Source organism: Bifidobacterium catulorum (genome assembly GCF_003129925.1).
GTDB classification, from domain to species: domain Bacteria; phylum Actinomycetota; class Actinomycetes; order Actinomycetales; family Bifidobacteriaceae; genus Galliscardovia; species Galliscardovia catulorum.
Window position 1 is genome coordinate 1 of record NZ_QFFN01000009.1, and the last position, 57671, is coordinate 57671.

The window sequence follows — 57671 nt, forward strand, 5'->3', positions numbered from 1 at the left end:
CACCACCGTACGAAGCCACGCGACACTCCCCTCAGACCGCCTCCGGCGGCCTGCTCCCCCCACCCTGGTGGGGAGCCGACTAGACAGACCGTCACACCAACCGGCTCCCCTCGCCGAGAGGAGCTGTCGGCGAAGCCGACTGAGGGGAGCCGACTAGACGGACCACCACGCCAAAGGCTCAGTGGTCCACCGCCTCGTTCGCCTTCGGCCGGTTCAGCTGCGGCGTCGGATGGCGGCCAACGTGAGGCATCCGACGGCGAGCGCGCTCAGGGAGCCGCCGGCGATCAGGCCGATTGCGGCGCCGGTAGCGGGCAGGGGCGCGGGCTCCTCCGGTTCCTCGGGATCGGTCGGCTCCTCCGGCTTCACGGGTTCCTCCGGCTCCTCAGGCTCCTCAGGCTCCTCCACGGTGGTCACTTCGCCGTCGATGCCGAGCGGATGCGAGTCGATGACCTCGCCGTCTGGACTCCATAGCGTGGCCTTCCAATACACCTTGCCGGGCTTGTCCGCCTTCGCCGCGGGACTGAACACGGTCTGGTTGCGTGCGGTGGCATCGAGTTCCACACGCTTCTCGTCGAGGATGCGTTCGCCCGTCCCAGGCGTCACTCCGTCGGCGACCGGCTCGTAGGCGGTGAAGGTCACGTATGATCCGTCTTCGAGTTCACCGGAGACCTTGGCGCTGTCCCGGAACTCCTCCCCCACCTTCACATGCGGCGGGATGACCGCGGTGGTGAGGCTGGGGGCGTGGGGGTGTGAGGTCTCCTCCACGAACACGCGCTCCCATGCGTCGCCGTACGAGCTGGTGACGGGCCGCACCCGGTCGTCGCCTTCGAACGAGTAGACGAACACGTAGTATCCGTGGGTTTCAGCGGTGATGTGCACTGGCTTGCCGTCCGCGTCGGGGGCGCCCGCCCCGACCTTGATCTCGCCGTTGCGTGCCGCATACTCCCATGTGCCGATGCGCTTGTGGTGCGCATCCTCGGCGGGTACGGCGTCGCCCTCCGGCTTGTATCGCCTGTCGTTGGCCGCGTCGTCGGGGTCGCCGGCCCACCAGACGCTCACCTGCGCGCGTTCGCGGTCGCCTCCCATGCCGTATGCCTCGTCGCCGTGGAATTCGCCATGGTCTTCGGGGAATCCGGCGACGGTGATCTTGTCGCTGATCTCCGCTCCCACGATCGCCGAATGTTCGGTGGCGGTGGAGTCGACGGATACGGGTGCACGGACGGACATGGTTTCGGCATGTTCGAGCAGCCCGCTGCTGAAGTCGCCGCGTATCCACTCCTTCGCGGAATCGTTCTGCCGGGATTTGTCCATCGTCCATACCCAGGTGCCGATACCCGGTCCGCCGGCGGACGAGTAGGGTTCCGTCCCTCCAGGTTCGGTGACGGCGTGGACGGTCTTCTTCTGCCCCGGCCCCGTGAATTCCACGGTGCCGTAGGCGTCGGGCTCATACCCGGCCGCCTTGACCCGTGCGAGGAAGTCCTTGGAGCTTTCGCCCGTCTTCGGCGTCATGCCCTTGCCCAGTGACGAGGGGGCGATGCCGGCGTAATAGTATCCTTCGGCCTTCACGGCGAGCGAGGTCTTCCATGTGTCCCCTTTGGCGATGGTGGAGGTCACGTCGTCGTCGACCGCTTCGCCGGCGTCCACGATTTTTCGGTTCACCACGGTGGTCACACCGGGCTGGAAGTCCTTGACCACGTCGAAGGTGACCACGTCGTTCTTCACGCTCGTCGAGGTCCCGTACCGCAGATAGTCCTGTCCGCTGACGAGCCGTTCGATGGTGCCGTGGTCGTAGGAGACGTTCGCGACGACGTCGCCCTTGCCGGTCGCCTTCCAGTTGAGCCGTATGGTCTTGCCCGCGGTCTTGCCCGACGCCGTGGTCTTGCCGTCGTTGAAGGCGCCCGGCCCCTTCAGCGTGACGACGTAGGGCACGCCGGACACTTTCGCGCCTCCGGAACCGGTGATCTCCACATCCACGTATCCGCTGCGCTTGCCCTCCAGATACGTGACGGAGGCTTTCGTCGTGGTGGCCACGTGCGCTGCGGACTCCTTCCACAGGGCATCGGCCTTGGCCTGCACGGTGGGATGCTCCTTGAGGAACGCCGCCCTCCGTTTCTGCCACAACGGTTTGTCGAGCGCTTCGAAATGGTCGTGGATCAGCATGCCGATGGCCGCCTGGGTGGCCGGATCCGTGTTCGACTGGTAGGCATTGGCCAGATAGGCGATTCTTCGGGCGTTCTCCGAATCCTTGATGCTCATGGTCTCGCCGTAGTCGTACGACGCCGGAACGCCGGTTTCGATGCAGTAAGCGTTTCTGCCGTTCGGTGCCACCGCGATGACGCCGATGTTGTATCGTTCGCCCTCGAACGTGTACCACAGCTGACTGTCCTTGGGCGCCTGCATGGTGGCGGCCGACGCCGGCATGGCCGCGGCGAGGCCCATCATCGCGGCAAGTGCGATGATGAACGCCAACAGCCGCCGCGCCGTGTGGCGACCGGGGAATCGTGACGGGCGGCGGGGCGGGGCGCCCCGTCGTCGTGAACCCGCGAATATGATGTTCGGCATTGCTTCATCCTTCCTATGAACTCTTCCGCGCGGCAAAGGCGGATAGCACGACGATGTCATAGGAGGGGACGGCGGCCGCGGCCGGCCGGGGAATGTTGGCGAACGTGCGGAAACGACGTGGACCTCGTTGTCGATGCAGTCGTCGATGTGGATAATTCATGGCGACGTTCGCGAATGTGGACTGTTTTCGTCGTCATCCACAACGCGCAAGACGACGTCGCACGCATAAAAAAGACCGCCGTGGCGCGTGATGCGCTCCGGCGGCGATGCGACGGCCCTTGTTTACAGTGCCGGACCCGGAGATTAGCGAACCGACAGAACGGTTATTTGACGAAATCCTCGGGATGCTTGGCGAAGGCGGCGGCGCAGCCAGAGCCGCAGAAATAGTAGGTCCTGCCGTTGTAGTCGTGGCTCGCGGCAGCCTTGGCCGGGTCCACGCTCATGCCGCACACGGGGTCGGTCTCGGATCCGCCGTGGTGCATCCTCATGCCGTCCATACCGTGTCCCTCCATACCGTGACCTTCCTCGCTCTTCCTGTTGAACAATGCCATGATGGCTCCTTTCCTGTGATGGTGTTTTGGAATCGAAATCCTATACGGCCGTATGCGCTCGGGGTCGAATCCGTTCAACCGCCCCGCGTTGGCCACGACCGACAGCGACGAGCACGCCATGGCCGCGCCGGCGATCATCGGATTGAGCAGCATGCCGACGAACGGATACAACGCGCCGGCCGCGACCGGTATGCCGATGCCGTTGTATCCGAAGGCGAACCCAAGGTTCTGGCGGATGTTGCGCATCGTGGCGTGGGCCAGGTCGATGGCGGTGACGACGCCGCCGATCGAACCGTTCATCAGCGTGATCTGCGCGGATTCTATGGCCACGTCGGTGCCGGTGCCGATGGCGAATCCCACGTCGGCGCGAGCCAGGGCCGGGGCGTCGTTGACGCCGTCGCCCACCATGGCGACCACATGGCCGTCGGCCTTGAGCCGCGCCACTTCGTCGGCCTTGTTCCCAGGCCGCACCTCGGCGACCACATGATCCACCCCGACCTGTGCGGCGACGGCCTTGGCGGTGCGTTCGTTGTCGCCGGTGAGCATGACCACGTCGATGCCACGCGAGCGCAACGCCGCGATGGCGTCCTTCGACGTCGGTCTGACGACGTCGGCCACGGCTACCACGGCCGCGAGCAGCCCGTCGACGGCCACCAGCATCGGCGTCCTGCCATTCGCGGAGAACCGGTCCATGGCGGCGAACACGTCGTCGACGCCCTCGCCGTCGGGCATGCCGACGTCATGGTCGTCCATGTATTCGGCGTTGCCCACCAGCACGCGCCGCCCCTCGGCGAGCGCCTGCACGCCGCCGCCGGAGACCGACCGGAACTCCCGGGATTCCGGCACGTCGAGGCCGCGTATGCGTGCACCGTCGACGATGGCCGTGGCCAGCGGATGTTCGGAATCGTGTTCCGCGGCGGCGGCGAGCCGCAGCACGTCGTCGTCATGCCCATGCCATGAGCCGAATGCGACGATGTCGGTCAGCGTCGGACGCCCTTCGGTGATGGTGCCGGTCTTGTCGAGTACGACGGTGTCGATGCGGGCCGCGGTCTCCAACGCCTCGGCCGACCGGATGAGCACGCCGTACCGGGCGGCCTTGCCGGTGGCGATGGTGACCGACAACGGCGTGGCGAGTCCCAGCGCGCACGGGCATGCGATGACGAGCACGGACACGGCGGCCACCAGCGCGTGCGTGACGCGCGGTTCGGGACCGAAAGCGTACCAGAGGGCGCACGCCCAGATGGCGATCAGCACGACGACGGGCACGAAGACCGAGGAGACCTTGTCGGCCAGACGCTGCACGGGCGCCTTCGAGCTCTGCGCCTCCCTGACCAGCGCCACGATCTGTGCGAACACGGTGTCGGCGCCGGTGGTGGTCACCCGGTAGCGCAATGATCCGGAGCCGTTGACGGTGGCGCCGGTCACGTCGTCGCCGGCCGTCTTACGTACGGGCATGGATTCGCCGGTGATCATCGATTCGTCGACCGACGATTCGCCGGATATCACGACGCCGTCGGCCGGCAGTTGTTCGCCGGGGCGCACGACGGCGACGTCGCCGACGACGACCCGCTCGGCGGGGATGTCGACCTCCACGCCGTCACGTTCGACCCGCGCGGTCCGGGGACGCAACGCGACGAGGCTTTTCACCGCCGCATCGGTGCCGGCGCGGGCACGGGCCTCCAACACCTGACCCACCAGCATGAGGGTGATGATGGTGCCGACCGCCTCGTAATACGGCTCGCGCGACCCTTCGGGCAGCAATCCGGGCGCGAAGGTGACGGCGAGGCTGTAGACGAACGCGGCCATGGTGCCCACGGTGATGAGCGCGTTCATCTCGGCGTTGCGGTGACGTATCGCCGCCCATCCGCTGACGTATATGGGGCGTCCGGAATAGGCGACGACCGGCAGCATGAACAGCAGCTGCACCCATGGTTCGAGATGGTAGAGGTGGAACATCGCCGCGACGAAGACCGGCAACGTGCAGACGGCGGCGACGACGAGACGGCGCACGAGGCCGAGGAATTCGGCGCGGGCCGCGACATCGGAAGCTTCGGAGGCTTCGGAGGCTTCAGGGGCATCAGGAACGCCGTTCTCGGCGTCCACGTCGGAGCCGGCCTCACCGGCGTCGCGCACGCCCGCGGCGTCCCTGCCGAAGTCTTCTGCACCCGGCTCCCCGATGCCACGGCCGCCCGAACGATCCACGACCGTCCTATGTTTGCCGGGCAGCACACGCAGGGTGCCGTGCAGCATGTTCATGCCGCATGCGAACGCGTATTCACCGGGCTCGCCCGGCATGATGCGGACGGTTGTGGAGCGGAACGGCGGCAGCGCCTTGTCGACCCCGAAGTCGGGGAACACCACATGCGACGAGCACTCGCCGGCCTCCTTGCGGTCGAAGACCAGATCGACCGGCATCCCGGCCTCCACCTCGATGACCGACGGGCTGTATCCGCCGCGCACCTCGATGACGGCCTCTTGCACGCCGCCGTCGACCGTGGCGCGATACGCCTTGCGCGGCGCAAGAAAGAACCAGATGACGCCCGCGCTCACCATCAGCGCCACCGTCAATGCCACGATGATCTCCATGCCCGTCTCCTTGTCGTACCAGAACCACCATATACCCCATAGGGGTATAATGCAATCATCGGAATTCACCTTGGGCAAAAACAGGGGGCGTCATGGACCGAACGTCGTCATCATCCGCCATCGACGGCAAGACCGACAGGAACACCGATCGCAACGACACCGGCCGCTGTCCGAATTGCGCCGGAACCCGTCCGACGGGGAGGACCGCGCCGTCGGCGCACGACAAGACAGCGCACGACAAGACGTCATCATCCGCCCCGACTCCGCGGAACACGGCATCGGGAAACGGATACGGCGGCGACCAGAAGCGGATCATCGCCCGTCTCAACCGCATCGAGGGCCAGATCAGGGGCATCCGGCAGATGGCGTCGAACGGCAAGTACTGCATCGACATCCTCACGCAGATCGCCGCCGCGAACAGCGCCCTCAAATCGGTGGCGCTTCTGCTGCTGGACGACCATCTCAACCACTGCGTCCGGCAGGCCGCCGCCGAGGGAGGCGACGTCGCCGACGAGAAACTCGACGAGGCCAGCGCCGCGATACGTCGTCTCGTACGGTCATGACAGCCGAATTTGGTCAGACCGGTCACAACGGCCGAATTTGGTCAAACCGTTCATAACGGAACGTTTTTCGACCCCTTTACGACCGTTTTGACCAAGTAACGGCCTCAGTCCAATAAAAAAACGGATGTCCCTCAAAGGGACATCCGTCGAACAACAGTCGAACAACAGTCGTTCGGGGTTTCGAGGGCGAGAACCCCCGTCCGATCACCAGTGGTTGGCGCCGGGGCCCTCGAACTTCACGTTGAAGCCACGCTCGTAGTGCAGGTACATGTTGGCGCCGTAACGGTCGACGTCACGGTGGGTGAAGAGCATACGGATGGCGAACGCGGTCTGCACGTCAAGCGGCAGAGCGCGGAACGCCTTGTAGGCATCCCAGCCGTCCTTGGCGATGGCCTGGTCGGAGACGAAGGCGTAGCCGTAGCCGTCCTCGTTCACGTAGCCGAGGAAGGGAAGGTCCCAGGCGTCGTGCTCGGTCAGGGCGGCCTTGTAGTCCTCGACCTTGGCGAGCGCCTCCTCCGAAATGCCGAACGAACGGGCCACGCGGTTCGCCTCGGCCGTCTTGCGGTCGGCGTAGGAGCCGTACAGCGATGTGTCGACGGTAATCTGCTTGTTCTCCGTCATTGTCATCCTTTCCCCCTGCACGCTCACCACTGAGCGCACGGTTTTCGTTTTCGCGTGTGAGATGTAACATAAAACGCAACATCCGACGCTGGTTTGTCCTTATGACATCAACCGGTTTCGTTGATGTGCACATGTAAAACCATACCGCACATTTTTCGCATAACACGACGCGTTCACACGTTTTTAACGTGCGTTTCCGTATTTTGTCATATTGCACGTTCAAATGATGAAACGAACATTTCATATGTTCGTTTCATGTGCGCATAGGTGGACAAAAACGTTCGCAATCGTTAATTAATAGTTATTTAACTTGGGCGCGCCCCGCGTGTCGCGCCGCGCCACTTACAATGGCGGTATGACTGAATCAAGTAGTACCAAGGTCACCACATCCGCCGTCACCACGCCCGACGAGAAATCGCCGCGGACGCGGAGCGCCACCTCGGGCAATCCGCCCACCGCGGCGAAGGCCTCGTCAACGAAGACGAAGCGCAAGGCCGCCACCACCCGCAAACGCCGATCGGCGACGAAGCCAAAGACCTCTCCCGAAACCCCCGACGCACTGATCGCCGCCCCCACCCTGCCCGTGAAGGAACCGGGCCAGTTCGGGCGCATCAACGTGCTGGACGTCACCCCGAACGAGGAGGGCGGCCTGTACCCGGCCCGCGTGGAGCTCGGCGAGCAGTTCACCGTCACCGCGCAGGTGTTCATCGAAGGCCGCACCAAGGTGGGCGCCACCGCCGTGCTCCGCACCCCGCGCGGCAAGGTCATGGCCAACCGCACCATGACGTGCGTGAACCCCGGTCTCGACCGCTGGACCGTGGAGCTCCAGGCCGGCGAGCACTCCGACGCCAAGCCGTGGGAGGAGGGCTTCGCCGCCGTCAAGCGCCAGCTCGGCCACTGGACCGTCACCGTCGAGGGATGGGAGGACACGTTCGCCACGTGGCTGCACGACGCCCGCATCAAGGTGCAGGTGCACGACTCCGACGTGGAGAACTCCCTGGACGAGGGCGCCGAACTGCTGACCCGCTGGTCGAAAACCCGCGCCAGCAAGCTGCATGCCGAGGCCAAGAAGACGCTGCAGGCCGCCGCCGCCACGCTCGCGAACAAGGAACTGCAGCCGGCCGAGCGTCTGGCCGCCGCCGACAACGACGAGATCGCCGCGCTGCACGAATCGAACCCGCTGCGCGACGGCGTGAGCGAATCGCGCCCCGTGAGGCTGCGGGTGGAGCGCCCGAAGTCGAGCTTCGCCGCATGGTACCAGTTCTTCCCCCGCTCCGAGGGCGCCTACGTGGACGAGAACGGCAAGATCGTGCAGGGCACGCTGAAGACGTCGGTCTCCGGACTCGAACGCGCCAAGGCCGAGGGCTTCGACATCGTGTACCTCCCGCCGATCTTCCCCATCGGCGTGACCAACCGCAAGGGCCGCAACAACACGCTGGTCGCCGGCCCGGACGACCCGGGCTCGCCGTTCGGCATCGGCAGCGCGGAGGGCGGCCACGACACCGTCGACCCGCTGCTCGGCACCATGGAAGACTTCAAGGCCCTGTGCGCCAAGGCGCATGAACTCGGCCTTGAGATCGCGCTCGACTTCGCGCTGCAGTGCTCCCCCGACCACCCGTGGGTCAAGGAGCATCCGAACTGGTTCCGCCACAAGCCCGACGGCACCATCGCCTTCGCCGAGAACCCGCCGAAGAAGTATCAGGACATCTACCCGATCGACTTCAACGCCGACATGGAGGGCATCGAGAAGGAAGTCGTGCGTCTGATGAACCTGTGGATCGACGCCGGCGTGACCATCTTCCGCGTGGACAACCCGCACACCAAGCCGGTGCGCTTCTGGCAGGACGTCATCGCGGCCGTCACCAGGCGGCACCCGGAGACGCTGTTCCTGGCCGAGGCGTTCACCCGACCGGGCATGATGCGCGCCCTGAGCTACGCCGGGTTCACGCAGTCGCACTGCTACTTCCCCTGGCGCAACACCAAGGAGCAGCTGGAGGAATACCTCAACACCACCAACTGCGACGACGCCTTCTACCAGCACAACACGTTCTGGCCCACCACGCCCGACATCCTCACCGCCTATGTGCGCGACAACGGCATCGCCGGCCACGCCGTGCGCGCGGTGCTCGCCGCGCTCGGCTCCCCCAGCTGGGGCATCTACAACGGCTACGAGCTCATCGAGAACCGCCAGCGCCCCGGATTCGAGGAGCAGATCGACAACGAGAAGTACGAGATCAAGGTGCGCGACTGGGCGAAGGCCGAGAAGTACGGCATCGCCGAGATGCTCACCAGCCTCAACCGCATCCGCCGCGCCCACCCCGCCACGCACAGCTACCACAACCTGGCCGTGCTGCGCAGCTCCGACGACAACGTGCTCGCCTTCGTGCGCCACACGCCCGCGGAGTTCACCGGCACCGGCAAGCCCGACACGCTGATCGTGGTGGTGAACCTCGACGGCCACGACGCCCACCAGTCGCTCATCCATCTTGAGCTCGGGGACCTCGGCCTGCCCACCGACCGCGGCGTGCGGCTGAAGGACGAGCTCACCGGCCGCGAGTTCACGTGGGGATGGGACAACTTCGTCTCCCTCGCCCCGTGGGCCGACGTCGCCCACGTCCTGAGCGTGGAGTACTGACCGAGCGCACCGGCCGGCAGGCGAAGCCCGTCCCGGGAAACGGCCCGCATGCACGCCGCACGCGTCAACATACGGGCCCCGCTCCAGCGAGTCGCCGCGGTATTGGGTATCCTTGGTTGCGGTAATACATAATGTCACCTCGTAAAGGAGAAAGACATGGCAGAGACGTTCAACGTCGTCGTCGAGATCCCGCGCGGATCGAAGAACAAGTACGAAGTGGACCACGAGACCGGCCGCGTGTTCCTGGACCGCGAGCTGTTCACCGCGATGGGCTACCCGGATGACTACGGCTACATCGACGGCACCCTCGGCGAGGACGGCGACCCGCTCGACGCCCTGGTCATGATTCCGAACTCGGTGTTCCCGGGCTGCGTGGTCAAGTGCCGCGCCGTCGGCCTGTACCACATGGTCGACGAGGCCGGTGGCGACGACAAGGTGCTGTGCGTGCCTGCCGACGTCCGCTACGACAACATCAAGGACATCGACGACGTCTCCGAGTTCCACAAGGCCGAGATCAAGCACTTCTTCGAGCAGTACAAGGCCCTGGAGCCGGGCAAGGAAGTGCTGCCCGGCGACTACTGGACCAGCGTCGACAAGGCCGAGGCCGAGATCAAGGCCGCTCGCGAGCGCCTCGCCGCCTCCGAGAAGTGACGCATGGCCGCGGCGCGTGCGATTGACGCCGCGTCCGGCATGTCGGACCGATATCAGGAACCCCGTCGGCGTATGCCGCGGGGTTTCTCATTGTTTTTCATGACCGTCGCGTCAATCGACCTCGTAATCTGCTATCATCACGTGTTGTCCATTGCGAGCGATCGATGAACAGCATTCATCAGAATTCAAAGCCCGATTCACGGCAGTTTGTTGTTGCATCGCCACCGAGGCGTAGGCCCGCCACAGGCGGAGTCGAGGTTCATCCCGCCGACCGCGGGATGAACCAAAGGAACATCCACAAGTGATTGTCGAGATTCTTCTCATCGCGGTTTCCGTTTCCATGGACGCGTTCGCCGTCTCCATCGGCAAGGGTCTGACGGTGCGGCACGTGACCGCCTCCCAGAGGGCGAGCATCGGCCTGTGGTTCGGAGGTTTCCAGGCGTTGTTCCCATTGCTTGGGTATTTCGCCGCGTCCACGTTCAGCCGGTATGTGACGGCCGTGGACCATTGGATCATCTTCGTGCTGCTGGCGTTCATCGGCGGCAACATGATCCGCGAGGCGGTGTTCGAGGACGACGAGGAGAACGCGCGCGAGACGTCGAAGTTCGACTGGCGTCATATGCTGCCGTTGGCCGTGGCCACGAGCATCGATGCCTTCGCCGTGGGGGTGAGCTTCGCGTTCCTGCCCATCAACATCTTCCTGGCCGTGGTCGTCATCGGCGTGACGACGGGCCTGTTCTCGGCGGTCGGTCTGAGCATCGGCAACGTTTTCGGCTCGCGTTGGCAGAAGCCGGCGCAGATCGCCGGCGGCGTCGTGCTGATTCTCATCGGTCTGAAGGTGCTGCTGGAGCATCTTGGCCTGCTGCCCTGGTGACCCGGCCGGTTCCCGACGTGTGCCGCATTCTCGTGCCGCCTGCCGCACGCGTATGTGCCGCTACCATGCCCAGTGGGTGAGGAACGCGGCCACGTAGACGAGGTATCCGAGCAGCATGACGGGCAGCATGCCCATGCCCATCCATGCGTAGGGGGCGGGATCGTCCAGCTCCTTCCACCATGAGGTGGAGGCCACGAGCAGCAGCACCGCGGTGGCGACGATCACGACGAATATGCCCCATCCGAGCGCGGAATCGGCTTTGTCGCTCATCATGGCGGTCATGAACGCGGGGGCGAACGCCCAGCAGGAGGCGCCAAGCGCGGCGCACGCGGCCATGATGCCGGCGGACATGGAGGTGATGAGGTGGCTGCGGTCCTTACGCAGCATCTGCCGCAGGAACGAGACCACGACGATGGCGAGCAACGCCAGGATGAGGAACCTGGCCCAGCGGATGAACGTCTCGTCGGTGTAGAAGTCGCCCTGCGTGGCGAAGATCACGGCGGCGACGAACACCGCCGCCGAGAGGAACCGCGCGAACAGCGACTGCCTGCCGCTTTCGGCGAAGGGCCAGCCGACGATCATGAGCATGCACATGCTGGCGGCGAGCAGACCGGATCCGACGATGCCTCCGGGGGTGAGCACGCCGAGGCTGGTCACGATGCCGAACACGAGCGCGTAGGAGACCAGCTGGGTGACCACCACGGCGAACTCCCCATGCTCGATCATGCCGAATCGTCGTCCGGACGGCTGCGGCGCACGTCGGCCGGCGTCCCCTTCCGTGTTCCCCTGGGGCCTCTCCCAGCTTCTCGGCTTGCCCATTGTCCCGCCTTTCCTTGCGACCGTGCCGTCATCATCGCCACGACACGTCATTCCCAACAATTCTAAACTATTCCGAACAATTCCAAACGCCATGGCATCGCGAATGTCTCATGACATGTTCTCACATGGAGGCCCGTAGCCCGCAATCGGCGCCAATGATGGCCATCCACATGCCGGGCAGCGTTCCATGATGTCGAAACATAGACGAACAATGGCATTGTCGGGAATGTTAAGCAAATGTAATGACCCGTCATCGAATCGATTAACAATCGCTCGTAGAATAAGGGATATTGTCGAGTCGAAATAATGAGTTAACAACATTGGGGAGTTGAAGTCGTGACCGATCTTACCTTGATGACCAGCGCGGACGACCCGGCGTCCGTACTGCCATCGCTGGCACTGCTTTCCCACCGGGTGAGGGTGCTGCCGATGGACGCGGCCTCGCTCGTGAAGATGCCGGAGAACACCATTCTTTTCCTTGACGCACGCGACGACCTCGCCACGGCGAAAACGCTGTGCCGCCTCATCCACGCCTCGGGGCTGTCCACGCCCATCGTGCTGATCCTCACCGAAGGCGGATTCACCGTGGTCACCTCGCAGTGGGGCATCGCCGACGTGGTGGTCGCCAGCGCGTCGCCGGCCGAGGTGGAGGCCCGGCTGCGGCTCGTCTCCGAACGCGGCAACTCGTTCGCGTCCACGGGCGCGGCCAAACAGTCCGACGAGCAGACGCAGGAGGGGCAGATCCGCTCCGGCGACCTCATCGTGGACACGAACGGCTATACGGCGTCGCTGCACGGGCACCCCATCGACCTGGCATACAAGGAGTTCGAACTGCTCAAATACCTGGTGCAGCATCCGGGGCGGGTGTTCACGCGCGCGCAGCTGCTGCAGGAGGTGTGGGGATACGACTACTACGGCGGCACGAGAACCGTCGACGTGCACATCCGTCGTCTGCGCGCCAAGCTCGGCGGCGAATACGAGCATCTCATCGGCACCGTGCGCAACGTGGGCTACCGTTTCGACCCGCCCGAGGACGACCAGCAGGACGAGGACGCCAAATCCGCGGCGAAGACCGGGGCTTAGGCGGCGCATGGCCAGGGAGACGAAGGCGGCCCGGCTCGCGCGCATGCATGAGGAGTATCGCATCCTATGCAAGGAGATTCCCGCGCCGAAATGCGCGCTCGATTTCTCCAATCCGCTCGAACTGCTCGTCGCCACGGTGCTGAGCGCCCAGACCACCGACAAGCGCGTGAACTCCGTCACCGGGGCGCTGTTCCGCGCCTACCCCGAGCCGGAGGACTACGCCAACGCGAACATCGAGGACGTGGAGTCCATCATCCGCACGCTCGGCTTCTACCACGCCAAGGCCGGCCATCTCATCGGACTCGGCCAGGCGTTGTGCGAACGGTTCGGCTCCCAGGTGCCGCGGACCATGGAGGAGCTCGTCACGCTTCCCGGCGTGGGCCGCAAAACCGCGAACGTGGTGCTCGGCAACGCGTTCGGCATCCCCGGATTCCCCGTCGACACGCATGTGATGCGCGTGACCGGACGCCTGCGCTGGCGCACCGACTGGCGCGTGAAACGCTCCGACCCCGTGAAGGTGGAGAAGGAGATCTGCGCATGCTTCCCGCCCGAGGAATGGACCGACCTGAGCCATCGTCTGATCCTGTTCGGCCGCGCCATCTGCCATGCGCGCAAGCCCGACTGCGCGGATTGCCCGCTGGCCGCCACCTGTCCGTCGTTCGCCGCGGCTTAGCGGGAGCATCCGGGACCGGACCGGCCCGCGAATCCGGGCGCGTCCAGCTGGCCCGCGAAGCGGGTCTGAGGGACAGGCAGTCCGGCAACGAATTTCCGACGCGGAACACCATGCATCAGCCGGCATGAAAACACCGGAACAAATATGTGCCCCTGCGTATGCTCGTAACCATGCGTAAGGAACACTCCAGCCACTCCCGCACACCAGCCCCCCAGATGCCGCCGTCATACCAGCCGGCGGACGCCATCACCCCCGCCGCCCCCCCCTCCCGCCGAGAGGCGCGCGCGGCGAGGCGTGCACGGACCGGCGGAATCAAATCCGTGGCGGTCTTCCTTGTGCTCCTGCTCGTGTTCGGCGGCGCCGGCTGGGCCGCCTACGCCATACTCGTCGAACACCGCAGTCCATTCCCCGCCCTGAACGGCGGACTCGACAAGACCGGCCCCAACACCTCGCTGACCATCGGACTGTCGCCGGCGCCGCAGTCGCTGGACATCCGCACGCAAAGCGGCGACGCCGTCTCGCAGGCGCTGCTGGGCAACGTATACGAGACGCTGCTGAACCGCAGCCAGCGAAACAAGCCCGAGGCCGGCATCGCGCAATCATGGAAGACGTCGGACGACGGACTGACCTACACGTTCCATCTGAACAGCGGCCTGACGTTCTCGAACGGCCATACGCTCGACGCCGACGACGTGGTCTGGTCGCTCCAGCAGACCGTGCAGCACAAATACGTGGGCGCCGACGATCTGGACGGCCTCGCGTCGGTCAAGGCCGAAGGTCCGTCGACCGTCGTCATCACGCTGAGCAAAACCATCCCCGATCTGGCATGGCTGCTCTCCGGCCGCGCCGGCATCGTCTACGATTCCGAAGCGACGATCGACTACGCCACGCAGGCGGCGGGATCAGGCCCGTTCAGCGTGGAACGGTGGGACGCCGGCTCGTCTCTGACCCTCAGGCACAATCCCCGATACCATGGCCGCAACGAGGCGAAGACCGGGACCATCACGCTGCGGTACTACGACAACACCCAGCTGGCGGCCACGGCCATGGCCAAGGGCGAGGTGGACGCCGTGCCGAACGTGGCCGCCGCCGACCTCGACACGCTGCGCTCGCACGACGACATCACCCTCACCCAAGGCGAAGGCTACGAGAAGGTGCTGCTCGGATTCAACTCGTCCGACAACTCGCTGTTCTCCGACGCCCGTGTGCGCCAAGGCGCCCGCTATGCGCTCGACAACGCGGCGCTGGCGAAGCAGAACGGCGCCGCCGGCGAACTCGGCGGCCCGATACCGTCCCTCGATCCCGGATACGAGGACCTCACCGGACTGTATCCGCACGACGTCGCCAAGGCGCTGTCGTTGCTGAACTACTTCGTCTTCCGGTCCCCCTCCGAATACCGGAAGATGCCGAACGGCCCGCAGATCGGCGACCGCCCGATGAAGCTCGTGTATCCGCAAAAATACGGACGCCAGCTCGGCGAGACCATCAAGGAGCAGCTGGCGCAGGGAGACATCCCTGTGGACATCACGATGGTCGACGACGCCACATGGCAGAAGCAGGTCGTCGAACAACGCGACTTCGACATGACCATCTTCACCATGGATTCCAGCCACGACGTCGGCGACCTCGTGGACCCGGACCTGTTCCTCAGCTATACGAGCTCGCAAAGCGAACAGCTGTACAAGCAGGTCGAGGCCTCGCGGAACGACCGGGAATACGAGCAGCGGCTCAAGGCGCTGGCCCGGCAGGTGGCGAGCGACTCCCCCGTCGACTGGCTATATGTCAGCCGTCCATGGGTGGCGGCGAAGTCCGACGTGACGGGAATGCCGACGAACATGGTCGACTGCTATCTTCCGCTCGCCGGCGTGGCCAGGGGGTGAACGGTCACAAGACCCCGCCCGAGGTCATGAAAAACCAAGAAAACCAATGGAAATGTCATAGAACGCCCATACACTGACGTGTATGACTGACAATGCTGAAGGCGCCATCAGCGCCCATCTGACCGCCCTGCCCGACCGCGTGGGCGTGGACGGCCTCGAAGAGAAATGGACCAAGGCCTGGAACGACGCCCAGACCTACAAGTTCGGCAACACCCGCGACCGCAAGGCCGTGTACTCCATCGACACCCCGCCGCCCACCGTCTCCGGCCACCTGCACGTGGGGCACGTGTTCTCCTACACCCACACCGACGTCATCGCCCGATACAAGCGCATGCGCGGATACGACGTGTTCTACCCGATGGGATGGGACGACAACGGCCTGCCGACCGAACGCCGCGTGCAGAACTACTACGGCGTGCGCGTCGACACGTCGCTCAAGTACGACCCCGACTTCAAGCCGCCGTTCGAAGGCACCGAAGGCAAGAAGATCCAGGCTAAGGACCAGGTGCCCTGCTCCCGCCAGAACTTCATCGAACTGTGCGAGAAGCTCACCGCCCAGGACGAGAAGCAGTTCGAGGCGCTGTGGCGCGAACTCGGCCTGTCGATCGACTGGTCGCAGACCTACCACACCATCGGCGAGCATCCGCGCCGCGTGGCCCAGAAGGCGTTCCTGCGCAACCTCGCCCGTGGCGAGGCCTACCAGAAGGACGCCCCCGGCCTGTGGGACGTGACCTTCCAGACCGCCGTGGCCCAGGCCGAGCTCGAAAGCCGCGAATACGACGGCTTCTACCACAAGATCGCGTTCCGCTTCGAGGACGGCACGCCCATCTACATCGAAACCACCCGTCCGGAGCTGCTGGCCGCCTGCGGCGCCCTGATCGCCCACCCCGACGACGAGCGCTACAAGCCGTATTTCGGCCAGTACGTGTACTCCCCGCTGTTCAAGGTCAAGGTGCCGATCCTGGCGCATAAGGCCGCCGAAATGGACAAGGGCGCCGGCATCGCCATGTGCTGCACCTTCGGCGACGTGACCGACGTCGAATGGTGGCGTGACCTGAACCTGCCCACCCGTTCGATCATCCAGCGCAACGGCCGTATCGTGATGAGCGTGCCCGACTGGATCGAGGACGAGGGCGGCCGCGCGATCTTCGAGGAGACCGAAGGCAAGACCACGTTCACGGCCCGCAAGATCATCGTGGACCATCTGCGCGAATCCGGCGACATGGACGGCGAGCCGAAGCCGACCAAGCGTATGACGAACTTCTACGAGAAGGGCGACAAGCCGCTGGAGATCGTGACCTCCCGCCAGTGGTACCTCAAGAACGGCGGCACCGACGCCAAGCTGAACGCCGAGCTCATCGAACGCGGCAAGGAGCTCAACTTCCACCCCGACTTCATGCGCGTGCGCTACGACAACTGGGTGCATGGCCTCAACGGCGACTGGCTGATCTCCCGCCAGCGCTTCTTCGGCGTGCCGTTCCCGCTGTGGTACCCGGTGCTTGAGGACGGTTCGACCGACTACGACCACCCGATCACGCCGAGCGAGGACATCCTGCCGATCGATCCGACCACCGACGTGCCGGCCGGCTACACCGAGGACCAGCGCGACGTGCCCGGCGGCTTCACCGCCGAGAACGACATCATGGACACGTGGGCGACCTCTTCGCTCACCCCGCAGATCGTGACCCGCTGGGAGGAGCCCGGCGAGGAGAACGAGGCGCTGCACAAGGCCACATTCCCGATGGACCTGCGTCCGCAGGGACAGGACATCATCCGCACCTGGCTGTTCAGCACCGTGGACCGCGCGCACCTTGAGAACCATTGCCTGCCGTGGGCGCATGCCACGCTCTCCGGCTGGATCCTCGACCCCGACCACAAGAAGATGTCGAAGTCCAAGGGCAACGTGGTCGTGCCGAACGAGCCGCTGAAGAAGTTCGGCGCCGACGCGGTGCGCTACTGGGCCGCCGCCGCACGCCTCGGACTCGACGCCACCTACGACGAGGGCCAGATGAAGATCGGCCGCCGTCTGGCGATCAAGCTGCTCAACGCCACCAAGTTCGCGCTGGCCATCGGCCGCGAGGACGAGAACCATCACGTGGGCGAATCCGCCGAAGCCGTGTGGAACCCGACCGACGTGACCGAACCGCTCGACCGCGCCGCCATGGCCAAGATGGCCTTCGTGGTGCGCACCGCCACCGACGCCATGGAGGCCTACGAGCACTCCAAGGCGCTGGAGATCATCGAAAGCTACTTCTGGCAGTTCTGCGACGACTACATCGAGCTGGTGAAGAACCGCGCCTACGGCACGCCGGACGAGCATGGCAACGTTCCGAGCGAGAAGGCCGTGCTCTCCGCCCGCACCGCGCTGGGACTGGGTCTCGATGCGTTCGCCCGACTTCTTGCGCCGTACCAGCCGTACGCCACCGAAGAGGTGTGGCACTGGATGCACGACGGCGAAGGCTCCGTGCACCGCGCCGCATGGCCGACCCCGGAACCGTACGTCGTGGCCGCGTCCGGAGCCTCCCCGGAGATGCTCGCATGGGCGGGACGCGCCGTGGAGCAGCTGCGCAAGATCAAGTCCGAGGCCAAGGTCTCCATGAAGACTCCAATCCTCTCCGTGGCGCTTTCCGCCGCGAAGGACGGCCTCGACGCGATCCGCGCCTCCCTCGGGGACATCGCGCAGGCCGGCCGCGTGGTCGGCAGGTTCGATCTGGTCGAGAAGCACGCCGAAGAGGCCGCTGCCGCCGATGAGTCCGACGACACCGTCGCCATCGAAACCAGCGAACTCGGAGAGCCCCCGGCCAAGAGGCCCAGGAAGAAGTAAGTAGGCCAACAGGCCCGGCAACGGACTATTACGTAATTTCTGCTCCCCTCCATACAGGAGGGGAGCTTTTTTGAAGGTCGTCGTCGGGGACCAAGAACGCAGCCCCTCAAACGGTTTCCGCCCCCCCCTGTAAGGAGGGGGGCTGCGTCCTTGGTCCTGAACTCCTCAAACTGTTTCCAGCTCCCCTCCTTACAGGAGGGGAGCTGTCCGCCGCAAGGCGGACTGAGGGGAGGTCCATCATCCCCACCCGCATTCACCCATACGAACCAGACGAAATCAGAACGCGGAATTCCACATCACGCAAATACGTCGAGCACGCCCGGGTCTCCCCCGGCGTCGGCGATGCGCTTATGACGCTTCTTCGACTCGGTGACGACGAACTCGCGATACATCTCGGCGATGTTCGTGTCGAGTCCGGCATCGATGGCGATGCGCTGCAACCGGGCGATCTGGTAATCCTCCCGCTTGTAGTCGGCCGGTGCGAATCCGGCCCCCGCCTTGAGCACGCCCACGGCCGCCGTTGCCTTGAACCGTTCGGCCAGCAGATGGATCACGGCACCGTCGATGTTGTCGATGGTCTGACGCAGCGCTTCGATGCGCTTCACGGCCTCGGCCACTTCGGGATTGTTCGCGGCCGCCTCCTCGTCGATGGTGGACGATTTCTCGGCCTCGATCTCATCGCTTACGGACGACGCCTGCGCAATCGCCGCGGCATCCAGCCGCCGGTCGGCCGCATCGGCGCCGGCCGCATTCGCATCGGTGGGGTTCTCCGCAGGCCGAAGCCAGTCACTGCTGTCGATATCGCTCATGGTTCCTAGAATATCCCGAACCTTGGGCGACGAACAGGAACCGAAACCGGTTTTTGGTTCCCATCCGTTACGAAAGACACAACAAACGGGAACAGAAGCCGGTTCCCGGTTCCCATCCGCCCACAACGAACAAACGGATGGGAACCGAAACAGCCAGTTCGGTTCCCATCCGTTGCATATCAGGACATAATCGCGCTACAGACGCCTACTTCTGCGGCATGGTGGAGGTGATGGCGGCCAGGAACTCGCGGTTCGTGGCGGTCTTCTTCAGACGAGGCACCAGGGTCTGGTAGGCCTGCTCCGGCTCCATGCCTCCGAAGAGGCGACGCAGACGGTAGATGACGGCCAGCTCGTTCGGCGGCGTGATGAGCTCCTCGCGACGGGTGCCGGAGGCGTTGATGTCGATGGCCGGGAAGAGCCGCTTCTCGGAAAGCTCGCGGCTAAGACGCAGCTCCATGTTGCCGGTGCCCTTGAACTCCTCGAAGATCACCTCGTCCATCTTGGAACCGGTCTCGACCAGCGCGGAGGAGATGATCGTCAACGAGCCGCCGTTCTCGATGTTGCGGGCGGCGCCGAAGAACTTCTTCGGCGGGTACAGCGCCTGGGCGTCCACACCACCGGAGAGGATGCGACCGGATGCGGGCTGCGCGATGTTGTATGCGCGGGCGAGGCGGGTCATGGAGTCGAGCAGAACGACCACGTCCTGACCGAGTTCGACCAGACGCTTCGCACGTTCGATGGCCAGTTCGGCGACGATGGTGTGGTCGGAGGCCGGACGGTCGAAGGTCGAGGAGATGACCTCGCCCTGCACCGTGCGCTCCATGTCGGTGACCTCCTCGGGACGTTCGTCCACGAGCACGACCATGAGATGCACCTCGGGGTTGTTGGCCGTGATGGAGTTGGCGATCTGCTGCAGCGTGATCGTCTTGCCTGCCTTCGGCGGCGAGACGATCAGGCCGCGCTGGCCCTTGCCGATCGGTGCCACGATGTCGATGAGACGCCCGGTGAGCTTGTTCGGCTGCGTCTCCATGCGCAGACGCTCCTGCGGATACAGCGGCGTAAGCTTGTTGAAGTGTGGACGCTGCTGCGCCTCCTCCACGCTCATGCCGTTGATCTTCTCGATGGACTGCAGCGGCACGAACTTCTGACGCTGGTTGCGACCGCCCTCGCGCGGCGGACGCGTGGTTCCCTGCACGGCGTCGCCCTTGCGCAGACCGTACTTCTTCACCTGTCCCATGGAGACGTATACGTCGTTCGGCCCCGGCAGGTAGCCGGAGGTGCGCACGAACGCATAGGACTCCAGCACGTCGATGATGCCGGCCACGGGGACCAGATCCTCGTTCTGCTGGAAGTCGTCGTGCGCGGCGCGATCACCGCGGTCCGTCCGCATGGCGTCGTCGCGACGGTTGCGGCCCCGACGGTCGTCGTTGCGGTCGTTGCGGTTGCGACGATCGTTGCGATCGTTGCGACCACGACGGAAATCTCGGTCGTCGTCCTCGTAGCGGTTCTCACGCGTGTCACGATCGCGGCCGTTGCGTTCGGCGCGGCGGTCGTCGTTGCGACCACGCTTGCCGCCCTTGCGGTCGGACGGACGGTCGGAACGGTCCGGCAGCGCGGCGAGGATGTCGCCGAGATCGCGCACACGGCCCTGTCCGCCGTGCGAGGCCGCGGTCTCGTCATCGGCGTTGTCCTTGCGGCGACGGATGCGCGGCAGGTCGAGGTCCAGGTCGAGTTTGCCGACGGAACCATGGTCGTCGCGCTCGGCGCGATCGGCGTCCTTGTTCACGGCCTTGGCGGCGCGTGCACGACGCACGTCCTTCGGTTCGGGAAGATCGATATGCAGGTCGGGCAGGTCGGCATCCGACTTCGATTCATGCGACGCGGCGGCCTTGCCGTTCTTCACGGCCGGCAGTTCGATGCCCACCGTCGTCTTGACGGTTTCGTCGGCCGCCGTCTCGGCCATCGCCTCCGTATTCTTCGGGGAGGTCTTCTTCGCCGCGGCCTTGGGCGCGGCCTTGGGCGCGCGCACGGTCACTCCGGCCGGCGGTTCGCCGCCGTTGCGCGCGGCTTCGATGGTGCTCAGCAATTCACCTTTGCGCATGGCGGAGGTTCCACGCAAACCCATCTGCTTGGCGAGCTCCTTGAGCTCCGGCAGCTTCATATCTGCAAGATTCTGGCTATCTGCCACGTGTAATGCCTTTCGTCTGACCGTATGAACGATTGCCATATCAAAAATGACCCGGCAAACCGTATTCACAGGGTGTTCTGACGCGATGCACATGCTTCCTCGATGAGCACTACCTCACCTTGAGCATTATCTCGTCATCGAAATCCCGAACTACAGAATCCGTTCGGAACTGCCCTCACTATACGACGACTCACCGACCAGCGCAAAATCGGCGTTCGTCGCCCTGACCAACGTCAATCGGACGATTTCCTGGGACGACGACGGAAAAACCACGTTTCTCACGCGTCGTCCTTCGCATATCGGATACTTCGTTTTTCACATCGTTGCAATTCCGCGGTTCTTGGTTTTCCGACGAGGAACATTCCAAGGACAACGACGAAAAAACCACGTTTTCCAAGCGTCGTCCTTCGTGGATATGCGGAGATATACGGAATATCCAGACATGAGAAATATAAGAGATATGCAGGCAGACGGGGACATGAGAAATATACGCATATACGCATATACGGCATACGTGAAAGTTCGCAGCTATGTGCAGCCATGCGACACGCCCACATCTCCGGACACCATCTCACTATGCAGACGCCTCTGACATCCTTGTCATGCAAGGCATGCGTCAACGACGAAACGGCCCCGCCGTCAATTCGGCAGGACCGTTTCGCCAAAACATGGCACACGGCGGACACAAGTCGCCGTCCGTCACATCAATTGGCGTTTCTGATGCGTGTGGCGATGAGTGCGCCGATGCTGCAGAACACGCCCATGGCGATGAATATGAATCCGTAGTTGTGGGTGATCATCACGATGGTGGCGGCGATGGTCGGGGCCACGGTCTGCGGGCCCGCATCGGCGAAGTTGATGACGCCAAGGTCGCGGGCCGCGGTCTCGTGCGAGGGCAGAACGCGGGCGACCAGCGCCTTGTCGACGGAGTTGTAGGTGCCCAAGCCGATGCCGATGATGGCGCAGGAGAACAGCAGCGCCGGCCAGGAGGGGATGAAGAACATCACGAGAGCCGGGATGACCCATAGCAACGCCGCGCCGATGACGAAGATCTTGATCCTGCCGAGCCTATCGGATATGAAGCCGCCTATCAGCGAGCAGGTGAGGTTGCCCACGGTGATCACCATGGTGACGACGGCCATGCCCGCGGTCGCCGCCTTCATCGACCCGTCGCCGTAGTGGATGTATTCCTGCAGGGTGTAGATCATGTATCCGGTGATCATGTAGTAGGAGCCGAGCACGCAGAACCGGCTGGCGAAGGTGAGCCAGAAATCGTGAGCGCGGGCGGTGAAGAGCACGTCACGCTGCCCCTTGGCCCTTGTCGGGCGCTTCTTCCCGGAGTCGACTTTGGCGCTGGTGTTCCGGATGTCCTTGGTGGTGAAGAAATAGAGGATTCCGGCCACGGCGCAGATAACGCCCGGAATCATGTACTTCACCGTCAACGAGTCGATGTATCCCATGATGACCACGCCGAACGCGGAGCCACCGAACTGCGAGACCGCATACACACCGGACAGGAATCCACGATGATTCTCCGGGGTGCGTTCGGGGATGAACGCCGCCAGATTCACCTGCATCATGTTCAACGGCCACATGCAGACGGCCCAGGTGATGACCAGCATGGTCACGGAACCGCTCATCGCCATCGGGAACAGGCATATCAGCGAGAAGACCGCGCCGATCATGATCCATATGTTGCGCTTGCCGAACGGCAGATGCACGCGATCGGCAATCCATCCCGTGACGGGCTGCGCAATCATCGACGAGAACGCGCCGACGCCCGTGACGACCGCCAGCTGGGCGACACGGTTCTGGGGGCCGGCGAGCACATCGACATGGGTGGCGAGAAGTACCTGCAGTACGGCGCCGTATACCGAGCATAGGCCGAAATTGGCTATGACGAACGCGATGTACGTCCACAACGTCGTGGGGACGCTCCTGTCCGGCTCGAAGGTGCCGGACATCCTGTCGTCGGCATGTTCCACGGCTGACGGAGGAATGTCCGTCTTCTCGTCATGTGTTGTGTCTTCCATCTTTGACTCTCCTTTGAGGACGATAACATCCACCACTATGTGAAAATGTTTACATAACGAATGTAAGTGTTTTCAAAAGCAATGTCAAATCATGTTGGAATACGTTACGACATGCATAAAAATATTGGAATTACAGTGTTTTAATATCGCTATCTTGATTTTTTCAAAAAAAGTGCTGTAATGGTTGCATCACCAAAATGTAAACGGTGACATTTGCATAACGGCATTATGCAAACATTTTTCCGCAAAGGAGCGAATCATCATGACCGAACAATTCACATGGGGCAACGACCATGTGCAGGCGACATTCACCTACGCCGACGACCAGCCGCTGTCACTGACCGCAATCCGTGCGGCGGACGGCGACTACACCGACGTCGCACCGTTCCCCTATCCCCAATCGTTCGTCGAGATCACGGCCGACGGATTCATGCAGGGCAACATGGGATCCCGATATTCGGAGACCATGATCGGCAACGACCTGCGATATGCGGACCGGCACGAGGAACGGCTCGACGACGCCTCACGACTACGCATCACCATGCACTCGGCCACATACGGGCTTGAAGCCGAGGCCGTGCTCACCACACCGGACGACGCCGCGGCCATCAACGTCGCAGTGCGTGTGACCAACATCGGGACCGCCCCGATCACCCTTACATCGGTGAGCTCGCTCTCCGCCTATGTTCGGCTCGGCGACAACGACCCCGACCATTGGGACCTGTACACGACGAAATCGGATTGGGCCGCGGAAAACCGATGGAGCCACGAACCCATTCGCACCAACCAGCTCGTGAAATCACTGGGATTGAAGTCCGCCTCGATTCTCTCCGTCGGCAATCCGACCTCGTCCTGCATCGAGATCGGCGGGACGGTCACCCACCAATCGTCGACCAGCCGGTCCACTGGCTCCGAAGAACCTACCGGCGCAATCGTGGACCGCGTCACGGGAACCGCGATCGTCTGGCAGGCGGAAAACAACGGACCATGGCTTTGGCAACTGGGAGAACGTCCCGACGGCGTATATCTCGACGTATACGGGCCGACCGACATCGAACATCATTGGAGCCTGTCGCTCGCCCCCGGGGAGTCCTTTACCACGACGCCGGCCACGGTCGCCGTATCCGGCAAGGGTTTCGACGGCGCAATCGCCGAAATGACGCGATACCGGCGATTCGACGTCCTCGACCATCCCGATCACACGAACCTGCCGGTCATCTTCAACGACTACATGAACACACTGTCCGGCGACCCGACGACGGAACGCGAGCTGCCACTCATCGACGCCGCGGCGAAGGCCGGCGCCGAATACTATTGCGTCGATTGCGGCTGGTACGACGACGGCGGCGACTGGTGGCCCTCCGTGGGCGAATGGCAGGAATCGAAGCATCGGTTCCCCAACGGCTTCAAGGAAGTGCTCGACCACATCCGCGAACGCGGAATGAAACCGGGCGTATGGCTGGAGCCCGAGGTCATCGGCGTCAACAGCCCAATGGCCGAGAAACTCCCGGACTCGGCGTTCTTCCAGCGCGACGGCAAACGCATCGTGACCCACATGCGATACCTGCTCGACATCCGCGATGCGGCGGCGAAGGCCCACCTCGACGCCACCGTCGACCATCTGGTCGACGACCTCGGCGTACGGTTCTTCAAATTCGACTACAACGTGAACACGGGGGCCGGCACGGACCACGATGCGCCGAGCCGTGGAGAAGGGCAGCTGGAGGCCGGACGCGCCTACCTCGAATGGATCGACGACCTGCATGCACGTCACCCCGACCTGACCATAGAGACCTGCTCGTCAGGCGCCATGCGATCGGACTGGGCGACGGTGTCACACAGCCAGATCCAATCGACCAGCGATCAGACGGATTACATCCAATACGCCAACATCGCGGCGAGCGCGCCTGCGATCATGCTGCCCGAGCAGGCCGGCAACTGGGCATATCCGAACCGGTTCATGACGCCGGCGCAGACACGTTACGCGATGCTGGCCGGCATCGTCGGACGCCTGTATCTTTCCGGGTATCTCACCCAGATGGACGACGAACAATTGCACCTCGTCACGACGGCGTTGGACATCCATAAGACGATCCGGCATGAAGTGGCGCATTCGACGCCGTTCTGGCCCATCGGTCTGCCCCAGTGGAACGACGACGTGCTGATGCTGGGGTTGCGTTCCGGGAATCACGGATATCTGGCCCTGTGGAAGAAAACCCCTATCTCCGAAGGACGGCTGACCCTGCAGCTCGACGGATACGACGCGGGATTCAGCGGCATCACGCAACTGTTCGGCTCGGATTCCGCGGTCGCATGGACGCAGACCGATGCCGCGCTGACAATCGACGATCGCAGCGACGACGACCCGTTCTGCGCCCTGTACAAGGTCACCTACTGACCGGCAGGCCGACCCTCCGCCGCGTGGCCCCGATCATTCCCGTGGCGGCGCGGCGGATCGGCGTACTTTCAATTCGCCGGAAAACTCCCGGATTCGGCGCCCCTCGTCGCCGACGCCCTCGCTCCCGCCCAAGGCCACGTCGATAAGCATCGAGTACAATGCCCTGCCCACCTGATCGAACGGCACCGAATACGTCGTCAGCGCGGGCGTATACACCTCGGCGATGGGCGTGTCGTCAAAGCCGACGACGCTGATGTCGTCCGGCACCCGCTTGCCTTCGGCCGCCAGTCCGCCTATCAACGACATGGCGATGACATCGTTGCCGGCGAACACCGCCGTCACGGCGTCATCATGGGCGAGCCGGCATCCGATCTCATATGCCTGTCGTGGGGTGTCGGCTCCCGTCAGAGGCGTGGGCGGCACGATTCCGGCATCGCGCAATGCGCTGGACCATCCCAATTCCCGTCCGGAAATCGGCCGACCGTCAACGATGCCAGTCAGGGTTCCCGACACATAATGCACGGTCCGGTGGCCCAGAGACAACAGGTACTCCGTCAACGTGCGGCCGCCGAGTTCGTCGCAGACGGACACCTGATTATAAGTTCCGTCGGTGATGTCGCCCACGACCGACACCGCGGGAATGGAGAACGGCATCTCATCCAGCGTCTTGCGACCATAGCTCTCGAAATCCGTGAAGATCAACCCCATGGGCCGTTCCTCGCGAACGTGGTCAAGGGCGGTGTTCACCGAAGCGTGAGACGACGGGTCCACGGAAAAGATGGAGATGAGGTTGCCGGACCCCTTGCCCTCCTCGATGATGCCGTTGATGACCGACGACGGTCCGAACAACGGCAGGTTCCATGTGAATACAAGAATGGTGTCGGTGGTGCCGGTCACGAATGCGCGCGCCAAAGGATTCGGCTGATACCCGAGCCTGGAGACGACCTCCTCGATTTTTTCGGCGGTCTTGGGCCGTACGACGCTGCGATTATTGAAATATCGAGACACCGTCGCCGTGGACACACCCGCAAGCTTCGCCACATCGGTGATGGACGGCTGACTGCTGCGTTTGCTTCTCATTGCTGACATTTTGTGACCGTTGACCGCCTGACGACGACTGTGCTGGATTCTTTTATTGCTGTACGTCACTGTACGGCATCCCGACGTCAATCGGACGATTTCCAGGGACGACGACGGAAAAACCACGTTTCTCACGCGTCGTCCTTCGCATATCGGATACTTCGTTTTTCACATCGTTGCAATTCCGCGGTTCTTGGTTTTCCGACGAGGAACATTCCAAGGACGACGACGAAAAACCACGTTTTCCAAGCGTCGTCCTTCGTGGATATGCGACGACCGCGGGAACCGACGCCCATCGGCGGTCGGCTCCCGCGGTCGCAATGCCCGGCCTCTGACGGACCGACCGGAACGTCGGCGGTCCGTCAAGCCGCGTCACGAATCAGCGACGCTGATCGTCGGGAGAATCAGAACTCCCTGTGCTCGCGGTAGAAGCGGATGAGGCTCTGGGTGGAGGCGTCCTGGGCGGCGAGGGCGTCGTCGTCCTTGGAGATGGCCGGGGTGATCTGCTTGGCGAGCTGCTTGCCGAGCTCGACGCCCCACTGGTCGTAGGAGTCCACGCCCCACACGGTGCCCTCGACGAGGGTGATGTGCTCGTACAGCGCGATGAGCTCGCCGAGCGAGAACGGGGTCAGCGACACGCCGAGGATGGACGTGGTCGGACGGTTGCCCTTGAACACGCGGGCGGGGACGATCTCCTCCGGGGTGCCTTCGGCACGCACCTCGTCAGCGGTCTTGCCGAATGCGAGCGCCTTGGTCTGGGCGAGGTAGTTGCCGAGGAACAGCTCGTGCACGTCCTGGTCGCCGTCCTTGACCGGGTTCGGGGTGTTGGCGAAGGCGATGAAGTCGGCGGGGATGAGCTGAGTGCCCTGGTGAATCAGCTGGTAGAAGGCGTGCTGGCCGTTGGTGCCGGGCTCGCCCCAGAAGATCTCGCCGGTGTCGGTGGTCACCGGGGTGCCGTCCCAGCGCACCGACTTGCCGTTGGATTCCATGGTGAGCTGCTGCAGGTAGGCCGGGAAGCGGTGCAGGTACTGGTCGTAGGGCAGCACGGCGTGCGAGGCGGCCTTGAAGAAGTTGCGGTACCACACATTGATGAGGCCCATGAGCGCGACGACGTTCTTCTCGAACGGCGTGTTGGCGAAGTATTCGTCGATCTCGTGGAAGCCGTGCAGGAACTCCTCGAACTGCGCGGGGCCGTAGACCACGGCGAGCGAGGTACCGACGGCGGAGTCCACGGAGTAGCGGCCGCCGACCCAGTTCCAGAAGCCGAAGGCGTTCTCCGGGTCGATGCCGAACTCCTCGACCTTCTCCAGGTTGGTGGAGACGGCCACGAAGTGCTTCTTGATGGCTTCGGCCCTCTGGGCCTCGTCTCCGTCGGAGATGGCGCCGGAGGCGGTGAGCTCCTCAAGCAGCCAGGTGCGGGCCTCGCGGGCGTTGGTGAGGGTCTCCAGCGTGGTGAAGGTCTTGGAGACGATGATGAACAGCGTGGTCTCCGGGTCGAGGCCCTTGGTCTTCTCGGCCAGGTCGTTCGGGTCGATGTTGGAGATGTAGCGGGCGGAGATGCCGGCGTCGGCGTAGGGCTTCAGCGCCTCGTAGGCCATGACGGGGCCGAGGTCGGAGCCGCCGATGCCGATGTTGACGACGGTCTCGATCTTGCGGCCGGTGACGCCGGTCCACTTGCCGGAGCGCACGTCCTCGGCGAAGGCGTAGATCTTCTTCAGGGTGTCGCGCACGTCCTTGACGACGTCCTGGCCGTCGACGATGTACTTGCCCTCGTCCTCGACCGGGCGGCGCAGCGCGGTGTGCAGCACGGCGCGGTCCTCGGTGTTGTTGATGTGGACGCCGGTGTACTGCTGCTTGATGCGTTCGTCGAGCTTGACTTCCTTGGCGAGGTTGACCAGCAGTCGCAGCGTCTCGTCGGTGACGAGGTTCTTGGAGAGGTCGAAGTGCAGGTCGCCGGCCTCGAAGCTGAGCTTCTTCACGCGATCGGCATCTTCGGCGAACCACTTCTTGAGGTCGATTCCCTCGGCCTGAAGTTCATCGTAGTGCTTCTGCAGCGCGGCCCAGGCCGGGGTCGAGGTCGCGTCGATGGGAGGATTAATGGCCATGTGAGGTCCTTTCATCACTATGGAATGATTCGTGGAAATCATCCTGTTCCGGTTCCAACATACTGTGATTGACGGACAGATGAAATCGAACACGAATGTTGTTATTTGTGCGTTAGAACGTGCAATAAGTACGATTTATCAACGTAGTATTTGCGAAACTCGCCGTTCATGTTCTGTTCAGTGCGATGTAGGAAACCAGACGGACAGGCTACAGAATCGCGTCATACCCGCGGGCGGCGAGCGCGGCGACCATGCGCTTGACCTCCTGGCTGCGGGCCCTCGGCGCGACGAGCAGCGCGTCCGGCGTGTCCACGACCACGAGGTCGTCCGCGCCCAGCAGGGCGATGGTCCGCCCCGCCCCGCCGGCCGGGGCGACGACGTTGCCCGCGGAGTCGAGGCAGACCACGCGGCCGGGGTCGCCGATGATCTTGTTGTTGTACCGGTCCGCGCTGGGCACGAGCGCGGCCACGGAATTGAAGTCACCGATGTCGTCCCATCCGAACCCGCCCGGCACCACGGCCACGCCGCCCTCGGCGGCCAGCGGCTCGGCCACCGCATAGTCGAACGCTATCTTCTCGACGCCCGGCCAGAGGCGTTCCATCATCGCCGCCCGATGGTCGGCGTCATCGTCCCATATGGCGGCGATGGCCGTCACCGTCTCGTGGATCCGCGGCCTGAGACGCGCCAGCGTGTCGAGCAGCACGTCGGCGCGCATCACGAACATGCCGGCGTTCCACCGGTATTCGCCGGTCATCAGGTACGCCTGGGCGGTGGCGGAGTCCGGCTTCTCCACGAAAGCGCGCACCATCCGGGCGTCCGGGGCGTCCGGCACCTCGCCGCCCAGGGCCCGGCCCTGGCGAATGTAGCCGAACGCCGTGGACGGCCGCGTGGCCGCGATGCCGATGGTGGCGACGTATCCGGCGCGCGCCGCAGCCACGGCCTGCGCCACGCATTCGCGGAACGTCTCCTCGTCGCGGATCACGTGGTCGGCGGCGAACGAGCCGACCACCACATCGCACCCATGACGCCGCGCCAGTATGGCCGTCGCCAGCGCGATGGCGGCCGTGGAGTCGCGCCCGACCGGTTCGACGAACAGGTTGCGCCCGTCCAGTTCCGGCAGCTGCGCCGCGACCGCCGCCGCATGGGCCGCGCCGGTCATCACCGCCACGTGGCCGTTTCCGGCGAAGGCCGCCAGACGGTCGAAGGTGGCCTGGATCATCGTGCGCCCCGAGCCGAGGAAGTCATAAAGGAACTTCGGCCGCGCGCCACGGCTCAGCGGCCAAAGCCGCGACCCGACGCCACCGGCAGGAATCAACGCATGGAAATCGGAGAATCGTCCATCGGTCTGCTGCATGCCACCATTCTCACACACGTCCGACGCCAGGTCGACAAGCATTCGGCAACCTTCCAGCAGCCAATCCGCGTTTTGGGAGTGGATTTGAAGCCCGCAAAACGGCAATCTGCGTTTTGGGAGTCCTTCCGGAGCGATACAGGAAGTACAACCGTTGCAATCCCGCCGACCTTACTCCCGTTTTTCCCCTTCCAACCACTCCCAAAACGTAGATTGATGTCTGCAACCACCCGCAACATGTCACGCCACGCCGATGACTTCCCTCAATTTGCATAACCGAAAACCATGCAGTATGATAATCTACTTGTGTGCGCATTGCTATTGCATTGCTCCACGAATTGCCACTTTAGCTCAGTCGGTAGAGCGGCTCACTCGTAATGAGCAGGTCGACAGTTCGATTCTGTCAAGTGGCTCCATGAAACCCTAGGTTCCGGCCTAGGGTTTTTGCTTCCCGGCCCCATCCGTTCAGGACGCCCGGGATTCGCGCGAGTGGCGGAATTGGTAGACGCGCAGGATTTAGGTTCCTGTGTCTTTGACGTGTGGGTTCAAGTCCCATCTCGCGCACGTTGGAATCCTCTTGAACCATTGTCGTTTCGACGTTCAGGAGGATTTTTCGCGTCCGCACCCGACTCGGAGCCCCGGCACAGGGGCACCACCCACGGGAATCCGGCGCGGACGCAGAGAGTGAAGAACCACAGGATTCAGGGGAGACGACATGTCCGGACTGATTCATCCGATCACCCTGCTCGCGATCGTTTTCGTCGGCTACGGGTTCAAACGCGCGCACATCTTCGGAGAGAAGGACTACCGCATCCTGCAGCGCATCGTGTTCAACCTCACGCTGCCGGCGGCGATCATCGTGTCGTTCCTCACGAACCCGCACGACCCCGGGCTGCTGTGGATCTCGCTGTTCGGTCTGGCATGCGGGCTCATCCCCACCCCGATCCTGTATTTCCTCAGCCGGCGCAAGCCGGTGAACGAGCGCGCGTTCCTCATGCTCAACGGCGCGGGATTCAACATCGGCAACTTCTGCTTCCCCGTCATGCAGTCCATGCTCGGTTCGGCGTCGTTGGTCACCGGAGCCATGTTCGACATGGGCAATTGCGTGGTGGTGGCCGCCGGCAACAACCTGCTCACGCAACGGCTGCTGCATATCGACCCCGACAGGCCGCTGAGCGAACAGAACCATGGGGACATGACCGTCACGCGACTGCCCCGCATCAAGCCGAAGGACAGGGACGCCCGACGCCTCGCCCGACGCGCCACGATCCTATCCATCGCGAGGAGCTTCCTCACGTCGGTGCCGTTCGACACCTATCTGCTCATGATCGTGCTGATGTTCACCGGAGTGAAGCTGCCCGGCGTCGTGGTGGACGTCCTCGGGCCGGTGGGCGACGCCAATGGTTTCTGCTCGATGCTCATGGTCGGTATGCTCATGGACTTCCCGAACAGCCGCAGGGAGGTCTCGCAGGCGTTGCGCGTGGTGGCCTGCCGCATCCCCTTCGCGGTCCTGTTCGCATTGACCGCATGGTTCCTGCTGCCGTATGACGCCCCGACGCGCAAGGCCATCGTGATGCTGTGCATGGCGCCGACCGCCGTGTTCGCCACGTTGTTCTCCGACCGTGTGCTCGGCAACGCGAAGATGGCCGGCTTCTGCCTTTCCGTGACGGCGGTGATGGGCATGGTGGCCATGACCGCCGCGAACTACCTGATCCCCGCCTGAGAGCCAAACACGAAACAACAACCCGTAGGACCACGGCACCGGGGACCCGGGTCGACGGCGACGGCGACCGATTCGATCCGTATGCCGTCAGTCGATGAGGGCGCGCCGGATGCTGCGCGTCAACGCGCGGATAGCCTTGGAACGATGCGAGATGGCGTTCTTCTCCTCGGGCGTCATCTCGGCGCTGGTCAGCGGGCCGCCGTTCTCGCCGGAGCGCGCCGGCTGGTCGTAAGGCACGAAGATCGGGTCGTAGCCGAATCCATGCTCGCCCCGGGGCTCGCGGATGATCGTGCCACGCATGTCGCCCAGTTCCACGTTCTCGTTGTGGATGCTGTACGGCGCCTCGTCCCGCCCCGCCTCGGGCACCACGAAGGCGGCGGCGCAGCGGAAGCGGGCCGTGCGGTTCGCGTCGGGGATGTCTGCGATCTGGTCGAGCAGCAGCCGGTAGTTGGCCACGTCGTCGCCGTGATGCCCGCACCAGCGCGCCGACAGGATGCCGGGGGCCGAGCCCAGCACGTCGACGATCAGTCCGGAGTCGTCGGCGATGGCGGGCAGACCGGTGCGCCGCACCACGTCACGCGCCTTGATCAGCGCGTTCTGCTCGAAGCTCACGCCGTCCTCCACCGGATCGGGCAGGCCGAGCTGCCCGGCGGTCACGAGTTCGATGCGGTCCGCGTCCGATCCCAGATCCTCGGTGAGGATACGCCGAATCTCCGTGAGTTTTCCGGCGTTATGGGTGGCGACCACCAGTCTGACCGTGTTGCTCATGTACATCAAACCTCTCTGAAACCATGGGAATCCGGGCATGCCGCGTGTGCGTGCGTGGCTCTATGCCTCCATGCCGCCCGTTCGTTTCCACAATATGGGAAACCCCGTACGTCCGCCAGCCGTTTGCCGTTGTTGCCACGCCGGCCCACGTCACCGCAGCCGCCAGCCGTGCGCGGTCGCACCGGCCGCGGAGGCACGACCGGAATCAGTCCTCGTTCAAGGCCTTGCGCTGCATGGCCTGCAGCTCCCTGTTGCCCTTCTCGGCCAGGTCGAGCAGCTCGCCGAGTTCGGCACGCGTGAACGGCCTGTGTTCTGCCGTGCCCTGAATCTCGATGAACGCTCCGGCTCCGGTCATGGCCACATTCATGTCGGTCATGGCCTGGCTGTCCTCCACATACGGCAGGTCGAGCATCGGCTTGCCGTCGATCACGCCCACGGACACGGCCGACACCTGATCGCGGATCACCTGCCGGTTGGCGCGCAGCATCTTGTGCGACTTGGCCCACGCCACGGCGTCGGCGAGCGCCACATACGCCCCGGTGATGGACGCGGTGCGTGTGCCGCCGTCGGCCTGCAGCACATCGCAGTCGATCTGGATCTGGTTCTCGCCGAGCGCCTTCATGTCGACGACGCCGCGCAGACAGCGGCCGATGAGCCTGCTGATCTCGTGCGTGCGTCCGCCGATCTTGCCGCGCACGGATTCGCGGTCGGTGCGTTCGGATGTGGCGCGCGGCAGCATCGCGTATTCGGCGGTCACCCAGCCGAGTCCGGAGTCCTTGCGCCAGCGCGGCACGCCCTGCGTGAACGTGGCGGTGCACATCACGCGCGTTTTGCCGCATTCGATGAGCACGGAGCCTTCGGGGGCCTCGGTCCAGTGGCGGGTGATCCGCACCGGACGCAGTTCGTCCACGGCGCGCCCGTCGGGGCGAATCGTCTGTTCGACGTCAAGCATGTCTTTGATCTGCACCATGATGTCCTCCAAAACACGTCGGCCGTTCGTTCCGCGACCCGTCCGACCGATGCGGACGCGTGTCGTCGTCCGGCCGTCCTTATCCGCATCGCCCACATGCCCGTATGATCCCGGCCATATGGTTCTTTGACATGGGTCGCCATATTCTGCGGCATTGCGGATTCTACGCTGTCTTGACCGTATCCGCCTTAGCCGACAAAAAGCGGTTCGCGCCCACTGTGCGGAACGTCGGCAGCCCGCCGTCGTCCGACGTTCGGCGTGGCCAATAGACTGGGTGCCATGAGATTTTTGGCCGCGATATTCCGGTTTGCCACGTCGGCCTGCTGTTTCGCCGGCACGCTTGAGATCTGGCATCTGCATGATTTCGCCAGTCTTACGTATTTCACCTTCCAGACGGCGTTGCTGCTTGGCGTCGTGATGCTGTGGTCGGGGGCGGCCACGTTGCTGAAGGGCATCGAGCCGCCGGCGTGGCTCAAGGGGTGTCTGACGCTGTATATCGTCGCGGCGGGACTGGCGGCCGTGTTCATCCTGCCGGCGGCCGACCCGTCGACGCCGCGCGTGTTCGGGCTGATGACGGTCACGTATGCGCATGTCATCGTGCCGATCGCCGCGTTCGTCGATTTTGTGGTGTTCGACGAGCATCGGCGCTTCCAATGGACGTATTGCCTGACGTGGCTTATTTATATTCCGATATATGTGATGGGTGTGCTGATCCGTGCGGCCATCTGGCCGCATTCCGGCCCGTTGAAGGACGGCACGCCGTATCCGTATGGGTTTCTCGATCTGCCGAAGATCGGATGGACGCAGCTGGGCATCAACGTGGGCGAGGGGCTGGCGGCGTTCCTGGTGCTCGGCCTCGTGCTCGTGGCCCTCGACCGCGTCCTGCCGCCGAAGCTGATCAAATAATCTCAACCGATTCGCCCGCCGTTTCCACCGCAACACGCCGGCGTACGGCCTCGGTTCACGGCGGTTCCGACGGGTGGTCGCGTTTCGCGGCGCACGACCTACAATCGTACGCAACGACACAAGCGAACATAGACATAACCCAGTCATAACAAAGAAGGACATATGGCAAACACCGACTATTCCTCCGCCATGCTGACGGACATGTACGAATACACCATGCTGGACGCGGCCCTGCAGGACGGCACGGCCGACCGCCGCTGCGTCTTCGAGGTGTTCACCCGCCATCTGCCGGCGGGACGCCGGTACGGCATCGTGGCCGGACTCGGCCGCATCGTGGAGCTGCTCCGGGACTTCCGGCCGAGCGAATCCGACCTGCGGTTCCTGCGGGACCGTCACGTGGTGAGCGAGAAAACGGCGAAATGGCTTGAGGACTTCTCGTTCTCGGGCACGATCCGCGCCTACCGCGAGGGCGAGGCGTTCTTCGCGAATTCGCCGATTCTTGAGGTCGAGGGCACGTTCGCGGAATGCACGCTGCTGGAGACGCTCGTGCTGTCGGTGCTGAACTACGATTCGGCCATCGCCTCGGCGGCCTCGCGCATGACGTCGGCCGCGGGCGACCGTCCCTGCATGGACATGGGCGGACGCCGCGCGAACGAGGGGGCGGCCGTGGCGGCGGCCCGTGCGGCGATCGTCGGCGGCTTCGCCGGCACGGCCAACCTGGCCGCGGCCAAGAAGTACGATCTGACGTGCATCGGCACCGCCGCGCACGCCTTCACGCTGCTGCACGACGACGAGCGCGACGCCTTCGTCTCGCAGGTCAACGCGCTCGGCCCGGGCACGACGCTGCTCACCGACACCTACAACATCGAGAAGGCCATCACCACGGCGGTGGAGGTGGCCGGCCCGCAGCTCGGCGGCATCCGCATCGACTCCGGCGATCTGGCGTCGCTGGCGCAGAAGGCCCGCAAGCAGCTCGACTCGCTGGGTGCCACGAACACGAAGATCACCGTGACCAACGACCTCGACGAATACGCGCTGGCCGCATTGCAGACCGCGCCGGTGGACTCCTACGGCGTTGGCACCATGCTCGTGACCGGTTCGGGACACCCCACGTGCGCGATGGTGTACAAGCTGGTGGAGCGCGAAGGTTCGGATGGCGTGATGCATCCGGTGGCGAAGAAGTCGTTCGGCAAGAGAACCGACGGATGGCGCAAGCGCGCGCTGCGCTGCTACCAGTATGGGCTGGCGCAGGGCGAGCTCGTGCTGTGCGGCCCGGCCGACAAGCTCGCGGCCTGGGAGGCGCCGGCCGAATACGGCGATACAAGGGACCTGCTCATCACCGCCGTCGACCACGGCGACATCGACGACTCCCTGGCGAGCAAGGAGGCGCTGCTCTCGGCACGCGACCGTCACAGCCAGGCGCTCGCCGAGCTTCCGGTGACCGCCCTGTCGCTCAGCAACGGCGATCAGGCCATCCCCACCGAGGTCCTCACCATCGTGTGATTCGCCCATACGCCCGGAGGCCGCAGGGGCGAATCCGGGCAGGGGCGAATCACACGATCGAACCCGTCAGCGCATCTCGTCGTAGATGCGCTTGCAGTCGGGGCACACGGGATAGTCGGAGGGATTGCGCTTCGGCACCCACACCTTGCCGCACAGCGCCACCACGGGACAGCCCGTCAGACGAGACTCGGCCATGCGCTCCTTGGAGACGTAGTGGGCGAATCGGTCGGCGTCGCCGTCATCGGTCCTCTGCCCCTCGGCCTTGGTCTCGGGACGTTCCAGCACCGCGGTGCCGCCGCCCGAGTCCGGGGTCGACAGCGGAGAGACGGCATCGTCGACGAATGCCATACGGGCATCCGTATCATTCATCATCACGGTCATGGTTCCTGCCTCGCTCTTCAATCGTGTAATCGGTCGTATGCAACCGTCATTCCAATGATAGAAGCCTCCGCGTTTCGCATGTCGCGAAACGACGACGCGCACAGACGGACACATCGCGGCAATCGCGCTGGCGTCTCCAACGGGCGCGGTAGTCTGGAATCCATGACTATAGCTGTATGCCCCGGCTCCTTCGACCCCGTGACCTCCGGACACATCGACGTCATCGAACGCTGCGCGCACCTGTTCGACCAGGTCCATGTGGTCGTCGCGGTCAACGCCGCGAAGAAGCCCCTGTTCACCGAAGAACAACGAGTCCGCATGATTCGCGAGGTGCTCAACGAGGACGGGTTCCCCGACGTCGTCGTCACCAGCACCGACGGCCTGATCACCGACTACTGCGCCGGTGTCGGTGCCGAGGTCATCGTCAAGGGACTTCGCCAGAATGGCGATTATGAGGCGGAACTCGGCATGGCGCTGGTCAACAAGCAGTTGGGCGGCGTGGAGACGATGTTCCTGCCGGCCAACCCGCTCAAGGAGCATATCTCCAGTTCGATCGTCAAGGACGTGGCCCGCCACGGCGGCGCCATCGACGGATTGGTTCCGGGATATGTCGCACCGCTGCTGATCGAGGCCCTGCGCAACGAAAAGAGATAATCATGGATGACGTCAAGGACTACACGAACGACGCCGACGACACCGGCGAGGCCGAGGTATCCAACCGCACGGATATCCACGGATTCGACAGCACCGAGACCACGTACACGCCGGCCACGCCGGCCGATGCGACGACGGGCGGCGCCACGCACCGACCGCTGCCGAGCATCTTCTCCTCGCCGATCGCCACACGGCCGCGCCCCGCCCATACGAGCACGACGCCCGCCGCGGATACGGGCACCGGCGCCGTCCCCGCGCAGCAGGCCGCCTCCCCGGCCCCGACGGCGGAACCATCCCCCCTGACCGGGACGAACACCACGTTCGGCGCGGCATCCCAACCGGCGGCATCCCAACCGGCCACCGAAGCCACGTCGTACGGTTACGACCTCGACGACTCCACGAACTCGAACGAACCCAGGCAGGCGGTCGCGCCCGACGTGCAGAGCTTCCAGCGCATGCTCATGGAGGACGATGACGACGAGGCGGACCTGACCACGAAGAACCAATTCACCACCGTCTACGACCTGCTCGACCAGCTGGAGGGCCTCATCGAGGACTCGAAGACCAGCTTCTTCGCCAGCACCCAGGTGCGCGTGGACCGCGAGGAGGTCACCACGCTCATCAACGAACTCAAATCCAAGCTCCCCGTGCAGCTGGAACGCGCCTCCGCGCTCATGCGCGAATCCGAACGCCGTCTGGAGAACGCCCAGTCCCAGGCCAGCGCCATCGTGGCGTCGGCGAACAGCCGGGCCGCCACCATCATCCGGGAGGCCAACGACCAGGCGCGGTTCCTCGCCGGACAGGAGAACGTGGTGGCGCTCGCCACCGAACGCGCACGCACCATCCTCGACAAGGCGCAGGCCAAGGCCGACAAGCTTACGCAGGGGGCGGACAACTACTCCGCCGCCATCCTCACCGAATTGAGCGACCAGCTGGCCAAGGCGCAGAACGGCGTGCACAACGGCCTGGCCGTGCTGGCCGAACGCCAGCGCAAGGCCGCCGAGGACTTGCCGCATCTGTCGGCCGACGACTATCCGCAGCAGTGACCGACCGGTGCCGGCAACGGCAACGCGAGACACCGATATCACGAATTACGAAACCCTGACAGAAAGCGTGACGAACACGATGAACGACATCCATCCCGAATCCTCGCCGTGGGCGATCCCGGTGGCGCAGGTCGCCGCCCGCCCCGGCCAGAGCAAGGCCATCGACCAGGACTTCCCCGCGCCCGACGGCATCGGCGACGAGGTCATCAGCGTCAGGAAGGACGCCGACGTCCATGTGGACGGCTCCTTCGACTCCATCGTCGACGGACTGATCTTCAACGGCGCGGTCACGGCGCCCATCACCGCGGAATGCTCCCGCTGCCTCAAGCCGCTGAACGCCAGCCACACCATCCATGTGACCGCGTTCTTCCCCTACGCCCCCGACGCCCACGACCAGCATCGCGGCGGCAAGGGCAAGGGCGAGGAGGTCGACATCATCGCCGGCGAGGAGGAGTCCGACGACTTCTACCCGCTGGCCGGCAACAACACCTTCGCCGACATCGAATCCCTGCTGCGCGACAACCTCGTCGAGGCATTGCCCCTCAAGCCGCTGTGCCGCCCCGATTGCAGGGGCCTGTGCCCGCAGTGCGGCATCGACCTCAACGAGGAGCCCGACCATCATCACGACGTCCCCGACATCCGCTGGTCGGCCCTCGAATCGCTGAAGGCCCGGCTGGAGGCCGAACAGGGCGGCGAATCCAACGGATGACGCGCGGCCATCGCCGGCCCGGCCATGAAAGATGACAAAGTCATCGGAATGCGCTAGAATACCGAAGGCTTAAGCTCAATAAGAAATTCGATCGAAACAGAGGGTCCGAAATGGCACTGCCCAAGTATAAGACTTCGCGCGCGAACACCCATTCGCGTCGCGCCAACTGGAAGACTTCCGCCGCCGCTACGGTGGCCTGCCCGAACTGCGGCGAGCGCACGCTCCCGCACATGGCCTGCCCCAGCTGCGGTTCGTTCCGCGGCCGCGTGTACGGCTCCGCCGTGAAGTCCAAGTTCGCCAAGTGATTGGCCGCCGGATGATTCCGGCGTCACGCCGACAATCGGCTTAGATAACGACCTCGCCATCGACGGGTGGCGAGGTCGTTGTGTATTGGTGAGCACGGCATAGTGGCAGGCACGGTGCATTGGTGGGCATGATGTATTGGTAAGCACGGCGTATTGGCGGGCATGGCATATGCGCCGGACTTCGTTCGCCGGGCATGGCGAGAATTAGACTGAAAGGCATTATGACGAAGAAGAACACCGCACATACGAACACCGACGCGCATACGGACGCCATCAAGGACGGCGCCGCCGCCAACGGCGACGACCCCCGGCTCCTGTCCGACACCGTGGCCTACGACAAGTCGAGCGACTACCGTCCCGGCGACGCCACCGCCAGACTGCTGGACGCCATCGGCGCGACCATAAGCCCCGATTTGCTCATCCGCGCGCTCACCCACCGTTCGTACGCGCACGAACACGCGGGAATGCCGCATTACGAACGTCTGGAGTTCCTGGGCGACGCCGTTCTGGAGCTCGTCACCACGGAGACGCTGTTCTTCAACCATCCCGACTTCTCCGAAGGCCAGATGGCCCGGATCCGAGCCAAAACCGTCTCCGAGGAGTCGCTGGCGGAGATCGCGCGCACCAAGCTGCATCTCGGCCCGTACATCCTGCTCGGCCGGGGCGAGGCCGACGACAACGGCGCCGACAAGGATTCGATCCTGTGCGACATCGTCGAATCGCTGATCGGCGCGGTGTTCGTCGAGCACGGCATCGACGTGGCGCGCAAGGTGGTGCACGGCTTCATCGACGGCGAACTGGCGAAGTACACGCAGGCGGGCCCGGCGCTCGACTGGAAGACGTCGCTGACCATGAAGGCCCACAAGATGGGACTGCCCGAGCCCGTGTACCGTATGGAGGTGGGCGGGCCGGAATACCGTCTGGAGTTCACCGCCCACGTGCTGCTCGGCGACGGCGGCCGCGAGCTCGCCTCGGCCACCGGGTCGTCCAAGCGCAAGGCGCAGCTCGCCGCCGCCGAACGCGCCTGGCATGAGCTCGACGGGAAGCGGTGACGCACGCCGTCGGGCGCGGCGGACGGACTGACGACACCAGCGCCTAGACTGTAGCGCATAGCGTCGCCGCTGCCGTCACAAGCGGGCAGCGGCAGACATCCCGCCGTGTCCGCGATACGGAGCACCTCTCCCCCCACGGCACGCTTACGGGATATCCTGTTTCCGTTTACGTAATCATGGCGTGCCGCGCCCATGCGGACGCCGAAGGATGAGAGGAAGCCATGGCATTGCCCACACCTCTGCAGGCATTCAGTGCAGTTCCCAAAGGCCCCGTCGAAAAGCTGTCGGCGGACAAGCGCATCGTCAACGGGGAGAAGATGACCGGCGCACAGGCCGTGGTTCGCGCGTTGGAGGACCTTGGTGTCGAGGACGTCTTCGGTCTTCCCGGCGGTGCGATCCTGCCCGTGTACGACGCCATCAACGACGATACGAAGTTCCGTTTCGTACTGGTCCGCCACGAGCAGGCTGCCGGCCACGCGGCCGAAGGCTACGCCGTGGCCACGGGCAAGGTGGGCGTATGCATCGTGACATCCGGCCCGGGCGCCACGAACGTGGTCACCGCCATCGCCGACGCGAACATGGATTCCATCCCCATGGTCGTCATCACCGGTCAGGTGGGCGTGAACGCCATCGGCACCGACGCCTTCCAGGAGGCCGACATCGTCGGCATCACGTACCCGGTCGTCAAGCACTCGTATCTCGTCACCAACGCGCAGGACATCCCGCGCGTGCTCACCGAGGCGTATCACATCGCCCGCACCGGCCGCCCCGGCCCGGTCGTCGTCGACCTGACCAAGACCGCGCAGACGGAGGAGCTCTACTATTCGTGGCCGCAGCGCATGATCCTGCCCGGCTACAATCCCACGACGAAGGCCCACGGCCGTGTGCTGTCGAACGCCGCCAAACTGTTCGGCCAGTCGTACCGCCCGGTGCTATACGTCGGCGGCGGCGCGATGCGTTCCGACGCCGGCGCGCAGGTCAAGCGCCTGTCCGAGATCACCGGCGCGCCGATCGTCACCACGCTGCCGGCGCGCGGCATCGTGCCCGAATCCGATCCAGCGGTCCTCGGCATGCTCGGCATGCATGGCACGATCGCGGCCACCGGCGCCGTTCAGCAGTGCGACCTGCTCGTCGCCATCGGCGCGCGTTTCGACGACCGTGTGACCGGCTCGCTGCCCGACTTCGCGCCGGCCGCGCGTGTCATCCACATCGACATCGACCCCGCGGAGATCGGCAAGAACCGTCAGGCCGACGTGCCGATCGTCGGCGACGTGGCCACCGTGCTCGACGACCTCATCCCCGAGATCGAACGCTATCAGGCCATCAACGGCAAGCCCGACCTTGAGGCCTGGTGGGACACCGTCAACGATCTTCGCGAGAAGTATCCGATGCAGTATGACGAATCCCCCGACGGCACGCTCGCCCCGCAGTGGGTGGTCGAGGAGCTGAGCCGTCAGGCCGATCCGAACACCATCTGGGTCTCCGGCGTGGGCCAGCACCAGATGTGGGCCGCGCAGTTCATCGACTTCCACAACCCGCATTCGTGGATCTCCTCCGGCGGCCTCGGCACCATGGGCTTCGGACTTCCTGCCGCGCTCGGCGCGCAGGTCGGCTCCGACCGCGACTTCGACGGCAAGAAGCCGGTATGGCTCATCGACGGCGACGGCAGCTTCCAGATGACGTCCGAGGAGCTTGCCGCCCTGTTCTTCAACCATCTGCCGGTGAAGATCGCCATTCTCAACAACTCCGTGTACGGCATGGTCCGCCAATGGCAGACCCTGTTCTACAAGAACCACTACTCGGCCACGAACCTCATGGACGGCGAGGCCAGGCAGGGCGACGTCATCGGCGAAGGCAAGGACGAGATCATGGACGTGCCCGATTTCGTCAAGCTCGCCGAGGCGTACGGATGCGTCGGCATGCGCGTGTTCACCAAGGAGCAGGCCGAGGAGGCCATCGCCAAGGCCAACAAGATCGACGACCGCCCGGTGCTCATCGACTTCCGCGTGTGGAAGGACGCCATGGTCTGGCCGATGGTCAGCGCCGGCGCGTCCAACAGCAGCGTGACGTACAAACCCGGCATCCAGCCGCTCAAGGGCATTCACGACTGACAGGGAAGGAAACGTAAATCATGGCAAACTATCCCGCTTCGCAGCCCGGCTCCCAGCGTCATACGCTCTCCGTGCTGGTGGAGAACCGTCCCGGCGTGCTGGCCCGCATCTCCGGCCTGTTCGCGCGCCGCGCCTTCAACATCAACTCGCTGTCCGTCTCCCCCACCGAGCGCCCGGACATCTCCCGCGTGACGGTGACGGCCGACGTCGACCAGATTCCGCTCGAACAGATCATCAAGCAACTCAACAAGCTGCTGCACGTGCTGAAGATCGTGGACCTCGATTCCACGAACACCGTGAACCGCGAACTGGTGCTCGTCAAGGTGTCCGCCGACGCAAAGACCCGTTCCGACGTGCTGGAGATCGTGCAGACGTTCCGTGTGCGCGTGGTCGACATGCATCCCGAATCATTGGTCATCGAGGCCACCGGCTCGGCGGAGAAGCTTGATTCGCTGCTGGCGCTGCTCGACGACTACGGCATCATCGAACTGGTGCGTTCCGGATCGGTGGCGCTGACCCGCGGTCCGCGCGCGCTGAGCGAGAAGGTCGTAGGGTCCGAGATCAAGGGCCGCTGAACGCTGCCCTGCGCTTCGCGGCATTGCTGCATCGCCGCCTTGCCGCATCGCCAAGCGAAATCGCGCCGAAATCCCTCGTAGGGGGGGGCGGCGCGATTCTCGTATTAGGCCGCTACCTGTCCGCCCAGGCCTCGCCTCCGCGACGCGACCTGAACGCCGAGAACGCGGTGCCGGCGAGCAACAGCAGCGCCGAGACCACGGCGACCGCCGCGATGGCGGTGCCGGTCGTCGCCAACGTGCCGTTCTGTTCGGAGACCGGCGTCTTGCCCTGCGAATCGGCCATCCACTGCTGTGCGGCCGTACGATTCGCGGCTGACGAGCCAGCGCCAGCGCCACTGCTAACGTCCCCGGCAACCGAACCAGAACCAGAACCGGCACCCGAACCGTTCGTCGAGCCAGCGCCCGCTCCGGAACCGATCTTCACCCATCGCGCCGTGTATGCGGCATCGGCCCGCACCGGCAGGAACCGGTTGAACCGTGTGCCGTCGGCCGCATACCATCCCTTGAGCACGGTGCCGCTGGGCGCCTTGGGTGAAGGGATGTCGCTGCTGAGCAGCCATAGGCCCTTGAGCACTTTCACCGACTTCGTGTGATTTACGCCGTCGCCGTCCTTCCAGCGGAAGGTGACGGTCGCGTGGATGCCGTTGTCGGACGGTTCGCCGCCGGTCTGCTCCAACGTGGCCACCAGATGCATGGTCCAGCCTTCGGCGTTACCGCTTCCGGCGAAGTCGGCGGCGTATTTCGCGCCGGTCAGTTCGTCGGTCCAGCCGGTGATCCGGTATCCCAGCGGCACGATGGCCCCGATGGCCCCCTGCTTGGCCGCGTACACCTCCGGAAGCGGCGTGCCGGTTTTCGCCTGTTCGGTGACGAACAGCGCGCCGACGGAGAACATGACCGTCGTCGTCGTGGGCTGCACGTCGGTCATGGCGAAGAACGTGGCATCATGGTCGGCTGTGCCGGCGTCGGAAAGGTCGGTCCGGTAGGTCTTCAGCGCGGAACGCCATCCGGTGATGTGCAGGTTGGCCGGCAGCTGCGTCTCGATGTCGGCCTGTTTGGCGGCATAGGCGTCCGCGAGGGAGGTCCCCCGGTCAACGGTCGTCGTGACGATGGCGTCAAGCGTTCCGGGCAGGACGAACCGCACCTGCACCTGGCTTGTATCGGCGTCGGGCAGTTCCGGCAGTTGGCCGGCGAGGATGGCGGTGAACGTCACGGTCGGTTCCCCGTTGAGTTTCGCGCCAAGCAGGTCGGCCGTATAGGTCCTGCCGTCGGAGGACCGCCAGCCCACGATGGTCGTTCCTTCGGGCACGTCGAGCTGTGCGTCGTCGGGCACGGTCACGTAGCCGACGCCGGTATAGGTGACCGTTGTGGTCGTGGTCTTGCCGTTGACGTCGAACACGACCGTGGTGGTGGATTGCGTGGCGGCGGCCGTATCGTCGGGCTTCGTCGTGGAGTCTGCGGCATTGTCGGCCACGCCGGCACTCTTGTCGGCATCGGCCGGAGCATCGGATTTCGTCGTAGTCCCGGTGACGTCACCGGTCCGCGCGCAGGACGACGCGCACGTCGTCACATCCGGCGTCTCATTCCCATCAGCCGCAAACGCCGCTCCCGGCATGAACGACGCCAGACCGACCATCACCGCCACGGCCATGCCGACCAGTCGCGAACCCCGCCTTCCGCTCATCATCACTCGCCTCGCAGTCTCGTCCTTCATCGGCGATCCACGCCGATGACCCTCTTCTCCTGCATTATCGCTCTCAACGTTCGGCAATATCCAGCCACCTACCCGAAGGGCGGAATATCGTTACGATTACATGACAAAAGAAGGGGCGAACATGGCGAATGAAACGACAGATAACGGCAAAGTGACGGACGGAACGACCGACAACACAGTGACGGACGGAACGACCGGTGACACAGTGACGGACGGAACGACCGGCAACACAGCAGCGGACGGAACGACCGGCGCGTTCCCGGCCGAGACCGACGGCGGAACGGTCTCCGCCGAACCGGCCGGAAGCGGAGAGGAGGACGAGGACGAGCGGACCAGCTCGACCGCCGTACGTCAGCTCAGCGTCGTCGCCGTGGTGTTGGGCATGGTGGCGATAGTCCTTTGCTTCATGCCCCACGTATCGCTGATGGTCGCGTTGGGCGTGGCCATCACTGCCACCGTCATCGGGCTGGTCAACTGCCTGTCCTCCACCGTACTCCACGACCCCCGCACGCGAGTCGTCGCGGCGGCAGGGACCCTGGCCGGAGCCGTGGCTGTCCTGATCACGTTGCTTCTCTGAACCGATTCGTCGAAATCCGCGGTTTCCTCGTGCAACCTGTCGTTTTCCCTGCCCGGAAACGACAAGTTGCACGTGTAAACCTTGCACATGTAAACCCCTGCGGGCGCCTCCGTCGAATCACTCAGACGGTGCCGGAGCCGGCATTGATTCCCCGCGTCCCCCTCGCCATGGGCGCGAGCAGCACGCGGCCGGATCCGCGGTAGACGTTGACGAGGCCCTCGCCGCTGGCGGCGGAGCCGATGAGGGTCCGGCTGGGGCGTTCGACGGTGAATTGGAGGCCGCTGGTCCAAGCGATGGCGAAGTTGCCGTCGACCTTGAGTTCGTCGTTGGTGAGGTCGATGGTGATGAGTTCGGAATAGGGGACGGGGGATTCGAGGGCCACGGTGCCCTGGCCGGAGAGTCCGAGGTTGAAGAGGCTTTCGCCGCCGGCGACCATGGCGCTGGGTCGGGACACCATGATGGCCTGGTGTTGGATCTGGGATTCGCAGGCGTAGAAGAGGCCGTCGTTGACGACCATGCTGCCGCCCATGTCGCGACCGGGGTTGATGAGGAGGATGTGGCGGTAGGTGGGTTCGAGGACGACGACGCCGGTGCCGACGTATTCGGGTTTGATGGCGGATTCCTTGGTGACGGCGCCTCGGGCCATTTTGCCGATGAAGTCGCCTACGCCTTTGACGCCGGTGGTGGCCTCGATGTGTCCGGCGGTCCATTGCATGGCTCCGGCCTGTGTGGTGGCGCCGATGCGTCCGTCGAGATTGCAGACGAGCTGGCGGCGGCGGACGTTCATCTCGGAGGCGAAATAGGCGCTGATGGCGTCGCCGTAGCCGACGGAGAGGTCGCGCTTCCATTCGATGACCTGGAAGATGCCTTGCTGGGCGATGATGTCGACGTCGTCGTTGTCGGTGAAGTTGTAGATTCTCATGCGGTTCCTTCTGCCGTTGATTCCCTTCACGTTCCAGCTTACGGCATGGGTCCGCGGCGATTCCGGTGGGCATTGCGGTTCGTGGGGTAAATGGGGGTTGTAGAATGGTTTGCGGGGATGCGAAACGGTTTTTTCGTCTCCGATGACGTATACAACCTATGAGAACAGAGGATTGATATGACAGTACGTGGTGCGCGGACCGCGAGGGTCCGTATTGCGCGCATGACGGTGGCGGGGTTGGCGGCCGTCGCTTTGGCGGCGACCCCCTTCATCGCCCCGATGACGGCGAACGCGGCCGGCGCGAACGAGGGGGTCGTGGCTTCCGCCGCGGCCAGGGCGGCGGCCGGCGTGGCCACGGTGGGCGGACAGTCCTACAACACCCTGTCCGCGGCATTGGCGGCGGCGAAGCCGGGCGAGACGGTGACGTTGACGGCGGATTCGTCGGAGACGGTCCGCGTGGAGAAGAAGATCACGGTGACGTCGGCCAATGGCGCGGTGTATTCCGGCACGATGTCGGTGCATGACGGCGCGACGATCACCGGCATGACGTTCGCACTGACGGGCGCGAACGGGGCGACCACGAGCGTGGCGGTCCGTGGCGCGGGCGACGTGAAGATCACGAACAATGTGTTCGGCGTCGCCGACAACGCCGATCTGTCGCAGAGCTACAACGCCATCCACCTGTCGCAGGGTTCGGCGCGTGTCGTCATCGAAGGCAACACGTTCAATTTCCGTACGGTCACGAAGAACAAGGACCGTGTGGCGGTGAACATCCAGGGCAATCCGACGATCAGCAACGTGACGGTCACGAACAACACGCTGAACGTTTCGGGCGATGACGCCGGCAAGGGTTCGATCCTGCTGGTGGAGGCGTTCGGCAACGCGAACCCGGGCTATGGCATCACGAACCTTGCCGTCACGGACAACAAGGTCGCCGTGCCGGAGGGTCTTGGCGACAACGTGCAGGGCGTGGTCGTGCAGGGCGTGCAGGGTCTGACGTTCACCGGCAACACGTTCACGGGCATGTATCAGGCGCTTGGCAACGGCGCCCTTCCTGGCCAGACGTCGTCGAACGCCGACGTCACGGCGGGCGGCAACGATTTCACGGGCACCAATCTCGGATACAACGTGAACGTGCCGACGGGCGGTCTGACGATCGTCGAGGACGACAAGGCCCCGGCCGATCGCGCGACCATCGTGGCCGGTGTGAGGCAGGATGACGGATCCGTCGTCGCGTATCGCACGCTTTCTGCGGCCATCGACTCGATCAAGGACAACGGCACGGTCGTGTTGCTGGCGGATTCGACCTCCGGCGCGGTCGTTCCGGCCGGCAAGACGGTCACGCTCGATCTGGACGGTTTCGCGCTGTCGAGCGCGGCCGATCACGCCGTCGTCAACAACGGCACGCTTACCATCGTCGATTCCTCGGATGCGAAATCCGGCAAGGTGACGACGACCGCGACCGGCAAGTCCGCCGTGTTCAACCAGGGCACCGCGACCCTCGAGGCCGGCACGTTCGCCGGCGCCGAGGGTGCGGACGTCGTGGCCAACGGCGACGCCGCCGACGCGAAGCTGACGATCAAGGGCGGCACGTTCCGCGCGGCCCCGAAGGTCGCCTATGTGGTGAAGGGCTTCGGTCTGCTGAAGAACGCCGACGGCACGTATGGCGTCGCCGAGGCGAAGCTCTCGCTCGCCAACGAGAAGGTGTCGTATGACGTCGCCAAGGGCGAACTGACCGGGGATGCGGCCGTCAAGCTGGTCGACCCGAAGCTGAATGTGGAAGGCTACGCCGTCACCGCCGACAAGACCCAGCTGGAGGCCATCAACCAGGCCATCAAGGACGGCAAGACCGAGGGCGACTTCACGCTGACCTTCACCGCCGCCAAGGACGGCGTCGCCGACGACACGTTGACCGCCGAAGCGACGGTCACGCTGACGAAGCAGGCAAATCCGCAGCCGGCTCCTGAGGTGAGGTTGTCCATCTCCGGCAGGGATGTGAAGGATGGCAGGCTGACCCTGAAGGTCGGCGAGACGCGCGACCTGGTCGGCAGCATCGACGTGAAGAGCCTGCAGGGCGCCGGCTCCGCGAAGGCCTCCGAGGGCTTCACGGCCAAAACGCTGTGGACGTCGTCCGATGTGAAGGTCGCCGGCTTCGACAAGGCCGCCAAGTTCAATGACCAGGATCTGCAGGACACGCAGCGTCTGGTCGCCATCAGCCCCGGCAAGGCGACGGTCACGTTCGCGGTGCTTGATCCCGCCACCGGCGAGCCGGTCGAGGGCCTGGCCCCGGCGACGCTTGAGGTGACGGTCGTGTCCGGCGGCGCGGCCCCGAAGACCGAGCCGGCCGCGAAGGCGCAGTCCACCGTCAAGGCCCCGGCCGGCTTGACGGCCGCCCAGACGGCCGTCAAGCAGCCGCTGGCCAGGACCGGCGCCGGGGTCGCCTCGGTCGCCATGGCCATGATGCTGCTTGCGGCGGCCGGCGCCGTGTTCGCCATCGCCCGCCGCAGGCAGGCGTGACGCGCTGAGCAGTAGTTCCATCCAATTTGGCTCCCCTCACGAATGAGGGGAGCTGGACGCCGTAGGCGGACTGAGGGGAGTTGGCCCGGTGCGATTATGCGGCGGGGTCCCGGTCCTGTTGCCGATGGGCCAGCCGAGGGCCGGTCATTCTATCGGCAAGGTTCCGATAGGATGGTGTGCTAACCCATGAGGGGGCTTGTTGCGGCGGATTCCGGACATGGAACGGAATCCGCCACAGCAAGCCCCCCTTTTTCGTATGCCGCCGCCATGAGGCGTCCCCCAGGCCCGCGGCCCGTCCCTGTGGACCCGCGACCGGTCCCCGCGATCCCGCGACCTCCCCACGGCCGCGTGCCGGACTCCCCACTACGTGCCGGACTCCCCATTACGTGCCGGACTCCCCATTACGTGCTGGACTTCCCATTACGTGACGGGAACAAGAACGTCGCAATTCCGCCAATCGCGTCTCCGACGTCCCAACACGCAACGCAAAGTCCAACACGCACGGCGAAGTCCAACACGTACAGCAAAGTCCAACACGCCGCACGCCCCGTGTCGCGCGCTACGTCCCATGTAACACGCGATACGGGGCACATGGCGCCGGACGACACGAGGCACTTGGCGTAGGCACCGCCACGCTGCGCCGACCGGGAAGGCCCGAGACGACCACCGAGCTTCCACGGGCACCGGCTTGTTATTCCCGACCACCGACTATTCCCTACCGGCCACCCCGGCTGCGTCATCCCCGGCAGGCGGCTATCAGAACCGGGCATCCCGGTAAGGACACCGCCCGGTCCTGCTACCGAATGCCGACTACAGGCCATTCACGGCAGCCGAGCACCGGCCGCTTCCCAAGTTACCGGAGGTCCGGCCATTCCCGACCGCCGTTCTTCCCCGGCAACCCGCCCCGGCTATTTCAGGGACCAGGTGGAGCCGGACGCGGTGTCCTCGATCGCCACGCCGGCCTCGGCGAGCGCATCGCGAATGGCGTCGGCGCGGGCGTAGTCCTTGTTGGCGCGGGCTTCGGCGCGTGCGGCGAGCTGCCCGGCGATCAGCGCGTCGAGCGCTTCATGCTCCTTGCCGCCTTCGCCGCCGCCTGCGAGCCCGGTGGCCCATTCCTCGGCGAGCGGGTCCAGCCCCAGGGTGTCGAGCATGGCGCGCACGGCGACGAGCCGGCCGCGGATGTCGGCGCGGGCGGCGTCGGTGTCGGCCGCGTCCTCAAGCTTGGAGAGGAGCGTGTTGCCGGCGCGGATGGCGCTGAAGATGGCGGCCACGGCCCCGGCGACGTTGATGTCGTCGTTCATGGCGTTGACGAAGTCGTCGGGCAGTTCACCGGCCCCGACCGACATGATCTCGTCGCGGGTGGGCTGTTCTCCGATGACGCCGGCGGCGCGTTCGATGAAGTTGGCCACACGGTCATAGGCGGCCTGCGCCTCGTTGAGCGTCTGGTCGCCCCATTCGAGCATGGAGCGGTACTGCACGGAGGCGAGCGCGTATCGTACGACCCAGGCGCTGTGTTCGGCGAGCACGGTGGGCACGGAAAGCCCGTTGCCGAGGGATTTGCTCATTTTCTCGCCTTTTTGGGTGACCCATGCGGAATGCATCCAGTGGTGGGCGAATCCCCAGCCGGCGGCGCGGGACTGCGCGGTCTCGTTTTCGTGGTGCGGGAACCGCAGATCGAGCCCGCCGCCGTGGATGTCGAAGTCGTCGCCGAGGTAGCGGTGGCTCATGGCGGAGCATTCGAGGTGCCAGCCGGGGCGTCCCACACCGAACGGCGTCGCCCAGCGTGCGTCGAGCGGATCGGTGTCCTTGGGCGCCTTCCAGAGGGCGAAGTCGCGGGGGTCGTGCTTGTCGGGCGAGGCGTCGGCCGCGTCGACGGGGTTGTATTTGTCGGGTCCGGTCTCGTCGACGCTGGGGCCCATGCGGTCGGCGATGGCGGCGGCTTCGTCGGCGGCGGGCTTGGTGCCGGTCTGCTGGTGGGTGAGTTCGCCGTAGCGGGGCCAGCTCGCCACGTCGAAGTACACGTTTCCGGTGGGTTTGCCGTCGGCGTCGAGCACCATGTAGCCGTGGCCGTTGTCGAGGATGCGTTGGATGAGGTCGATCATGTCGAGCATGTGGCCGGTGGCGCGCGGCTCATAGGTGGGCGGCAGCACGCCGAGGGTTTCGTATGCGGCGCTGAATTCACGCTCGTAGATGTAGGCGCGTTCCCACCAGCGTTGGCCGGCGGCTCGGGCCTTGTCGAGGATCTTGTCGTCGATGTCGGTCACGTTGCGCACGAACGTGACCTTGTATCCCAGTCGCAGCAGCCAGCGGCGGACGACGTCGAACGCCACGGCGGCGCGGATGTGGCCGACGTGCGGCGAGCTTTGCACGGTGGCACCGCACACGTAGATGCCGACTTCGCCGGGACGGATCGATGTGAACGGGGCGATGCTGTGCGTCGCGGTGTCGTACAGACGCAGTTGGCTTGCCACGGAATCGTTGAAATCAAGCGGTTTTGGGGTACTAGTCATAGTTCGAGAATATTCGTGATGTCCGACATCGGCAAGCGTCGCCGCAGGGTGTTGCGCCATGTGGCCATAACTGTTTTCCGGAGCCGGTCATAACCCTTTTCCATGCCGTGTTTACCAAGCTGTTACGTAGAAAATCGGCACGTTGGGGACTCGCCCGGTGTCGGGGTGCCACAATAGAGGTATGGCGAAGGCACAGGTTTTGATTTTTCAGCATGTCGATTGGGAGAAGCCCGGTCGTATCCTCGATAATCTCGATGAGATGGATATGCCGTCCCAGGTCCTCAACATCGCGAGGAAGAAGAAGCCGGATCTGCCTGATTTCAACGAGGTGGCCGGCGTGGTCATCATGGGCGGTCCGATGGGCGCCATGGATTACGACAGGTTTCCCGGCCTGAAGGCCGAGGGCAAGATCGCGAAGGCGGCGATCGCGGTGGGCAAGCCGGTGCTGGGCGTGTGCCTGGGGCATCAGATCATCGCGACGGCGTTGGGGGCGAAGCTGAAGCCGGGCAAGGGGCCGGAGATCGGTTTTTCGCCGATTCACCGTGTGGATCGTCATGATTATTTTTCGATGTGGTCGAAGGAGCTGACGGTGCTGCACTGGCATAACGACGTGGTGTCGTTGCCGCAGGGCGGCCAGTTGCTGGCGAAGTCGGCGCTGACGAAGAACCAGGCGTTCCGTGTGGGATCGGCGTTGGGTCTGCAGTTCCATCTTGAGGTGTCCGCGCCGTTGTTCGAGGAGTGGCTGGCGACGCCCGAAATGATCGAGGGGATGAAGAAGGCGGATTTGTCCAGACTTCGAGATGATTTCGCGGAATTCAATCCGCGTCTGCAGCCGTTGGCGGAGTCGGTGTTCTCGGGGTTCGCGGCGCGTTGCGCGTCGTATGCGAAATCGATTTCCGCATAGGCGCCGCCCATCACCCAGTCATCGCATCGCATATCACCCCCTTGAAAAGGGCGGTTTGTCATCGTTGTTAGCGCTGAAACTCGTATTCGCATACATGATGCGCCGCAATGCGCGCAATGATTGACATAACAATATTCGATGGCCTTTTCGCACCGTCGGCTTCGGTCGGCCCCCGTGGCTCCCGACATCGTTCGCCCATGTTTCCATACACCCGTAAATCGTTTGTATTATAAGGGGGTGTACAATGGTTATTTGGTTGCATACGTATAGAACACCATCGGCGATGAGAGACAACGCCGCAGACATAGATTGACGAAGGGACCCCCATGACCTGCTTTACCCCTAAACGCCTTACCGCACCATTCTCGCTCATCGCGGCGATCGCCGTCCTGATCGGATGCGCGGCGGCCACACCCATCGCGTCCGCCGCCGGATACGGTGCCGACATCGTCGTCAACGGCAACACCGCCACGGGCACGGCGACGTTCAGCGTCAACGACATCGAACGGTATGCCAACAAGGACGGCGTGGCCTACGTCTATGTACGCGTGGACGGCACGCTGGTCTCCGCCACGACGCCGCAGGGCTCAACCCGCGCGGCGGCCGCAGCCGAATCCGATACGGCCACGTTCTCGGACGGCGTGTATTACGCTGACGGCACCGACAACGACGACAACGCCACGCGCGACGCCTCAGCCGTCTCCCCTGCCGCCGTGCGCACCGTGTCTGTGCACACCGTGTCTGTACACACCGTGGCCGACGTCAACGCCGCCGCGTACTTCTACGCCGGCCAGGTCACCAAGGAGTCCAATTCCGTCACGTTCGTCTTCAATCTCACACAGAAGGCCATCACCCAGGGCGGCGAGCTCAAGTACGACGCGTTCCTCAGCCCCGTCAGAATCGACAACGGGGGCAGGGCGCTGACCGCCTCCCAGCTTGCCACGCTACGCGCGTCCGGCATGTCCGGCGTGCTGTACTCCGCTTCGGCCGACCTGCCGGCGACCGGCGAAGGCGGTGCCGAAGACGCGAGCGCCACAGGCACGAACGGCGCTTCCGGCCGGTCCACGCTGAGCAGGACCGGCACCGTCATGCTGCCGTATTGCATCGCACTCGCCGTGATCGCCCTCGCCGCCGGAGCCGTATTCGCGGTGCGTCGCCGCGTCAGGCGCTGACCGACGTGCCATAGGTCATACGGCTTGTCCACACGGAGGTGGGAGTGATACACTCTCACCTCCGTTTTGTTTGGCCCCCGACCTCCCGTAGAGAGGATTTCCATGCATATTCTGATGGTCTGTTCCGGCAACGTCTGCCGCTCCCCCATGGCGGAGTACATGCTGCGCGACGCATTGCTCCGGCATGGCGTAAGCGACATCGACGGCGACGGCATTGCCGTCTCCAGCGCCGGCCTGCTGCGGCTCGATCCGCGGCCGATGGACGACGTCTGCCTGCGGATGCTGGCCGACGAGTCCCGCATCGATGGCGTGGGCGGCGTCGATCCCGCCATGCACAGGTCCACGCCGATCTACGACACCCCGTATATGCGTTCCACCGGCACGAACATCCTCGTCCTGTGCTTCGAACGCGACCATATCGACGAGATCCTGTTGGCGAATCCGGCATTGGTGCGTTCCACGTTCCTGATGACCGAGTTCGCCGAGCTGTGCACTGCGGCCAGGCGACGCGGCGACTTCGATTCGGGCGACGTGAGCGGTCCCGACGACGCGGCGTCGCGGCTGCTCACGGTGATGCGCAACGCACCGTTCCTGCGCCCGGGCCTGCCGCCCGCGGCGGACATCCCCGATCCGTTCCATCGCTCGCTGAACGACTACCGCAACGCCTACGACGCCATCCGTGATTGCGTCGACGACATCGTCGGCGTGCTCCCGTAACCGATATGGTGCGGACATCCGGACCGCGGCCCGCACCATTCCGTGCCCCCGGGTCCAGGACCGCCGGTTATCCCATACCCCCGTATACAATGAACGTTGCCGAAGAGCCCCCGTACTGGACTCCGTCACGCAAGACCGAACGCATACGACCCAACCGAAGGACAGCACGTAGGACCGCCATGCCCGATACCAGCCAGCCGGCAGGCCACAAGCCGGAATCAGGAAAGCCGAAGATCAGGTCGGTGAAGTTCAACGTGCTGATGAACATGATCCTCACCTCGTCGGCGTTCATCTTCCCCCTGATCACCGTGCCCTACGTGTCACGCGTGCTGTCGCCCACCGGCACCGGCGCCGTGGCGTTCGCCCAGAGCATCGGCGGATACTTCGCCACGATCGCCCTGCTCGGCATACCCCAGTATGGCATCCGCGAATGCGCGAAGGTGCGTGACGACGCACGGCGGCTCGGCACGCTGGTCAGGGAGCTGCTGTGCATTCTGGCGGTCTCGTCCACGACAATGTACGCCGTGTTCCTGATCTGCCTGTTCACGGTGCCGCGCCTCGCCCAGGACAAGCCGCTCATGCTGATCTGCAGCGCCATGATCGTGCTGTCGTCGTTCGGCGTGGAATGGTTCTATCAGGCGATCGAACAGTACGGCTACATCACCGTGCGGAACATCGCGTTCAAGATCACGGGGCTGGTGCTCATGCTCGCGTTCGTGCACGGCACCGGCGACTATCGCGTATACGCGCTCATCACCGTCATCGCCAGCTATGGGTCGAACGTGCTGAACATGCTTCGCCTCCATCGGTTCGTCTCGCTGAGGACCGGGGAAAGGATGAACATCCGCCGTCATTTCAGGCCGATGCTGTCGTTCATCGTCATCAGCATCTCGTCCGGCGTGTATCTGCAGATCGACATGCTGATCCTGGGTCTGATGAGCAGCAACACGGTGGTGGGCATCTATCAGCTAGCCGTGAAGATCAAGACGCTGCTGCTCACCTGCATCAATTCGCTCGGCGGCGTGCTGCTGCCCCGCCTGTCGTACTACTACGCGAACGGGAGGGAGAAGAATGCGGACGACCTGTTCGGCCGGTTCCTCCACTTCTCGCTGATCGTCAGCGTGGCCGCCGCCCTGCTCGGCGTCATCTGCGCCCCGCAGCTGGTCGTCATCATCGGCGGCGCCCGGTTCGCGGCATCGGCGATCCCTTTGGCCATCGCGGTCACGGCGCTGCCGTTCGCCGCCGTCAACGCCATCCTGCAGCAGACGCTGCTGGCCGACGGCCATGAGCGGCAGGCGTCGGCGGCCACGTTCATCGGCCTGTTCATCGCCTTGGGCGTCAATCTGGCGCTGATCCCGCCGCTCGGCGCCAACGGCGCGGCCCTGGGCAACATCTGCGCCGAGATCGGCACGTTCATCGTGCGCGCATGGCTGCTGCGCGCGCGTATGCGCAGCATCGTCAGGCTGCTGGATCTGCCGCGGATCGTGCTGGCCGCCGTGGCGGGTTCGCTCGCCGCGGGTCTCATATGGATGTTCGCGGTCCCGCACATGACGGCGTTCCCCCAGCTCGTCTTCCTCGGGCTTGGCTTCTCCGTCGTCTACGGCGGGACGCTGCTCATCGTCCGCGACCAGCTGGCCATGGAGGTCTGCGGCAGGTTCCTTCCACGTCGTAAACGCTGACGCAGCCGCATGAATCCACACGAAACGACATACGACATACCGCATAATCCAAGAAACCCGGCAAGGAGAGGCATATGGCATTAGGCGTGGTAATACTCAACTACCTGAATTATTCATGCACCATCGAATGCGTGGAATCGGTGCTGCGCCAGCACGACGTGGAGACGCGGATCGCGGTGGTGGACAACGGCTCGCCCAACGACTCGGCCGACCGGCTCGCCGCGTTCTGCGCCGGCGTCCCCAACGCCGAGTTCATCGCCAACGCGGAGAACCTCGGCTTCGCCAAGGGCAACAACGTGGGCATCGCGGTGCTGCGCCGCCAGGGCATCGACCGCATCCTGGTGCTCAACAGCGACATCGTGCTCACCGACGACACCCTGGCGGGTACGCTCTCCCGCATGGACGTGCCCGACAACGTGGGCGTCGTCGGGTTCCGCACCGAAAACGCGGAGGGGCGCAATTCCACGCCGCGCAACGTGACCGTGCGGTCGGGCGTCACCATATTCCGCGACATCTACACCACGTTGGGCGGCTTCAAGAACAAATACATCACCAGCAGGCCGATCGTCAGCACGGTGAGGAAGGCGGTGGCGCAGCACGACGATTCGCCGCGCATCCTCAACCCGAACAGCGAGACGCTGCATGGCGCCGCCCTGCTGTTCACCGAGAACTTCTTCCGCGACTACGACGGCTTCTATCCGGGAACGTTCCTGTATTACGAGGAGGACTGCCTGTCCATCCTCTGCCAGAAGACCGGGTTGCGCGAGATGTACTGCCCCGCATACCGTGTTCTGCACAAAGAGCGCGGCAGCGCCAAGATGGCGTGGAGCAAGGACGCCGAGGAGATCCAGCGGCAACGGCAGATCGAAAGCCGTGCCGTCGCGCAGCGGCTGGCGAAGATGTCGGCCACGCAGGTCCGCGAGGCCTTCCGCTTCGACCGATGATTCCCGCCCGGTTGGGTGACGATTCCGCACGCCATCCAACCACGTCGACGGTCGTCGATCAGCGGTGCGGCCGCAGCAGCCGTACGGCGAGCCGCTGCACCGGTCTGACCACCACCGCGTCGTAGACGACCGCGCAGGCGGCGCAGACGACGAATATGCCGGCCGTCACCACCGCGCCCATCGCCAGCCCCGCGGCGAACGATCCGGGCGCGGGCAGCACCGCGGTGACCGCCGCCCACAGGTTCGGCCGCACATACGGGTTGTTGTGGATCAGATACACGCCGAAGACGGTGGCGCTGAGCGTCTTGCCCGAGGCGAGGATTCCGAAGCGCCCGCCACGGCCACCACGCCAGCCACTGCCACCAAGGAGGCCCGACTCCCGCCGGCCCGACTCCCGCACCACACGCGGCGCGTTTGTGGCCATCATCGCGAATATCATGGCCGCCACACCGATCGACAATGCCGGTATCATGCCGGTCACATACCGGGCGTCCGACTTCAGCCAGTCCATGAACCCGAGCGCCACCGCCGTGTAGTCGAACGCCATCAGCACACCGTACGCGACCGGAGCGGCCACGCCGACATGCCACCATCGCAGCTTCCGGCAGACCCGGGAATCCTTGCCATACAGACGAATCCATCCGCCCGCGAGATACCCGGTGATCGCATAGCACCAGTTGTTCCAGAACGGCTGCGTCATCGACAGCAGCGCCATCAGGCTTACGCCAAGCAGCAGTCCGACCAACACAAGAGACCGGCGCCGCGACGCCGCCAGCACCATGTTCAGATACGGAGAGACCGCCAGCATCAGCACATACGCGGTGATGAACCAGTAGGCGCCGTTGAACACCGGCAGCAGGGTGCCGTACAGCGTCGCCGACAGACGGTCGGCGGCGAACATGGCCTCGATTCCGGGCGTGGGATGCACGGCCAGCAGCATCGCCTGCAACAGCAGGAACAGTGTGGAATACAGGAACGTCTGCAGGACCGTGTCGACGATGCGGCGCATCCGGAACGGCCTGTTCACCA

43 protein-coding genes and 2 tRNA genes (1 of these 45 running past the window's edge) are annotated in these 57671 nt (G+C 64.5%); 28 read left to right on the plus strand and 17 right to left on the minus strand.

The features are described from left to right. Positions 1–213: 213 nt before the first annotated feature. Entirely contained in the window at positions 214–2562 is a 2349-nt protein-coding gene (locus tag DF200_RS04700; protein ID WP_109137130.1) for a peptidase, read from the minus strand. 323 nt (positions 2563–2885) lie between these two features. After that, on the minus strand, positions 2886–5699 hold the full coding sequence (locus DF200_RS04705; protein ID WP_109137131.1) for a heavy metal translocating P-type ATPase: 2814 nt from the start codon (positions 5697–5699) through the stop codon (positions 2886–2888). A 311-nt stretch (positions 5700–6010) separates the two neighbouring features. On the opposite strand from DF200_RS04705, the gene DF200_RS11120 reads away from it, so the two are divergent. Then, entirely contained in the window at positions 6011–6262 is a 252-nt protein-coding gene (locus DF200_RS11120) for a metal-sensitive transcriptional regulator (RefSeq protein ID WP_241520127.1), read from the plus strand. A gap of 204 nt (positions 6263–6466) precedes the next feature. On the opposite strand, the gene DF200_RS04715 is transcribed toward DF200_RS11120, so the two are convergent. Continuing rightward, positions 6467–6883, minus strand: a complete 417-nt coding sequence (locus DF200_RS04715; RefSeq protein ID WP_109137133.1) for a glycerophosphodiester phosphodiesterase — start codon at positions 6881–6883, stop codon at positions 6467–6469. A gap of 355 nt (positions 6884–7238) precedes the next feature. Between DF200_RS04715 and DF200_RS04720 the strand changes: the two genes are divergently transcribed. The 3 genes from DF200_RS04720 (at position 7239) to DF200_RS04730 (ending at position 11043) form a co-directional block, all read left to right on the plus strand. Continuing rightward, positions 7239–9518, plus strand: a complete 2280-nt coding sequence (locus DF200_RS04720) for a maltotransferase domain-containing protein (protein WP_109137134.1) — start codon at positions 7239–7241, stop codon at positions 9516–9518. A gap of 156 nt (positions 9519–9674) precedes the next feature. After that, the gene (locus DF200_RS04725) at positions 9675–10169 is read left to right on the plus strand and encodes an inorganic diphosphatase (protein ID WP_109137135.1); all 495 of its coding nucleotides are present in this window, start codon (positions 9675–9677) and stop codon (positions 10167–10169) included. Between the two features lie 301 nt (positions 10170–10470). Further along, positions 10471–11043 carry a manganese efflux pump MntP gene (locus DF200_RS04730; RefSeq protein WP_170112481.1) on the plus strand — a complete coding sequence of 191 codons (573 nt, stop codon included), beginning with the start codon at positions 10471–10473 and terminating at the stop codon, positions 11041–11043. Between the two features lie 60 nt (positions 11044–11103). Here the strand turns inward: DF200_RS04730 and DF200_RS04735 are convergent, their stop codons facing one another. Then, complete coding sequence (locus tag DF200_RS04735) at positions 11104–11862, minus strand: hypothetical protein (protein ID WP_109137136.1); 759 nt, start codon at positions 11860–11862, stop codon at positions 11104–11106. 336 nt (positions 11863–12198) lie between these two features. Between DF200_RS04735 and DF200_RS04740 the strand changes: the two genes are divergently transcribed. The 4 genes from DF200_RS04740 to valS all read left to right on the plus strand — a co-directional run bounded on the left by DF200_RS04740 (position 12199) and on the right by valS (position 18322). Further along, positions 12199–12945, plus strand: coding sequence for a winged helix-turn-helix transcriptional regulator (locus DF200_RS04740; protein WP_109137137.1), 747 nt, complete (start codon positions 12199–12201; stop codon positions 12943–12945). 7 nt (positions 12946–12952) lie between these two features. Then, positions 12953–13618: an endonuclease III gene (nth, locus tag DF200_RS04745; protein ID WP_241520126.1), complete on the plus strand. Its 666-nt coding sequence runs from the start codon at positions 12953–12955 to the stop codon at positions 13616–13618. A gap of 170 nt (positions 13619–13788) precedes the next feature. Further along, positions 13789–15498 carry an ABC transporter substrate-binding protein gene (locus DF200_RS04750; protein WP_158275776.1) on the plus strand — a complete coding sequence of 570 codons (1710 nt, stop codon included), beginning with the start codon at positions 13789–13791 and terminating at the stop codon, positions 15496–15498. A gap of 82 nt (positions 15499–15580) precedes the next feature. Next, positions 15581–18322, plus strand: coding sequence for a valine--tRNA ligase (gene valS / locus DF200_RS04755; RefSeq protein WP_109137139.1), 2742 nt, complete (start codon positions 15581–15583; stop codon positions 18320–18322). A gap of 296 nt (positions 18323–18618) precedes the next feature. On the opposite strand, the gene DF200_RS04760 is transcribed toward valS, so the two are convergent. The 3 genes from DF200_RS04760 to DF200_RS04770 form a co-directional block, all read right to left on the minus strand. Next, the gene (locus DF200_RS04760; protein WP_241520128.1) at positions 18619–18972 is read right to left on the minus strand and encodes a chorismate mutase; all 354 of its coding nucleotides are present in this window, start codon (positions 18970–18972) and stop codon (positions 18619–18621) included. A 364-nt stretch (positions 18973–19336) separates the two neighbouring features. Further along, positions 19337–21319 carry a transcription termination factor Rho gene (gene rho / locus DF200_RS04765; protein WP_109137141.1) on the minus strand — a complete coding sequence of 661 codons (1983 nt, stop codon included), beginning with the start codon at positions 21317–21319 and terminating at the stop codon, positions 19337–19339. A gap of 704 nt (positions 21320–22023) precedes the next feature. Further along, the gene (locus tag DF200_RS04770) at positions 22024–23352 is read right to left on the minus strand and encodes an MFS transporter (RefSeq protein WP_109137142.1); all 1329 of its coding nucleotides are present in this window, start codon (positions 23350–23352) and stop codon (positions 22024–22026) included. Positions 23353–23614: 262 nt separating this feature from the next. On the opposite strand from DF200_RS04770, the gene DF200_RS04775 reads away from it, so the two are divergent. Then, positions 23615–25750: an alpha-galactosidase gene (locus tag DF200_RS04775; RefSeq protein WP_109137143.1), complete on the plus strand. Its 2136-nt coding sequence runs from the start codon at positions 23615–23617 to the stop codon at positions 25748–25750. A gap of 33 nt (positions 25751–25783) precedes the next feature. Here DF200_RS04775 and DF200_RS04780 read toward each other — a convergent pair whose 3' ends face one another. From DF200_RS04780 to DF200_RS04790, 3 genes are all read right to left on the minus strand, one after another. Then, positions 25784–26830, minus strand: coding sequence for a LacI family DNA-binding transcriptional regulator (locus tag DF200_RS04780; RefSeq protein ID WP_158275777.1), 1047 nt, complete (start codon positions 26828–26830; stop codon positions 25784–25786). A gap of 404 nt (positions 26831–27234) precedes the next feature. Continuing rightward, complete coding sequence (pgi, locus tag DF200_RS04785; RefSeq protein ID WP_109137145.1) at positions 27235–28935, minus strand: glucose-6-phosphate isomerase; 1701 nt, start codon at positions 28933–28935, stop codon at positions 27235–27237. 208 nt (positions 28936–29143) lie between these two features. Continuing rightward, positions 29144–30289: a mannose-1-phosphate guanylyltransferase gene (locus DF200_RS04790; RefSeq protein ID WP_109137177.1), complete on the minus strand. Its 1146-nt coding sequence runs from the start codon at positions 30287–30289 to the stop codon at positions 29144–29146. A 337-nt stretch (positions 30290–30626) separates the two neighbouring features. On the opposite strand from DF200_RS04790, the gene DF200_RS04795 reads away from it, so the two are divergent. The 3 genes from DF200_RS04795 to DF200_RS04805 all read left to right on the plus strand — a co-directional run bounded on the left by DF200_RS04795 (position 30627) and on the right by DF200_RS04805 (position 32009). Continuing rightward, a tRNA-Thr gene (locus DF200_RS04795) sits at positions 30627–30702 on the plus strand. A gap of 67 nt (positions 30703–30769) precedes the next feature. Beyond that, positions 30770–30850 (plus strand) — tRNA-Leu (locus DF200_RS04800). A 151-nt stretch (positions 30851–31001) separates the two neighbouring features. Beyond that, complete coding sequence (locus DF200_RS04805) at positions 31002–32009, plus strand: AEC family transporter (RefSeq protein ID WP_109137146.1); 1008 nt, start codon at positions 31002–31004, stop codon at positions 32007–32009. Positions 32010–32096: 87 nt separating this feature from the next. Here DF200_RS04805 and DF200_RS04810 read toward each other — a convergent pair whose 3' ends face one another. Together DF200_RS04810 and rph are read right to left on the minus strand one after the other, a co-directional pair. Further along, complete coding sequence (locus DF200_RS04810) at positions 32097–32777, minus strand: non-canonical purine NTP pyrophosphatase (protein ID WP_109137178.1); 681 nt, start codon at positions 32775–32777, stop codon at positions 32097–32099. Positions 32778–32982: 205 nt separating this feature from the next. Continuing rightward, positions 32983–33747 carry a ribonuclease PH gene (rph, locus tag DF200_RS04815; protein ID WP_109137179.1) on the minus strand — a complete coding sequence of 255 codons (765 nt, stop codon included), beginning with the start codon at positions 33745–33747 and terminating at the stop codon, positions 32983–32985. 279 nt (positions 33748–34026) lie between these two features. Between rph and DF200_RS04820 the strand changes: the two genes are divergently transcribed. Together DF200_RS04820 and DF200_RS04825 are read left to right on the plus strand one after the other, a co-directional pair. Next, the gene (locus tag DF200_RS04820; RefSeq protein ID WP_109137147.1) at positions 34027–34653 is read left to right on the plus strand and encodes a Pr6Pr family membrane protein; all 627 of its coding nucleotides are present in this window, start codon (positions 34027–34029) and stop codon (positions 34651–34653) included. A 162-nt stretch (positions 34654–34815) separates the two neighbouring features. Beyond that, complete coding sequence (locus tag DF200_RS04825) at positions 34816–36156, plus strand: nicotinate phosphoribosyltransferase (protein WP_109137148.1); 1341 nt, start codon at positions 34816–34818, stop codon at positions 36154–36156. Positions 36157–36222: 66 nt separating this feature from the next. On the opposite strand, the gene DF200_RS04830 is transcribed toward DF200_RS04825, so the two are convergent. Continuing rightward, entirely contained in the window at positions 36223–36504 is a 282-nt protein-coding gene (locus DF200_RS04830) for a DUF3039 domain-containing protein (RefSeq protein ID WP_109137180.1), read from the minus strand. A gap of 195 nt (positions 36505–36699) precedes the next feature. Here DF200_RS04830 and coaD point away from each other — a divergent pair, with 195 nt between their 5' ends. The 7 genes from coaD to ilvN all read left to right on the plus strand — a co-directional run bounded on the left by coaD (position 36700) and on the right by ilvN (position 42989). Continuing rightward, positions 36700–37191, plus strand: coding sequence for a pantetheine-phosphate adenylyltransferase (gene coaD / locus DF200_RS04835; protein ID WP_109137149.1), 492 nt, complete (start codon positions 36700–36702; stop codon positions 37189–37191). Between the two features lie 2 nt (positions 37192–37193). Next, entirely contained in the window at positions 37194–38237 is a 1044-nt protein-coding gene (locus DF200_RS10970) for an ATP synthase subunit B family protein (RefSeq protein WP_109137150.1), read from the plus strand. 79 nt (positions 38238–38316) lie between these two features. Continuing rightward, positions 38317–38946, plus strand: coding sequence for a YceD family protein (locus tag DF200_RS04845; protein ID WP_109137151.1), 630 nt, complete (start codon positions 38317–38319; stop codon positions 38944–38946). Positions 38947–39056: 110 nt separating this feature from the next. Then, the gene (gene rpmF, locus DF200_RS04850; protein WP_109137152.1) at positions 39057–39251 is read left to right on the plus strand and encodes a 50S ribosomal protein L32; all 195 of its coding nucleotides are present in this window, start codon (positions 39057–39059) and stop codon (positions 39249–39251) included. Between the two features lie 218 nt (positions 39252–39469). Then, on the plus strand, positions 39470–40303 hold the full coding sequence (gene rnc, locus DF200_RS04855; RefSeq protein ID WP_439098315.1) for a ribonuclease III: 834 nt from the start codon (positions 39470–39472) through the stop codon (positions 40301–40303). 221 nt (positions 40304–40524) lie between these two features. Then, a complete protein-coding gene (locus tag DF200_RS04860; protein WP_109137154.1) occupies positions 40525–42414 on the plus strand; it encodes an acetolactate synthase large subunit in 1890 nt (629 codons plus the stop codon). A gap of 20 nt (positions 42415–42434) precedes the next feature. Continuing rightward, complete coding sequence (gene ilvN / locus DF200_RS04865) at positions 42435–42989, plus strand: acetolactate synthase small subunit (protein WP_109137155.1); 555 nt, start codon at positions 42435–42437, stop codon at positions 42987–42989. Positions 42990–43101: 112 nt separating this feature from the next. On the opposite strand, the gene DF200_RS10795 is transcribed toward ilvN, so the two are convergent. Then, positions 43102–44700 carry a hypothetical protein gene (locus DF200_RS10795; protein ID WP_158275778.1) on the minus strand — a complete coding sequence of 533 codons (1599 nt, stop codon included), beginning with the start codon at positions 44698–44700 and terminating at the stop codon, positions 43102–43104. Between the two features lie 121 nt (positions 44701–44821). Here DF200_RS10795 and DF200_RS04875 point away from each other — a divergent pair, with 121 nt between their 5' ends. Continuing rightward, positions 44822–45277: a hypothetical protein gene (locus tag DF200_RS04875; RefSeq protein WP_109137156.1), complete on the plus strand. Its 456-nt coding sequence runs from the start codon at positions 44822–44824 to the stop codon at positions 45275–45277. 121 nt (positions 45278–45398) lie between these two features. Here DF200_RS04875 and DF200_RS04880 read toward each other — a convergent pair whose 3' ends face one another. After that, on the minus strand, positions 45399–46199 hold the full coding sequence (locus DF200_RS04880; protein WP_109137157.1) for an AIM24 family protein: 801 nt from the start codon (positions 46197–46199) through the stop codon (positions 45399–45401). Between the two features lie 177 nt (positions 46200–46376). Here DF200_RS04880 and DF200_RS04885 point away from each other — a divergent pair, with 177 nt between their 5' ends. After that, a complete protein-coding gene (locus DF200_RS04885) occupies positions 46377–48716 on the plus strand; it encodes a right-handed parallel beta-helix repeat-containing protein (RefSeq protein ID WP_146192017.1) in 2340 nt (779 codons plus the stop codon). A gap of 908 nt (positions 48717–49624) precedes the next feature. On the opposite strand, the gene cysS is transcribed toward DF200_RS04885, so the two are convergent. Beyond that, a complete protein-coding gene (gene cysS, locus DF200_RS04890; protein WP_109137159.1) occupies positions 49625–51226 on the minus strand; it encodes a cysteine--tRNA ligase in 1602 nt (533 codons plus the stop codon). 181 nt (positions 51227–51407) lie between these two features. Between cysS and DF200_RS04895 the strand changes: the two genes are divergently transcribed. From DF200_RS04895 to DF200_RS04915, 5 genes are all read left to right on the plus strand, one after another. Beyond that, positions 51408–52130, plus strand: coding sequence for a type 1 glutamine amidotransferase (locus DF200_RS04895; protein ID WP_109137160.1), 723 nt, complete (start codon positions 51408–51410; stop codon positions 52128–52130). A 326-nt stretch (positions 52131–52456) separates the two neighbouring features. Then, complete coding sequence (locus DF200_RS04900) at positions 52457–53302, plus strand: hypothetical protein (protein ID WP_109137161.1); 846 nt, start codon at positions 52457–52459, stop codon at positions 53300–53302. A gap of 102 nt (positions 53303–53404) precedes the next feature. Continuing rightward, on the plus strand, positions 53405–54019 hold the full coding sequence (locus tag DF200_RS04905; RefSeq protein WP_109137162.1) for an arsenate reductase/protein-tyrosine-phosphatase family protein: 615 nt from the start codon (positions 53405–53407) through the stop codon (positions 54017–54019). Between the two features lie 179 nt (positions 54020–54198). Continuing rightward, complete coding sequence (locus tag DF200_RS04910) at positions 54199–55698, plus strand: flippase (RefSeq protein WP_158275779.1); 1500 nt, start codon at positions 54199–54201, stop codon at positions 55696–55698. Between the two features lie 74 nt (positions 55699–55772). After that, a complete protein-coding gene (locus DF200_RS04915) occupies positions 55773–56642 on the plus strand; it encodes a glycosyltransferase (RefSeq protein ID WP_109137164.1) in 870 nt (289 codons plus the stop codon). Positions 56643–56700: 58 nt separating this feature from the next. Here the strand turns inward: DF200_RS04915 and DF200_RS04920 are convergent, their stop codons facing one another. Further along, positions 56701–57671, minus strand: the 3' portion of a protein-coding gene (locus tag DF200_RS04920; protein WP_109137165.1) for an acyltransferase family protein. 214 nt of this gene lie beyond the right edge of the window; 971 of the gene's 1185 nt are visible here — the last part of the coding sequence; the start codon falls outside the window, past its right edge; its stop codon occupies positions 56701–56703.

What these genes read in the sequence shown, in the direction of transcription:
- DF200_RS04915 (WP_109137164.1), top strand. Translation starts at nt 55,773, where the DNA reads ATGGCATTAGGCGTGGTAATACTCAACTACCTGAATTATTCATGCACC.
- DF200_RS04720 (WP_109137134.1), top strand. Translation starts at nt 7,239, where the DNA reads ATGACTGAATCAAGTAGTACCAAGGTCACCACATCCGCCGTCACCACG.
- DF200_RS04910 (WP_158275779.1), top strand. Translation starts at nt 54,199, where the DNA reads ATGCCCGATACCAGCCAGCCGGCAGGCCACAAGCCGGAATCAGGAAAG.
- DF200_RS04775 (WP_109137143.1), top strand. Translation starts at nt 23,615, where the DNA reads ATGACCGAACAATTCACATGGGGCAACGACCATGTGCAGGCGACATTC.
- DF200_RS04725 (WP_109137135.1), top strand. Translation starts at nt 9,675, where the DNA reads ATGGCAGAGACGTTCAACGTCGTCGTCGAGATCCCGCGCGGATCGAAG.
- DF200_RS04700 (WP_109137130.1), bottom strand. Translation starts at nt 2,562, where the DNA reads ATGCCGAACATCATATTCGCGGGTTCACGACGACGGGGCGCCCCGCCC.
- DF200_RS04830 (WP_109137180.1), bottom strand. Translation starts at nt 36,504, where the DNA reads ATGGCATTCGTCGACGATGCCGTCTCTCCGCTGTCGACCCCGGACTCG.
- DF200_RS04790 (WP_109137177.1), bottom strand. Translation starts at nt 30,289, where the DNA reads ATGCAGCAGACCGATGGACGATTCTCCGATTTCCATGCGTTGATTCCT.
- rpmF (WP_109137152.1), top strand. Translation starts at nt 39,057, where the DNA reads ATGGCACTGCCCAAGTATAAGACTTCGCGCGCGAACACCCATTCGCGT.
- pgi (WP_109137145.1), bottom strand. Translation starts at nt 28,935, where the DNA reads ATGGCCATTAATCCTCCCATCGACGCGACCTCGACCCCGGCCTGGGCC.
- DF200_RS10970 (WP_109137150.1), top strand. Translation starts at nt 37,194, where the DNA reads ATGGATGACGTCAAGGACTACACGAACGACGCCGACGACACCGGCGAG.
- DF200_RS04810 (WP_109137178.1), bottom strand. Translation starts at nt 32,777, where the DNA reads ATGAGCAACACGGTCAGACTGGTGGTCGCCACCCATAACGCCGGAAAA.
- coaD (WP_109137149.1), top strand. Translation starts at nt 36,700, where the DNA reads ATGACTATAGCTGTATGCCCCGGCTCCTTCGACCCCGTGACCTCCGGA.
- valS (WP_109137139.1), top strand. Translation starts at nt 15,581, where the DNA reads ATGACTGACAATGCTGAAGGCGCCATCAGCGCCCATCTGACCGCCCTG.
- cysS (WP_109137159.1), bottom strand. Translation starts at nt 51,226, where the DNA reads ATGACTAGTACCCCAAAACCGCTTGATTTCAACGATTCCGTGGCAAGC.
- DF200_RS04905 (WP_109137162.1), top strand. Translation starts at nt 53,405, where the DNA reads ATGCATATTCTGATGGTCTGTTCCGGCAACGTCTGCCGCTCCCCCATG.
- DF200_RS04780 (WP_158275777.1), bottom strand. Translation starts at nt 26,830, where the DNA reads ATGAGAAGCAAACGCAGCAGTCAGCCGTCCATCACCGATGTGGCGAAG.
- DF200_RS04885 (WP_146192017.1), top strand. Translation starts at nt 46,377, where the DNA reads ATGACAGTACGTGGTGCGCGGACCGCGAGGGTCCGTATTGCGCGCATG.
- DF200_RS04825 (WP_109137148.1), top strand. Translation starts at nt 34,816, where the DNA reads ATGGCAAACACCGACTATTCCTCCGCCATGCTGACGGACATGTACGAA.
- DF200_RS04900 (WP_109137161.1), top strand. Translation starts at nt 52,457, where the DNA reads ATGACCTGCTTTACCCCTAAACGCCTTACCGCACCATTCTCGCTCATC.
- DF200_RS04770 (WP_109137142.1), bottom strand. Translation starts at nt 23,352, where the DNA reads ATGGAAGACACAACACATGACGAGAAGACGGACATTCCTCCGTCAGCC.
- ilvN (WP_109137155.1), top strand. Translation starts at nt 42,435, where the DNA reads ATGGCAAACTATCCCGCTTCGCAGCCCGGCTCCCAGCGTCATACGCTC.
- DF200_RS04805 (WP_109137146.1), top strand. Translation starts at nt 31,002, where the DNA reads ATGTCCGGACTGATTCATCCGATCACCCTGCTCGCGATCGTTTTCGTC.
- DF200_RS10795 (WP_158275778.1), bottom strand. Translation starts at nt 44,700, where the DNA reads ATGAAGGACGAGACTGCGAGGCGAGTGATGATGAGCGGAAGGCGGGGT.
- DF200_RS04845 (WP_109137151.1), top strand. Translation starts at nt 38,317, where the DNA reads ATGAACGACATCCATCCCGAATCCTCGCCGTGGGCGATCCCGGTGGCG.
- DF200_RS04715 (WP_109137133.1), bottom strand. Translation starts at nt 6,883, where the DNA reads ATGACGGAGAACAAGCAGATTACCGTCGACACATCGCTGTACGGCTCC.
- DF200_RS04750 (WP_158275776.1), top strand. Translation starts at nt 13,789, where the DNA reads ATGCGTAAGGAACACTCCAGCCACTCCCGCACACCAGCCCCCCAGATG.
- DF200_RS04895 (WP_109137160.1), top strand. Translation starts at nt 51,408, where the DNA reads ATGGCGAAGGCACAGGTTTTGATTTTTCAGCATGTCGATTGGGAGAAG.
- DF200_RS04860 (WP_109137154.1), top strand. Translation starts at nt 40,525, where the DNA reads ATGGCATTGCCCACACCTCTGCAGGCATTCAGTGCAGTTCCCAAAGGC.
- DF200_RS04735 (WP_109137136.1), bottom strand. Translation starts at nt 11,862, where the DNA reads ATGGGCAAGCCGAGAAGCTGGGAGAGGCCCCAGGGGAACACGGAAGGG.
- DF200_RS04820 (WP_109137147.1), top strand. Translation starts at nt 34,027, where the DNA reads ATGAGATTTTTGGCCGCGATATTCCGGTTTGCCACGTCGGCCTGCTGT.
- rph (WP_109137179.1), bottom strand. Translation starts at nt 33,747, where the DNA reads ATGGTGCAGATCAAAGACATGCTTGACGTCGAACAGACGATTCGCCCC.
- DF200_RS04875 (WP_109137156.1), top strand. Translation starts at nt 44,822, where the DNA reads ATGGCGAATGAAACGACAGATAACGGCAAAGTGACGGACGGAACGACC.
- nth (WP_241520126.1), top strand. Translation starts at nt 12,953, where the DNA reads ATGGCCAGGGAGACGAAGGCGGCCCGGCTCGCGCGCATGCATGAGGAG.
- DF200_RS04880 (WP_109137157.1), bottom strand. Translation starts at nt 46,199, where the DNA reads ATGAGAATCTACAACTTCACCGACAACGACGACGTCGACATCATCGCC.
- DF200_RS04705 (WP_109137131.1), bottom strand. Translation starts at nt 5,699, where the DNA reads ATGGAGATCATCGTGGCATTGACGGTGGCGCTGATGGTGAGCGCGGGC.